General features: G+C 47.2%; 49 protein-coding genes, 1 tRNA gene and 1 rRNA gene. 29 read left to right on the forward strand and 22 right to left on the reverse strand.

The genetic code is table 11. The features are described 5' to 3' along the window. On the reverse strand, positions 1-1,499 hold a 1,499-nt coding region (locus GF309_15190; GenBank protein MBD3160122.1), incomplete at its 3' end, for a transposase. A 580-nt stretch (positions 1,500-2,079) separates the two neighbouring features. Here GF309_15190 and GF309_15195 point away from each other — a divergent pair. The 6 genes from GF309_15195 (at position 2,080) to GF309_15220 (ending at position 10,871) form a co-directional block, all read left to right on the forward strand. Beyond that, on the forward strand, positions 2,080-2,754 hold the full coding sequence (locus GF309_15195; GenBank protein MBD3160123.1) for a hypothetical protein: 675 nt from the start codon (positions 2,080-2,082) through the stop codon (positions 2,752-2,754). Beyond that, a complete protein-coding gene (locus tag GF309_15200) occupies positions 2,751-7,700 on the forward strand; it encodes a hypothetical protein (protein MBD3160124.1) in 4,950 nt (1,649 codons plus the stop codon). Before GF309_15195 ends, GF309_15200 begins: the two co-directional genes overlap by 4 nt. Positions 7,701-8,161: 461 nt before the next feature. Further along, positions 8,162-9,031, forward strand: coding sequence for a hypothetical protein (locus GF309_15205; GenBank protein ID MBD3160125.1), 870 nt, complete (start codon positions 8,162-8,164; stop codon positions 9,029-9,031). A gap of 51 nt (positions 9,032-9,082) precedes the next feature. Beyond that, positions 9,083-9,201, forward strand: a 5S ribosomal RNA gene (rrf, locus tag GF309_15210). Between the two features lie 101 nt (positions 9,202-9,302). Then, positions 9,303-10,433 (forward strand): DUF1512 domain-containing protein, encoded by a 1,131-nt coding sequence (locus tag GF309_15215; GenBank protein MBD3160126.1) that lies wholly within the window; start codon positions 9,303-9,305, stop codon positions 10,431-10,433. 6 nt (positions 10,434-10,439) lie between these two features. Next, the gene (locus GF309_15220; GenBank protein ID MBD3160127.1) at positions 10,440-10,871 is read left to right on the forward strand and encodes a hypothetical protein; all 432 of its coding nucleotides are present in this window, start codon (positions 10,440-10,442) and stop codon (positions 10,869-10,871) included. On the opposite strand, the gene GF309_15225 is transcribed toward GF309_15220, so the two are convergent. After that, positions 10,812-11,711: a type II methionyl aminopeptidase gene (locus tag GF309_15225; GenBank protein MBD3160128.1), complete on the reverse strand. Its 900-nt coding sequence runs from the start codon at positions 11,709-11,711 to the stop codon at positions 10,812-10,814. The genes GF309_15220 and GF309_15225 overlap by 60 nt on opposite strands. Before the next feature lie 12 nt (positions 11,712-11,723). Continuing rightward, a complete protein-coding gene (locus GF309_15230) occupies positions 11,724-12,617 on the reverse strand; it encodes a type II methionyl aminopeptidase (GenBank protein MBD3160129.1) in 894 nt (297 codons plus the stop codon). 103 nt (positions 12,618-12,720) lie between these two features. Between GF309_15230 and GF309_15235 the strand changes: the two genes are divergently transcribed. The 5 genes from GF309_15235 to GF309_15255 all read left to right on the forward strand — a co-directional run bounded on the left by GF309_15235 (position 12,721) and on the right by GF309_15255 (position 18,867). Then, the gene (locus tag GF309_15235; GenBank protein MBD3160130.1) at positions 12,721-13,428 is read left to right on the forward strand and encodes a metal-dependent hydrolase; all 708 of its coding nucleotides are present in this window, start codon (positions 12,721-12,723) and stop codon (positions 13,426-13,428) included. A 784-nt stretch (positions 13,429-14,212) separates the two neighbouring features. After that, entirely contained in the window at positions 14,213-15,514 is a 1,302-nt protein-coding gene (locus GF309_15240) for a DNA primase (protein ID MBD3160131.1), read from the forward strand. 126 nt (positions 15,515-15,640) lie between these two features. After that, on the forward strand, positions 15,641-16,132 hold the full coding sequence (locus GF309_15245) for a hypothetical protein (protein ID MBD3160132.1): 492 nt from the start codon (positions 15,641-15,643) through the stop codon (positions 16,130-16,132). A 157-nt stretch (positions 16,133-16,289) separates the two neighbouring features. Further along, a complete protein-coding gene (locus GF309_15250; protein MBD3160133.1) occupies positions 16,290-17,729 on the forward strand; it encodes an AAA family ATPase in 1,440 nt (479 codons plus the stop codon). A 34-nt stretch (positions 17,730-17,763) separates the two neighbouring features. Continuing rightward, the gene (locus GF309_15255; GenBank protein ID MBD3160134.1) at positions 17,764-18,867 is read left to right on the forward strand and encodes an mRNA surveillance protein pelota; all 1,104 of its coding nucleotides are present in this window, start codon (positions 17,764-17,766) and stop codon (positions 18,865-18,867) included. Here the strand turns inward: GF309_15255 and GF309_15260 are convergent. The 4 genes from GF309_15260 to GF309_15275 form a co-directional block, all read right to left on the reverse strand. Further along, positions 18,864-19,982: a radical SAM protein gene (locus tag GF309_15260; GenBank protein MBD3160135.1), complete on the reverse strand. Its 1,119-nt coding sequence runs from the start codon at positions 19,980-19,982 to the stop codon at positions 18,864-18,866. The two genes, GF309_15255 and GF309_15260, sit on opposite strands and share 4 nt — an antisense overlap. Before the next feature lie 13 nt (positions 19,983-19,995). Beyond that, positions 19,996-20,697, reverse strand: coding sequence for a nucleotidyltransferase (locus tag GF309_15265; GenBank protein ID MBD3160136.1), 702 nt, complete (start codon positions 20,695-20,697; stop codon positions 19,996-19,998). 5 nt (positions 20,698-20,702) lie between these two features. Continuing rightward, positions 20,703-21,635: a TIGR00269 family protein gene (locus GF309_15270; GenBank protein MBD3160137.1), complete on the reverse strand. Its 933-nt coding sequence runs from the start codon at positions 21,633-21,635 to the stop codon at positions 20,703-20,705. Positions 21,636-21,740: 105 nt separating this feature from the next. Next, on the reverse strand, positions 21,741-22,907 hold the full coding sequence (locus GF309_15275; protein MBD3160138.1) for a PDZ domain-containing protein: 1,167 nt from the start codon (positions 22,905-22,907) through the stop codon (positions 21,741-21,743). Between the two features lie 229 nt (positions 22,908-23,136). Between GF309_15275 and GF309_15280 the strand changes: the two genes are divergently transcribed. From GF309_15280 to GF309_15310, 7 genes are all read left to right on the forward strand, one after another. Beyond that, on the forward strand, positions 23,137-23,520 hold the full coding sequence (locus GF309_15280) for a 30S ribosomal protein S6e (GenBank protein ID MBD3160139.1): 384 nt from the start codon (positions 23,137-23,139) through the stop codon (positions 23,518-23,520). A 121-nt stretch (positions 23,521-23,641) separates the two neighbouring features. Beyond that, on the forward strand, positions 23,642-24,877 hold the full coding sequence (locus tag GF309_15285; GenBank protein MBD3160140.1) for a translation initiation factor IF-2 subunit gamma: 1,236 nt from the start codon (positions 23,642-23,644) through the stop codon (positions 24,875-24,877). 41 nt (positions 24,878-24,918) lie between these two features. Next, a complete protein-coding gene (locus GF309_15290) occupies positions 24,919-25,326 on the forward strand; it encodes a 30S processome protein Utp24 (GenBank protein MBD3160141.1) in 408 nt (135 codons plus the stop codon). Positions 25,327-25,463: 137 nt separating this feature from the next. After that, complete coding sequence (locus GF309_15295) at positions 25,464-26,060, forward strand: DNA-directed RNA polymerase (GenBank protein MBD3160142.1); 597 nt, start codon at positions 25,464-25,466, stop codon at positions 26,058-26,060. A gap of 3 nt (positions 26,061-26,063) precedes the next feature. Beyond that, on the forward strand, positions 26,064-26,276 hold the full coding sequence (locus tag GF309_15300; GenBank protein MBD3160143.1) for a hypothetical protein: 213 nt from the start codon (positions 26,064-26,066) through the stop codon (positions 26,274-26,276). 93 nt (positions 26,277-26,369) lie between these two features. Then, positions 26,370-26,657, forward strand: coding sequence for a 30S ribosomal protein S24e (locus GF309_15305; GenBank protein ID MBD3160144.1), 288 nt, complete (start codon positions 26,370-26,372; stop codon positions 26,655-26,657). A 2-nt stretch (positions 26,658-26,659) separates the two neighbouring features. After that, complete coding sequence (locus GF309_15310) at positions 26,660-26,830, forward strand: 30S ribosomal protein S27ae (GenBank protein MBD3160145.1); 171 nt, start codon at positions 26,660-26,662, stop codon at positions 26,828-26,830. A gap of 88 nt (positions 26,831-26,918) precedes the next feature. Here the strand turns inward: GF309_15310 and GF309_15315 are convergent, their stop codons facing one another. Then, positions 26,919-27,176, reverse strand: coding sequence for a hypothetical protein (locus GF309_15315; protein MBD3160146.1), 258 nt, complete (start codon positions 27,174-27,176; stop codon positions 26,919-26,921). A gap of 336 nt (positions 27,177-27,512) precedes the next feature. On the opposite strand from GF309_15315, the gene GF309_15320 reads away from it, so the two are divergent. Then, a tRNA-Met gene (locus tag GF309_15320) sits at positions 27,513-27,623 on the forward strand. Positions 27,624-27,779: 156 nt separating this feature from the next. On the opposite strand, the gene GF309_15325 is transcribed toward GF309_15320, so the two are convergent. Both GF309_15325 and GF309_15330 read right to left on the reverse strand, forming a co-directional pair. Beyond that, a complete protein-coding gene (locus GF309_15325) occupies positions 27,780-28,202 on the reverse strand; it encodes a hypothetical protein (protein MBD3160147.1) in 423 nt (140 codons plus the stop codon). Between the two features lie 217 nt (positions 28,203-28,419). Beyond that, positions 28,420-28,728 (reverse strand): DUF134 domain-containing protein, encoded by a 309-nt coding sequence (locus tag GF309_15330; GenBank protein ID MBD3160148.1) that lies wholly within the window; start codon positions 28,726-28,728, stop codon positions 28,420-28,422. Between the two features lie 129 nt (positions 28,729-28,857). On the opposite strand from GF309_15330, the gene GF309_15335 reads away from it, so the two are divergent. After that, positions 28,858-29,199 (forward strand): hypothetical protein, encoded by a 342-nt coding sequence (locus GF309_15335; protein MBD3160149.1) that lies wholly within the window; start codon positions 28,858-28,860, stop codon positions 29,197-29,199. Between the two features lie 50 nt (positions 29,200-29,249). Here GF309_15335 and GF309_15340 read toward each other — a convergent pair whose 3' ends face one another. Genes GF309_15340 through GF309_15355 form a run of 4 tightly spaced genes read right to left on the reverse strand, consistent with a single transcriptional unit; the run spans position 29,250 to position 31,769 of the window. After that, positions 29,250-30,116, reverse strand: a complete 867-nt coding sequence (locus GF309_15340; protein MBD3160150.1) for a (4Fe-4S)-binding protein — start codon at positions 30,114-30,116, stop codon at positions 29,250-29,252. Continuing rightward, a complete protein-coding gene (locus GF309_15345) occupies positions 30,106-30,948 on the reverse strand; it encodes a P-loop NTPase (protein MBD3160151.1) in 843 nt (280 codons plus the stop codon). The genes GF309_15340 and GF309_15345 overlap by 11 nt, the downstream gene beginning before the upstream one ends. A gap of 37 nt (positions 30,949-30,985) precedes the next feature. Next, positions 30,986-31,372 carry a hypothetical protein gene (locus GF309_15350; GenBank protein ID MBD3160152.1) on the reverse strand — a complete coding sequence of 129 codons (387 nt, stop codon included), beginning with the start codon at positions 31,370-31,372 and terminating at the stop codon, positions 30,986-30,988. Then, positions 31,356-31,769, reverse strand: a complete 414-nt coding sequence (locus GF309_15355; GenBank protein ID MBD3160153.1) for a dinitrogenase iron-molybdenum cofactor biosynthesis protein — start codon at positions 31,767-31,769, stop codon at positions 31,356-31,358. The genes GF309_15350 and GF309_15355 overlap by 17 nt, the downstream gene beginning before the upstream one ends. Positions 31,770-31,945: 176 nt before the next feature. Here GF309_15355 and ychF point away from each other — a divergent pair, with 176 nt between their 5' ends. Next, the gene (ychF, locus tag GF309_15360) at positions 31,946-33,160 is read left to right on the forward strand and encodes a redox-regulated ATPase YchF (protein MBD3160154.1); all 1,215 of its coding nucleotides are present in this window, start codon (positions 31,946-31,948) and stop codon (positions 33,158-33,160) included. Between the two features lie 59 nt (positions 33,161-33,219). Here the strand turns inward: ychF and GF309_15365 are convergent, their stop codons facing one another. After that, positions 33,220-33,756, reverse strand: a complete 537-nt coding sequence (locus GF309_15365; protein MBD3160155.1) for a flavin reductase family protein — start codon at positions 33,754-33,756, stop codon at positions 33,220-33,222. Positions 33,757-33,881: 125 nt separating this feature from the next. On the opposite strand from GF309_15365, the gene GF309_15370 reads away from it, so the two are divergent. The 5 genes from GF309_15370 (at position 33,882) to GF309_15390 (ending at position 37,062) form a co-directional block, all read left to right on the forward strand. Beyond that, positions 33,882-34,796 carry a 3-phosphoglycerate dehydrogenase gene (locus tag GF309_15370; protein MBD3160156.1) on the forward strand — a complete coding sequence of 305 codons (915 nt, stop codon included), beginning with the start codon at positions 33,882-33,884 and terminating at the stop codon, positions 34,794-34,796. Positions 34,797-34,992: 196 nt separating this feature from the next. Further along, positions 34,993-35,574 (forward strand): 50S ribosomal protein L15e, encoded by a 582-nt coding sequence (locus tag GF309_15375; protein ID MBD3160157.1) that lies wholly within the window; start codon positions 34,993-34,995, stop codon positions 35,572-35,574. A 29-nt stretch (positions 35,575-35,603) separates the two neighbouring features. Beyond that, a complete protein-coding gene (locus GF309_15380) occupies positions 35,604-36,062 on the forward strand; it encodes a hypothetical protein (GenBank protein ID MBD3160158.1) in 459 nt (152 codons plus the stop codon). A gap of 3 nt (positions 36,063-36,065) precedes the next feature. Continuing rightward, positions 36,066-36,770 (forward strand): hypothetical protein, encoded by a 705-nt coding sequence (locus GF309_15385; protein ID MBD3160159.1) that lies wholly within the window; start codon positions 36,066-36,068, stop codon positions 36,768-36,770. Further along, positions 36,754-37,062 carry a hypothetical protein gene (locus GF309_15390; GenBank protein ID MBD3160160.1) on the forward strand — a complete coding sequence of 103 codons (309 nt, stop codon included), beginning with the start codon at positions 36,754-36,756 and terminating at the stop codon, positions 37,060-37,062. The genes GF309_15385 and GF309_15390 overlap by 17 nt, the downstream gene beginning before the upstream one ends. 4 nt (positions 37,063-37,066) lie before the next feature. Here the strand turns inward: GF309_15390 and GF309_15395 are convergent, their stop codons facing one another. From GF309_15395 to GF309_15410, 4 genes are all read right to left on the reverse strand, one after another. After that, positions 37,067-37,498: a hypothetical protein gene (locus GF309_15395; protein MBD3160161.1), complete on the reverse strand. Its 432-nt coding sequence runs from the start codon at positions 37,496-37,498 to the stop codon at positions 37,067-37,069. Further along, positions 37,498-37,935, reverse strand: a complete 438-nt coding sequence (locus GF309_15400) for an AsnC family transcriptional regulator (protein ID MBD3160162.1) — start codon at positions 37,933-37,935, stop codon at positions 37,498-37,500. Before GF309_15400 ends, GF309_15395 begins: the two co-directional genes overlap by 1 nt. Positions 37,936-38,112: 177 nt before the next feature. Continuing rightward, entirely contained in the window at positions 38,113-38,925 is an 813-nt protein-coding gene (locus GF309_15405) for an HD domain-containing protein (GenBank protein ID MBD3160163.1), read from the reverse strand. A gap of 137 nt (positions 38,926-39,062) precedes the next feature. Next, positions 39,063-40,400 (reverse strand): aminotransferase class III-fold pyridoxal phosphate-dependent enzyme, encoded by a 1,338-nt coding sequence (locus tag GF309_15410; GenBank protein MBD3160164.1) that lies wholly within the window; start codon positions 40,398-40,400, stop codon positions 39,063-39,065. Between the two features lie 254 nt (positions 40,401-40,654). Between GF309_15410 and GF309_15415 the strand changes: the two genes are divergently transcribed. The 3 genes from GF309_15415 to GF309_15425 all read left to right on the forward strand — a co-directional run bounded on the left by GF309_15415 (position 40,655) and on the right by GF309_15425 (position 41,913). After that, the gene (locus tag GF309_15415; GenBank protein MBD3160165.1) at positions 40,655-40,957 is read left to right on the forward strand and encodes a hypothetical protein; all 303 of its coding nucleotides are present in this window, start codon (positions 40,655-40,657) and stop codon (positions 40,955-40,957) included. A 345-nt stretch (positions 40,958-41,302) separates the two neighbouring features. Further along, positions 41,303-41,515, forward strand: a complete 213-nt coding sequence (locus GF309_15420) for a hypothetical protein (GenBank protein MBD3160166.1) — start codon at positions 41,303-41,305, stop codon at positions 41,513-41,515. After that, positions 41,494-41,913: a PIN domain-containing protein gene (locus GF309_15425; protein ID MBD3160167.1), complete on the forward strand. Its 420-nt coding sequence runs from the start codon at positions 41,494-41,496 to the stop codon at positions 41,911-41,913. The genes GF309_15420 and GF309_15425 overlap by 22 nt, the downstream gene beginning before the upstream one ends. A gap of 162 nt (positions 41,914-42,075) precedes the next feature. On the opposite strand, the gene GF309_15430 is transcribed toward GF309_15425, so the two are convergent. The 3 genes from GF309_15430 to GF309_15440 all read right to left on the reverse strand — a co-directional run bounded on the left by GF309_15430 (position 42,076) and on the right by GF309_15440 (position 43,335). Further along, a complete protein-coding gene (locus GF309_15430) occupies positions 42,076-42,594 on the reverse strand; it encodes a hypothetical protein (GenBank protein MBD3160168.1) in 519 nt (172 codons plus the stop codon). After that, positions 42,566-42,880, reverse strand: coding sequence for a ribbon-helix-helix protein, CopG family (locus GF309_15435; GenBank protein ID MBD3160169.1), 315 nt, complete (start codon positions 42,878-42,880; stop codon positions 42,566-42,568). The genes GF309_15430 and GF309_15435 overlap by 29 nt, the downstream gene beginning before the upstream one ends. An 83-nt stretch (positions 42,881-42,963) precedes the next feature. Then, positions 42,964-43,335: a hydrogenase iron-sulfur subunit gene (locus tag GF309_15440; GenBank protein MBD3160170.1), complete on the reverse strand. Its 372-nt coding sequence runs from the start codon at positions 43,333-43,335 to the stop codon at positions 42,964-42,966. Between the last annotated feature and the right edge of the window lie 3 nt (positions 43,336-43,338).

The following is a 43,338-nucleotide window of genomic DNA, read 5'->3' on the forward strand; positions in this document are numbered from 1 at the left end:
GGACCTGATGAAGTCCCTTGTTTGGAGAGTGAGGACTTCTGCTTAGAAGAACCAGTCTTCCTTACAGCCTTCGGGGCTGGGCGCTTCTCCCGTGGGGGAGTGGCCCACCGCCCTAGTCCTGTCTCATCCCTTAGATAAGGAGTGAGCTTGATCAAACGACGTGCGATGTTCAACGAGCCGTTCCTATCGGCATTGGTGCGAAACCCACAGGTATGACAGACAAACAGCGATTGCTTGGGCCTGACACCCTTCTTCCCGCACTTCCAGCACATAATCGAGGTCCAGCTCTCAGGTACCACCTGAAAGCGTGCGCCTTTGCCATCGACCGGCCACCCAAGCTGCTCAAGATTGTGCTTGAGGGTCTCAGTTATCCGTGCGAACGCCCAAGAGTGTATCATCCCCCGGAACCTCCGCCCTTTGTAGTTACCGCGCCGAGCAGTGTACCTAATGTTTTTGAGCCGACCGATAGCCACGTACAGGGTGTATCGCTCAGACAGTTCGGTGATGTAATCGAGCATCTGGCTGACCATGAACCGGTCATACTCCTTGGCTACGCGATAGCGCTTGCCTTTCAGTCCTCGGAGTCGCGCTGCTAGGTCATCGTGAGGGGTGGCATTGTTCTTCCTCGTATGCCTCTCGTACTGGAGCTGGGCAACCAGATCATCAAGCTCCTTGATACGCTCGACCTTGTCTTCCTGTACAAAGTACCTGGTCTTGCTGACCCTCCGTGGGGTCAATAGCGTCGTGCAGGCGGCTTTCTCAATACCAAGGTCGATACCGAGGACAGCCTCTGGGAGGTCGTCATCAGGTGGTTCCGGTGTGTCAACTCTGACCGCAAAGGTCACCCACCATTTACCTTTTCTGTCCGTGAAAATCTGTAGTGCTTTGATTTCACCTCTTGAAAATTGGTTGGTATGGAACGGCGAGACATTGAGCGGGATAAGTAGTCGGTCGTGAATCCTTCGTCCTTCCGGAACAGAGTCGAGGGAGTCCCGAAGGTCGAGCCACCACCGTGCAGTACTGGTCTCGTGCTGTCTGAGTGTGAACCGTTGCGAGAAGACCCATCGGGGGATACGCCGAGACGAAGATAGCCTCTTGCAGGGACGCGATGCCCTGCGGCCGTTCTTGTTGCGAAGCTCCAGATAACTCTCGTACATCTGGACAGCGGTCTGTCTGCATTCAATCAGCTCATTTGCTGACACTCTAGGAAATTGTTCTTTCATGTTATGGGGAACGGTCAGCCTCTGCTCGTACCCCTCTTTGACCTTAACGGCTGTCATGGTGAGCTTGTCCAGCTCACCGGCATGGATCCTCGTGCTCTTCTTCCCTTTCAACAACTCGTCTTCGTGTTCCTCGATAACACCGAGGAAGGCATGGATGGCCCGTGTGTCACGACCAACAATCTGCCTCAGTCGCTGTTTGGTGCGGCCTGTCATCTCCCCGTACTTGATTGGTACCTTGACACTGATTGTTGTCCCCTGAGACCGACCCATCGTCATCGCCTTATGATATTTAAGTTTCTAACCTGTTTGTAGGTAATTGAGTTCACTCCCCTGTTTGTTCTATGAGAGGTTATTGAACTCATACTTCTATGTATCATTATGATATTTAAGTTTATTAAGCACATTCAAAATAAAGCATTATGAAGGCTCTCTATCCAAAAAGAAGAGATATGAAGCCTTATTATAAATTCAATTAAGGCTAGAAATACATATAAAGGATGAGTGTTTCCGTTGGTGTAAATAACCAAAAAAGATGAACAGAGGGCATATCAGTGCTGTTTTCGGTAGAGTTTGTAGATACCGTGGTATTCCTTTGGTGGGAAAAGTACCTTGCCACCCGCTCATCATGCTGAAAAAATCTGGGCTTGCCCCTTGTTGAGACGACGAGGAGAGAACCCTTGAGGCCCACTATCGATTTCTGGACCGTGCTTTCGCGTGATATAACTGCTAGGAGTACTGTCACGTCAGGAAATTGTGTATTTCCGCCCGCTACCTTCTGTACAGGTGTACATAGCAAGTCTTCCTGCAACCATACCTACCGTACGGGTGTACATAGTGCTGTTATGAGGGGTGGCAGATGATCAGAAAGCGGACCGTCTTTCCATCAGCAGCCGAAGTGAACTCCGGAGAGGTTACTGACCCCAATGAGATCTATGTCAAATCCGTACTTTCCAAAGGCAAGGAAGATAGGACGGGGATACTCATCGAGTCTGTATGGGGCGTGGAATACGAAACGAAAACCGTCCGTTTCGTCCGCGGGAACCTGATCACCCGGTTTACAAAACTCCCAATCACCTCATCCGATGTTCCAGACAGGCACCTCCGATCAGCAAGCAAAGTAGCCCGAGCGATATTCGACTTGGAGCGGTTCAATGGGCTGGTACTCACTGAAGACCCTGATTTGAGCACAGTGTATAGGGCGGAACGGGACTCACACTCAGAGGTCTTTACAAGCAAACAGGACGCACGTATCTGGTGCTCACTCATCGACGCCGATGACACGCGGATTGTCCCCGTCCAGCCGAGTGAAGCACCATTGGCAAAGGCTCGAAAGAATAGCGAAGATGTCCAGAATATAGTCCTCCGGCTCCTCTACCAGGCCCTCGCCGGGTTGGAAGCCCTAGACACGCTGCATTCGATGCGGCGACGCGGTACTGGGTCAGCCGAGCTGGAGGCGATATGGGAGAGGGTTTTCAACAAAAGACAGTTCCCTGACAAGCTTGCCGAGGTATTGCATCAGGGACAGCAATGAGAAACAAGGCGGTAGCGGCTGAAATGAATGGCGGATACCCAAAAAATCCCAGCAAGGTGTTTAGTAAGGCTATCTACACCGGCCTGTCCACCCTCGTCCAGCTTGCCCGCAAGCGAACCACCAAGCAGCCGAAAGTCCAGCGACTGGTGGCAGGCATCGAGGTGATGTGGCAGGAAGCCCGAGACGAACTGGAAGCGCTGAAAGATATACGTCCCCACGACTTTTCGCCAGTCCAGTCACGGGAGCCCAACATGCGGAAGAGCTTCCTTGGTGTGCTCTGGTGGACGACTTGGCCGTACGGGAACAAGGAGTTCAAGCGGGTGTACAGCTGGCAGGAGGGCACCATCGGTCCGCTCAACGAGCTCCTGAACTTCGCCGGGGCAGAGCTCCGTCTCTTGGCTATCACCCGCTATCCCTTCCCTGAGCCCAACTATTACCAGATTTGGAAAACTCCAGATGAGCGGCGCATCGTTGTGGACACAAAGGTCGCCAAGAAGGTCCGGGTGGAGAACTACGAATCAGGATACGTGAAGGCGGGATACCCGGCAACGTCCAGTTCTCCCCGGGTTCTGCTCCGGCACCCGAGCCTGCCGAGCCTCGACTTTGTTGACATGATCCGTGCACACGTGGTCGAGCTCATCCGACAGTGCTTCATCCACAACGTCCCGAAGAAAGACGCCCAGCGGTATATCCGGCTCCTCATCTACAGGCTCAGGCCGTTCTTGGATTGGGTCTACACGGACGGGGATTATGGCCGCAAGCATTTCCATCCCGGGGCGACTCAGGAACTTATGAAGATCGTCAGGGAAATCCGCGCTATCTATTCCCGGACCACGGGGAAGATCACTCGCCTGACCCACCAGCTCGACAAGGAGGACGGGGTTGAAAGTGCTGAGAAGTGTAGGGCTCCAACCGTGGCCGAGATAGTACGGCAGCTCAAGGCTGCTTTTGAACGCGACCCTTCTGACCAAACCAAACACATCATCTGTAGTATCTTGAAACGCATCAAGCTGAGTGACCTGAAGCACGACGAGCTGAGGGCATTCGTTGACCAGATAGTACAACAGAAAGAAGAAGGAAAACGGGACAACAAGGAAACGAAGGACAGGGAGAACGCCCTGACAGACCGCGACGCAGAGCATTTCGTGGAGAAAATCGAGACGCTGTCGAGCCGGCAGGGCAACTACTGGCACAAATTCTTGTTCAGTGACATGTATCACCCATACTCACTCAAGGCGGCTGTCTTCTATGGTGACAAGGGCTTGGATACACCTGATGACACGCTGATAGCAGCAGAGGTCCCCGTAAGCGGCACAAAAGGAACGGGCAAGGCAGATATCGTGGTGTTTGTCCGGCGGGATGTAGGTGACCGTGCGGTATGGACCCCTGTGATGCTCCTTGATATCAAGACGAAGACAGGGATAGACTGGGAACTTCTAGGTGTGCGACCTAGGTCGAAAAAGGACGCGAGAGTTCCGCATTTCTATCTCAGCAAGCGCTCCCTGAGCCAAGAGGAATGGGAGCATATCGTAGCCACCGCCCCTTCGAAAAGGAGTCGTGGACAGCTTGATGCATATGGGACGAACCTCCTGCAGGAGTACAAGAGTATCATTGCAGACCCCGAAACCCCAGAGAAGCTGTATCGGGGTGTGGTTCTCGTCGATGCAAATGAGGACAGGTTCACCGTTTTTGACGCATTGCCTGGGTTGATTCGGCAAGTCCTTGACAGAATCAGTTCTGCTTCCGGTTCATCCAACACTCCTATCGCATATACGATCACAACATCCGAAGATCCAGAACAAGGGACGAGCCCACATATTGCACTCGTCCTGGAGGACACAACAGGGCCCTACTCTCTCATGGAAAAGACCATGCCGCTTATGGAACTCGAAGGAGCTGACCCCTTCGCATCACGAGAGAAAGACGATACCCTGTTCACCCTCTACCTATCCGTAGCGTCATCTATCTCGGCGGGACCATCAGCAGCATGGGTTTCAAGGAACTGGCACTTGCTGAATCATCTCCGTGAGCAGTTCGAGCACACTGGGAACACTCCTGACATTGTGTGGGTGGACCTGCTCGGTGATCTCCCAACGCAGGAACTTGCGATAACACGGCTGAGGCTTGACATGCAGCGGTTATCTCCAGCATGGAAGGAGCATATCCAGAGGCTCAGAGGATTCCTGAAAAACATCCGTATAGTCAATCTAAAGGACAAAATGATTGACGCCGTCTTCGGTACAGCCCAAGATACCATCCATAACTTGGAAGTAACACTACGGGAAGAGCTGTCCACAAAGGAAACAAAAATTGTGGTCATCGATGGCTGGGCAGACCTCCGGGATATGAGCCCTCAGCGGTGTGCCAATACGCTGAAGGCCCTTGAGCATGCACTGGTCGAATGTTTGAAAGGGGCAGCTGACGAGGTGGTCTGGCTTGATAGACCAGTTCCGTTGCCAAAGACATCAGCGACGTATCAGAAACGGAAGATGAATCCCCTACCTCACAACTCCCCGCGGCACCGCCTGCTGGACGAGATCATCTGGAACCTGCCGACCCCGCCCAAAGTGCTGGGCTGGAAAACTCCACTGCGGGAAGATGTCCGAGTGATAGTCCAGGACACACCGACCAGTGCCCCTCCCTGGAAGGCCAGTATCTTCGTACCACACCTCACAGCCTGGGCAGAACGTTTCCGGGGATACTCGCGAAAGGACAGGACGGTGAGCTTTGAGGAGGTACGAGAAGCCCAGCTCCGACCCATGTACGGCCGAGGTGTGATGCTCAGCTCGGTGTCCTGCAATGTCTCGTCACTCCCGCCGTACACCACTGAGGATGTCTGTGCCGACGCTACCTTGCTGGCACCGAGCCTTACTCGACGGGATGAGGACATGGATGAAGTGGAGTATCCAGAGACAGACTGGTTTCAAGTCCGGAGAATGGAAGCAAAGGACCCAGAAGGATACGACAGTGACGGACGCGAACTGCTCAGGCACGTGACGTTCAGAGTCCTTGGCAACGCAGAGCCAGTGGACAAAGATGAAAGGAAGGAAGGCGACCCAGGGCCTCTCTACACCTCACCTGATACCATCACCAGAGGCTGGAGACGATGGAAGCCCAGTGTTGAAGAACAACAGGAGAAGGAGTGGGACGACAGCACACGGGGAGTATTGAGGCCTCCTCCGGTCGCTCCTACCCGGCCGGAGTACATCGATACGTTCGAGACGCGGAGACGGGAGGTCATTCGCCTACGCAATACTGCACGATTTCTTAGACGAATCACCCCTAGACATGAGGCCAGAGAATGGAAGAAGCTACTGGAGGAGCTTGCAGAGATTGCAGAAAGGGCTTTCACGCCAAGGGGAAGGATGTGGCCTCCAATCAAAATACTACGAAAAATCAAGCAAAAGTTACAAACGAACTTCAAATCGAGTTCCATGTGGAAGATCCTGCGAGGAGTACGGGAAGATGTCCTTATCGATTCATACGTGCATATCAGTAATACCCTTGCTGAAGTCAAGAAACATAACCCGGACGTCCTATCCCTCTATGGCAACCATTTCGTCTTGCTATTGCTTGCACTTGAAAGGAAGTGGTTGAGGCAGAACCAAGGACCTGTGCTCACCATCCTTTGGCGGGTGTTATGGCGCTGGCAACTTGTGCAGATGGGGTTTGCCACGAAGAAGCAGGAGCTTATCGACACGAAATACGATGTCCATGCCATCTGGTCGAACCTAGTCTGGAGGGCAAAGGTCCTTGCAGAAACAGTCCGCTTCACCCGGCCAACGGATATGGTTAGGCGTGCGGTAATGGTCTCAGATGAGCAGGAGAGCGATTTCTGGATGTTCATCGAGGACGCACCGGGGAGCGACAGGTTTGAGGTAGCATATGTCCCCCTAGCGCGTGGCGAGAACTTCTGGGGCTGGCACCCAGCTGAAACAGACCTGAAAGTGTTGGCAGATAAGGCAGAACGGACAGGAACAACGAACGAGACATACCACGTTATCACGAGAGCAGGGGGAAAAGACGTCCTGTGGAACTGGTACGTTAATCCCGCGAGTGGCGAATACTGGGATCCCAGTTGCATTATCGAGTATGGGCCGTCCCCGCCCGATAGGCCTTTTCCGATACGGTGGGTGAAGAAATCCAGAGTGCCAAACGAGCTCCGCCCCCTCACTCCCCTGCCGTTTGACCAGGAAAGCCAGAGGGTCGAATACGAACGAATCAGGGGACACCTCAAAGAAATCGGGGTCTGTGGTGAACGGGTGAGGGAGGTGGAATGCCGGGTATCACTGGATACGCGCGAAAGAGCATATGAGATACAGTTCATCGATTCGAACAGCGGAGAGACGGTGACAGTCTACAAGGCCAAGCGGACAGCCGAAGCACTCCAGGTGCTGAGGGGCCCGCTGTCAGGGCAACCGCCCTTCGAGACCGAAGAAGGTGAGGTTTTGATATGGGACGCGCGCCAGGACGTGGAGTATACAGATGTCGAGACAGAGGGCCGGGTGTTCAGTCTCAGTATGCTCAGGCCCGTTGTACACAGGAACAAAGTGGTGACCGGGACCATTGTCATCCCGAGGACGGCAGACGAGCTCCTGGAGAGCTCTGCAGGGGAAGAGGTGAAACTCGTTTTTACTCCTGAACGGGCGTTGGACCATTATCCGGAATATAGCACTCGCTGGAGAGTATGGTTTCTTGAAGACAAATATGGAGAAACACTGCTGGGACTGGACGATACGCGGCTGAGCATCTACGATGTCGGCCACCTGATTGAGAGCAGGCAGCTCTATGATAGTGACACCAAGCAGTTGCATCCCATGTATGTCATCTTGAACAGGGTCAAGGACTTCGCTACTCAGGCTGATCTTGCGGATTTTCCATTGTTTGCAGATAAGATCAAAGAGAGCAAGAAGAGGAAAGAAATGAAGCAGACCCACAGCAGATGACCGCGTGGTGGCTGCAAAAGCCGTAGATTTGTGAAGCTCATTACACAACCTACAATCCCAACGTACGTATCCGGACTCCTGCCATGCGTGAAGGATATCGATTTGATGCATGCAGGATGGTCTATCTCCCACACGAGGTAACAGGAAATCTTACAGAAATCTTACACTTCTATACGCCCATTTATTTAGGATTCTGTAAGATTTCCATCTCTCGGGAATTGTGGGCATCCAATTACGCTCCTCCAAGACAACGAATCAGAGTCGTTCATTATTTAAAAGAATTCTCCTTTTCTCAGAGTTGTATACAGTTTTCTAGTAAATCGCAACAATCCCCTTGATGGGTTTGATAAGCTATCACGTTAGGTCTACTTTATTCTCGATAACTGATTGTAGGTGATTGCTTACATCGCAACTCCCTTTTATTCAAAAAATAATACTTATCCAGGAAGAGGTAGATTCCAATGGCCCGAAGAAACGCTCTCCTCATAGTGGTTACAACGCTGTTGATTCTCATAGCCGTTTCACCATCAGAAACAACTGCTGCACGCACAGGGCCAAACCGTACAATAGCTCCAAGCGCCCAGGTTTTCACGATAGACGAGTTCACCTACAGGGTTTCCTTCAGGCTATCAGACGGAGTTGAAGTCCTCCTTCTGCGCGGATCGTTCGAGCTCCTGTATTACTATCAGCACCATCACCCCACCGTCAGCAAACACCACATCTCAGCAGTGTTTGGGTTTTACTATGCGAAATCAGCCCTTGGAAGAACACTGATCCGCTCAGCAGAAGTGGATAGAGTCGCGTTTTACCCGATGTGGTCGAGCTTTAGTGGACACACCTATGACTGGGTTGATACCGGCCCAGCATTACAACTGAATGATACACTTGTGGACGGGCAGATGATTGGAACACGGCCAATGATTACCAACAAGCCCTTGAGCCGCTATCTCCCTAGTTTTGGGGGAATCTTCGTCTTTGAGGGGCTGACTATCAAGCTACGGGATGGTACATCCATACGGGTTGGTGAAGACCCAATCCGAATCGCATTGGAAAAGGAAAGCAGCAAGATGGATCCCAGAGGCTCCATTGAAGCTATGAATGCAAACCTGAGCTATGAATCGAGTGTCCGGTTGATGACACTCACAATCCCATCTGGAGGTGTATCGGGTATCATCACAGCCGATATGCTCACCGCGGTTTCACTTGCTGGAATCGGTATCGTAGCGGCGACTGTGTTCATTCTCCAACGCACCAACCGTATACATGTTTCTCTGGACCGAATACGAAGTATGCTGCAGCAAAGGCAAGAAGAAGGTGAACCTGAGTCGTAGAGCGTTGTCTTTACGATAAGGTTTAAAACCGTACATCTTCACATCTGAAAATAGGCCGGTCACAGCCGTTGGATCCCACCGGAACCCATTCCGAACTCCGCAGTTAAGTCCAACGACGTTGCGGGACATGTGCGCGCTAGCGCGCGTGACAGGCCCGCAAACTGGCCATTCTCTATATTGATGATTTCTTTTCCACGAAAGGAGAGAGCAGACCTATTACATTTTCACGGGCAACTAAACGTTTTAATGGCAACAACAATCTTCTCCTTTCATGCTCTTACAACTATTCGGCGCCGATGCAGGAGAATTCAGCTGGATTATCCAGTTAGTGTTCTTTGTCTTCATCATGGTGCTCAGCCTGTATGGCCAACGGATACAGATGTGGCAGTGGCTGAAGCAGATAGAAGCAGGTTTGATTGAACTGAAACAGATGGCAATTAAATCAAGGCAGACCGCCATTGATACGTTTAAGAAGTACGGTAGAGAAGAGGAAGTAGTGGCGGAAGAAGTAGACCGATGGTTGGACTATTTCACCATCCGGCCTGTAGATCTTGATCCCGCGGGAGTTCTTGAACGGCTTGAACATATCCTTGAGGAGAGGAAAGACCGCTTTGAAGAATTCACCGAGGAGTTGGCACCAGAAGCACCAGACGAAGTGAGGAGCAATCTGGAGAACACACTCGAAGTGACTCAGGTACTGTCTCTGATTTTCCGCGTTGTGAGACATTACTATCTCTTGGGCAAAAAACACGGCAGTCAGATTATGATCATGCAGATACAGATGCAGCTGCCCGAATTACTCCGACTCGCCAAAGCATACTTCGATGCGATGGGAGCTTTCTCGGAAGGGAAGCCGATAGGCGACGGTATAGGTCCCTTGGCAGTAACCAAGTTTGCGCGAGAACAGGGTATAGATAGCGAGAGTTATGTTTCTGAAATCACCAGGGGCGTTGGCTATTACCCTGTGGAATACGAGGGGCGAACAATCTACGCACTTCGTGCAACCGGCCCGGGTGGCACAGTAGGAAAGCCGGGCTTCGCAGTAAAGAAGTTGGTAGATGAGAACCCAGGCAAAATTCGAAGGATAATAACCGTTGATGCGGCACTCAAACTCGAAGGAGAAGAACTTGGCAGAGTTTCTGAAGGTACAGGAGCGGCCATTGGAGATCCTGGACCCGAGAAACACGCCATAGAGGAAGTTGCAACGAAGAACGGTATTGGCCTTGAAGCAGTTGTGATAAAGGAAAATGAAACTGCAGCCGTTGGTGTGATGGATAAGAAAATCCTCGATGCCGTACCTGAGGTAATAGAACGGATTAAGGATGCAATCCATAAGCGAACGAAAACTGGAGACCATATCATTCTCGCGGGTATAGGCAATACTATCGGCATAGGACTGTGATTCAAAATGAGCAAGTTACTGAAGGCAATTGGAATCGTATTTGCTGCGGCTGGAGCTATAGTAGTCTTCTATGGCATGACGTTTGGAGAAGATCTCTGGTCATATGTTCTGTTCTTTCTCGGCTTAGTGGGTATGTCGATAGGATTCAGTCTTTTGACAGCAGGAAGAGGTGGCGAAGAGATGGAACCGCCGCCGCCAACCGTTACCGAGATTCGATGTTCATCTCCAGACTGTGACTTCAAAGAAATCCGTGATTTCGAAGAAGGAGATTATGTTCTGAAAGTACTGGATAAGGGATGCCCCAAATGCGAGGGGAAAATGGTGATTGAGGGGGTCTACGTCGTGCGTGAGGAAGAAGAGGCGGAAAAAGGGCGCTTCTCAGTCCCCCAAGGTCAAGGTGAGGGTCCGCCCCCGTCCAACAAACACGGTATGTTCTGACTGGCTTACAGGTCGGTTCCCCTTCTCAACCAGAACGGGATAGGCTTTGATTGCATTTGAATCCAAAAGCTTCGTAAATTCTTTCTCAACATTCAGGCCTCCATCCCGTGTTCCAACCCATCTGGCTGCAAACGGAAGAGGGCCATACGTCTTCAGCAAGTGGTCTCTCAGTTTCTGGGTCACGTCATCAAGCGAGGCTTCGGTTCGCGTATTTGAGAAGATGTAGGTATATTTTGTATCCGCTACTTTTCCAGTACCGGTTGTGGCGAAAGGTTCAATCGCATATATGTCGCCCACCTCTATTTTGTCAGTGAATCGCTGTTTCACATTCGGAACCTGTTTACCAGCATGGAGTCGAAACCGTTTCATCTGGTGACCGCTGAGATTACGAATAGGTCTCAAGCCATAGGCACGGATTACTTCCTCTATTTTCGATCCCACTTCACCCAACGATACACCGGGTCGCATGAGACTGATAGCTTCTTGTAACGCATCATCCGTTGCAGCAATGAAGCCTTCCAATTCCCCATCCATATCTACCGTACGAGCCGTATCCGCTATGTAGCCATCCACATGAACTCCAATATCGAGCTTCACCAAGCCGCTATCAGGGATTGTGGAATCGTCATTTCGGGGAGAGGTGTAATGGGCGGCAATATGATCAATAGACACATTGCAGGGAAATGCTGGTTTCGCCCCCATTTCAGTGATTCTGGATTCAGCATACTCACATACTTCCAGAATATTCATACCAGGTTCTAATTTGTCCGCAGTATCATCCCGTACTTTTGCCGCGATTTTGCCGGCTTTCCGCTGAGCTGCTTTCGGTTCTTCAACCATGTATTTATCCTCCTAGAGCATTGTGGTGACAATAGCTCCGTCTTCTGCGACGAATACTGTATGTTCTTTCTGGGAGACCATGCCATCCTTCCCATCCAACAGTACCGGGTAGCCAAGTATCACCCTTTTACGTAGCAGAGTTTTGAGTTGGTGCGTCATATCCAAGTTCGTATCATATATCCACCGCGAAGCCCAAGGTAAGGATCCGAATAGACGTCGCGCTTTATCGCGGAGTCGTTTAGTTTCTCCTTCCAGATGTGTTCCACATGATAAGTTATTCCTGAAAATATACATCCTCCGGTCACTAGTAATGGAACCGTCTCCATCTGTGGCAAAGGGCTCGATTGCAAAGGTATCGCCAGCCCTCATTGTGCTCCCCATTTTTGAGCCAACATTTGGTACATTGCGACCAGCATGTAGCGTCCATGGTTTGAGTTCATGGCCTGACAGCTGGTACACTGGTTGTAAATCGTGATTTCGAATTGCTTCCTCAATGGCGGCGCCAACTTGACCGGTCTTGATGCCGGGGCTGACTACCTCGATTGCGGCTTGAAGGGCATCCTCCACTGCGGCAATGTAGTGTCCAAAAGAACCGTCTAAATCAATCGTACTAGCCGTATCAGATATGTGACCGTTAACATGGGCACCGAGATCAATCTTGATCAGTCCTTTTTCCGGGATTTTCCGTGTATCTCCGTAGGGACTGGAGTAATGGGCTGCCTCACTGTTTATGGAAACGTTGCAGGGGAAAGCAGGATATGCACCTGTTTCGCGTATTTTTTGCTCCGCAAATTCACATATATCAATGACGCTTCTCCCCGGCGTCACGAGAGTTACGGTTTCATCAAGGACCCTTGCTGCGATTCGTCCTGCTTCTAGTGAGTCCGGGTGCGGTTTAGGTGCCATCTCAATCTCAACAGAGAAGTTCTCCTATCTTCTATCTTTAAGCTGTTCTATGACGCAGCGATAAGAGACATCATAACGAAACATAGAAGTTTGGGGGAGGGTAATGAAGACTAGAAGACAGGAGATAAGGAATATCATGAAATTAACGTATCTTGGACATGCAGGATTCAAAGTCGAATCGGACGACAAGATTATCTATCTAGACCCATGGCTTGGCGGACCAGCATCACCTATGGATGTTAATGATGTAGATGATGCAGATATCGTCTTGGTGACGCATGATCATCAAGATCATGGTTATGCAGAAGCAAGAAAAATCTGTGAAGAAACAGGCGCCTATTTCGTTGCAATTAACGAACTGGCCATTGATGCCAAGAAAAAGGGGTTAGAGAAGGTTCACACTCTCAACATTGGTGGTAGTATAGATATAGATGGTGTGCGCGTGACTCTTGTACAGGCGTTCCATTCATGTGGCAAAGGAGCACCAACTGGTTTCGTTGTCAAGATGCCGAGCTTCTCGTTCTACCATGCGGGTGATACCGGGGTATTTTCAAGTATGAAACTGTTCCGCGAATTGTACTCACCAGATTTGGCTATGCTCCCGATTGGATCATATTACACGATGGATGAAAAGCAAGCAGCCTTGGCTACTGAGCTGGTGAGGCCGAAGATAGCAGTACCGATGCACTATGATACATTCCCACCAATAAAGGCAGACCCGGACAAATTCAAGAAATTGGTAAAAGACAGGACTCCAGATACCGATGTTGAAGTCATCGAACCTGGTGAGAGCAAGGAATTTGTATTCTAAAGGGTGTTACATAATCAGATGAAACAATAATCCGGTTGATACTGTAGCCCAATGCACTAACGCCCAGCATCCTCGCATCAGAGGTTGCCTCTGGCTTCGCTGGGATGTCTCATGTTGGGCATCGTACGTATCAACCGGCCGCTGATGTATGATGCCGGGGTGACTCATGGTTCATCCTAGGGTGTTCACCCATATCACCAGAGTCCGTTACGGCTCACTTGTATCTCAAGCGGATACGCTCAGCCTGTCCCCACCTTTTATGCGCAATCACATCATCGAAAATCTCAGTGTGCCCTCGAAAGGGGGTTATATCATCTGAGCTGGTTATGTTAGCGTTTGAACAGTTATTAGCTTTCGCAAACAAGAGAACAGTTTTCAGCCTTCAAAAAGCCACGCTGACTGTTTTTTGAAATCAAAATGTGACTATAGCGACATCTTCAAATATGCACATGGATTCTTGGCCATGTAAGGCCTAATAGCATAATACAGCTAAGCTTTACCATTATCATATCATCACATCACAAGTGTCATGGCGACCTCAATCGGATAGTACAGAATCAGTATATGCCTGACCAATCATACGAGACTTACAATTCATAGGTTCATTCGTTCATCACCCAAACAGCATGAACACACACAGTAAACCGGATTCCAACGAAGAATCAGGTAGATGTTCATGAGATAGGTGAAACGGTATAATTCGCCGTTATGATTAGTTGCGCATAATAGGTACTGGCTATTCCGTTGGGGCATGTGACAAGTTTACAAAGAAAAGGAGTTACGTATATTGGGAGCAGGCGACTTTGATAATTCAACTGCCAAGTACGTTATTAGAGCGAAGATTGAGATAGACGGCGTTGTTGACAAGCCAGATGTCGTTGGTGCAATATTCGGTCAAACAGAAGGATTACTGGGCGAAGACTTGGATCTCAGGGAACTTCAACGAAGCGGACGTATTGGTAGAATTCAGATTGGAATCAAATCAGAGAAAGGAAAAAGCAAAGGAGAAATCGTAATACCCGTCTCGATGGATAGAACTGCAACTGCTATCCTTGCTGCGTCAATGGAAACAGTTGATCGGGTTGGTCCATGTTCAGCTGAGGTGACTCTGCAGAAAGTAGAAGATATCCGCGGAGCTAAGCGCAGAAGAGTGGTCAGCAGAGCAATTAGTATCTTAAAAGGATGGGAAGAAGAAATCGCTCCAGGCGCTGATGAGATAACGGATGCGGTGACGAAGGCAAAGAAGAGGGGTATCACCAAGTACGGTGAAGATAAACTCCCCGCAGGCCCCAGTATGCCCGATAGCGACGAAGTAATCATAGTCGAGGGGCGGGCCGATGTCATTAATCTGATGAAGAGTGGTGTAACGAATACAATCTCAGCAGAAGGAACGAATATCCCCGAGTCGATTTCGGAGCTTTCTAAGAAAAAGGGAAAAGAGATCACAGCCTTTTTGGATGGTGACCGAGGTGGTGACCTGATACTTCGAGAACTCATGCAGGTTGCGGACATTGATTATATTGCACGAGCACCAAAGGGCAAGGAAGTTGAGGATTTGGATCGGAAAGCGGTATCTAGAGCTCTTAAGAGGAAAATACCCGCTAAACAGGCCCTAAGCTTGCTAGAGAAAGACAAGAAGAAAGAAGAAGAAGAAGAAGAAGAAGAAGAAGAGAAGAAAGAGATTAGCAGGAAGAAAAGGACACCCAGCAAAAAGAAAGAGAAGAAACCTTCGCGCAAGAAGAAAGAAGAACGAAAACCACGTAAGAAACGACCCCCAGAACGTAAGAAGGAGCGTGTAAACAAGGTTTATGTCAAGAAGGCGAAGGAACTGAAAGAGAGCTTCAAAGCTGCAGTCTTTGACAGGAATGACGATCTCGTCAAGGAGTGCAAAGCTGCTGAACTAACGGATGTATTGAATTCGCTAGATGAAGCTAAAGCCATTGTTCTTGATGGTGTTGTAACACAGCGCCTTGTTGATACTGCGAAGGCGAAAGGTGTCAAAATCATTATTGCTGCGGCAACAGCTGAAATAGAGAGTAAACCTCGAGCCATGAAGCTAATTATGTTCGAGAAACTTAATCTATAACTGATGTTTCGAATAGCAATTAAGCGGGGAATCCCACCCCGCTCCGCTACTGGAACCTTTATTTGAACAACTAAAAGCCCAAGTCTTGTATCAAGGGAAATCTCCTATCTGCATTTGGGAACCACAGTGGTAACCAATCAGATAGAACCCGAGAAATACAGAGAGCTGGTTACAATGGCAAAAACATTCACTGCAAAACTACATAAAACGGACAAAGAAAAGGTTCACAATATCACGCTTGGAGGAGATAAGACGACTGATGTCTGTCCACCCCCAGATATGGACAAGCATGATGGTGCTACCAGTCCTCATCATTTGTTCTTGTCTTCAATTGGCGGATGTGTGAATTTGGTGTTTGATATAGCACTACAAAAGGGGCACATAGAATTCAGTAACATAACATCTGAGATTTCGGGTGAGTATGTCACAGATGAGGACACTCAGAGAAGTGCTTTCGAGTCCATCAGTATTGACACCACCGTGACAGTACCAAAAGACGCTAATGAGACGCGAATCAAGAAGCTCTTCGATATGGCAAAGGATAATTGCCCGATCGGAAATTGTCTGATTGGCTCTTGTGTTAAACTGGTTACGAACCTCAACATCGAATACGAATAGACATTGGTGTAAGCTTAGAATGTGCTACTGAAGGGTTCTCCCCCTTCTCTTTTTTTCTTTATAATCTGTTTTCAATTATCAGACGAGTGCTGCGTACATAATACACAGTATTATCTCAGTTAATCATCTGGGTAGCACATGCAAGAGGTTACCAGATTTGACAGATATTCTGGAGACGCTGGAAACGACTGAAGAGGTAAATGTACCAAGAGACCCTTTTGAAAGGATTGTCGGCCAGCAGCATGCAGTCAAACTGGTACGTTCTGCAGTTCAGCAGAGAAGACATGTCCTGCTTTGTGGTCCTCCAGGTATCGGGAAGTCAATGATTGCAAAGGCTGCGTACTCGATTCTACCGCGACCAAAGGAAGAGATACGTGTTAAACAGAATGAAAGTGAGAAAAACAGACCGATAGCATATACCGCCAAAGTTCATTCAGATGAAAAGAAAAGAAATCAGCAGAATCGCAATAGAATTTTCACCTATTTGAGACCGGAGGATCTCCCCTTTGAAGTTGCAGTGAAAATGGGGTATCGTTGTCCGAAGTGCGGATGTTTTGGGTCCCCCGAGCAGCATGTGTGTATGGATTGTGGCTCTGCGAAAAGGACAAATCTCAATCAAGATGATGCCTACTCTGGTCTCTTCAGAATGTTTCAGGTGATGAAAGAGCCAGCTCGTGAGACTGTAGAGCACCAAGAAGAAATAGGAGACGAAGTACGCGAGATTATCTATCAGAATGAGAAGAACGGCATGATCAAAGCCATACAAGAAGAAGCAACTCAGAATAGAAGGAAGACGAGTGCTGAAGCAGGTAATTCTGAAAGAGTTCTAGTATCGCGGAACTCTAAGCGATTCATCCGAGTTAGTGGAGCAAGCCCTGTAGAGCTATTAGGAGATATTGAGCATAGTCCATACGGGTCAGGCCCACAGGCTCAACCAGCACATATGCGGGTCGTACCAGGAGCAATTCACGAAGCCCATGAAGGAATTCTTTTTGTTGATGAAATTGCATCATTGGGCCAATATCAAAAGCACCTGTTGACTGCTATGCAAGATCGCAAGTATCCAATTTCGGGACATAATCCGCAAAGCTCTGGAGCAGCAGTACGGGTAGATGATGTGCCATGCAATTTCATCTTGTTCGCAGCGTGTAATCTAGAGGATTTAGCTCATATTCTCCCACCGCTTCGTTCCCGCATACGAGGATATGGATATGAAATAAAGCTCGCATCATGGATGGAAAAAAATCAGGAAACGATTTCAGGAACCGTTAGATTTGTGGCTCAGACAATACAAGAAGATGGGCGTATTCCACATTTTACCAATGATGCTCTTAGAGAAGTAATTTCCATATCTCAAGAGATTGCTGATGAGATGGATGGAAGAAGAAATGCACTCACACTAAGACTGCGAGAACTTGGAGGGGTGGTCAGAGTTGCAGGGGATCTTGCTGTACAGGAGGGCACCCCATATGTATCAGCAGATCACGTGAAATCAGCAAAGCCAATATCTATGAACCTTCTGGGGCAGGCGGGAAGCTACAGAGATTCTAGACATGCAATCAAAAACAGTTCGGAAAGCAGAGACTATTTCTTCTGATAGCTTCGTAGAGAATATGTTGGTGTCATAGACCTTGAAAGTGCTTAAGAAAATCTTGAAAGACGGCAAAATTGTCGTCAAGTTAGATACGCTTGATGATTTATGGCACCTGTATAATATAGTGGACGAGGGAGATTACGTAATAGCCCGCACCAGCAGAAAAGTCAAGATTGGAAACGAGGACGCCAGAAAACAAGACAGTGTTCGCAAGTACATGACCTTGAAACTCAAAGTGGAAGACGTTGCATTTCACAATTTCACTAACAGAGTGCGAATCAAAGGAACAATAGTCGAAGGACCGGAAGACTGGGTAAGTACAGGCTCATATCATACTTTCAATATCGAGCCGGATGATAAGCTCACAATAATAAAGGAACATTGGCCGAGATATTCGCTGAAAAGATTGAAAGAAGCAGAGCAAGCACATAAGCGACCGGTTTGTCTTGTTGTTACCATTGAGGATGGAGTGGCGGAGCTTATTCTTGTGGCAGATTATGGAATCAGGGAGGCTGTATCGGTTCGGCAAAGCATTTCGCGGAAGCACGGAAGCCAGAAATCCCATGACGCAACCATGCGCGAGTTCTTCGGCAGTGTAATCCTGGCGGTACGATCACAGCTTGAGCAGAATGAAATCGCACTAGTCGTCATTGCAGGTCCGGGCTTTGTGAAAGATCACTTCAAGGACTACTTGTTGGATGAGGGAATTAGCGACCTTCCCCCGGTCATTGTTCAAGGTACTGGAACTACAGGTGTTCCTGCTGCAAAAGAAATCCTGTACCACGGTGTAATCTCAGAAGCCATAGAAGGACTCAAAATTGAAGAAGAAACCAAACTCGTTGAAGAAGTACTCAAACACTTAGCCAAAGAAGATGGGCTTGCGACTTACGGCGATGATGAAGTTGAAAGAGCAGTGCAGTATGGAGCAGTAGAAGAGCTTCTCATAACTGACAAGAAACTGAGAGATGCTGATGAAGAAAGCAGGCGTTGGATGGACAAATTAATCCGAGACACTGAGAATGCCCGCGGCTCCTTCCACGTTGTATCAACAGACCATCCAGCTGGTGACCAACTACAGAACTTAGGAGGGTTGGCCGCAATTCTACGTTTTTCGATAGGGCAGAGTACAGCACAGAGTTAAAGCGGTATGAACTGAGTCTGAAGCCTATCAAAAGAAGGGTACTCGTATACGATTCCTATTTCGAGATCTAGAGCTTCCTCAGCTAGTTCATCACTAAGCTCATCTGCTAATTCAACGATAATCCATGGCGCAATCTCAATTCTGTCACGGGCAATATCCAAATTGGATAAATCAGTAGGAACTTCGTAATTGTCTATCAAAATGTCCCAGAGAGATTGCAGTTGCTCAGATGAAAGGTGTGAACCGTGCTTCGCTCGGATGACACCAAGAATTAGAAGCGGTTCATTCTCAGCACGTTCCTCAAAAGGTCGAATTGTACGTCTAAGACGGCGCTCCAAGCGATTGCGCATCTGAATCGAATCCTTGAACCGGGCGGAGCAATAATGCAAAGTTATTCTATCTAAGTTAGTCGCTGCCCAAGATAGTACTTCTATGGCTGTTGATTCGCTTCCTTCAATACTAGCTGCATCGAGACTGGTCAAACGAAAACCTAGACTAACCAAATTGGAGAAGTTGCTCTCACTTGCTTCCAGTTCATTGATATTCAGGAAATGTACACCGCATTCTTCTGCCCGCTCTGCTATGCTGATCAGGGCCTCTTCGTCATTCGGAATTGCAGGAACTTCTATTCCTACCCGCCAATCCAGCTCAAGTGCCGAGTGTATGCCTGACCAATCGTCGTCTTGAGGGTGGAAACGAATTTCATCGAGCCCGGCCGAGTGCAGTTCGGTCAAATGCTCAAGTGTGAGATCCGATTTAGCTGTATACAGATGGATATGGAAGTCTGGTCCCATTTCCTCTCGCATCAGCTGAATGTACCTTGTTGTTCGATCAAATTTGCAAAGGGGGTCTCCCCCGCTTATACCTGCTCCCCTAGCACCTATTGCATCTATTTCATAGAGGATGTCGGATTCATTTCTGACAGGCATTTCGTCTGCAAAAATGACATCATGATTCTTCTTTTCAGCTGAAAGAGGACAATAGAAACAATGACTATCACAGAGGCCCGTGACAAAGAGTACCATCTTCGACCCTTCAGTACATCGCCGACATCCTTCAGGTAATTCCCCCACGAGAAGAGAATCGGCCTCTAATTCTCTAATTTTTCTTGGCAAAACATTTCTCTCCTTAGTCTAAACGATTTTCAATGGTGCGCCTGATAGCTGGATCCTTATCTCGTAGTTCCTTCAAAACTTCCTCAAAGCTTTCATCCCTGGCCAGCGCTCTAGTCAGGTATACTCCGGTACGACCAACATTGCTGCGACGGGTTAGCACTCTTACTCGTTCCTTTGCAATCTCCACACTGACTTCCAGCTTCTTTGCTACTTCATGTTCGTGGCCAATAACACCGCTTTCTCGGTGTCCGCTATCCGTGGGTTCAATGAGCAAGAGTCTCTTGTCTACTCCTGGTACCCGGACATCTTCATCCAGCTGGGCTGTATCAACCATCCCGCCCCACTTGTAGAAATGCCGTTCTCGTGATAGCATTTTGAAAAGAGGGAAGGTAACTACAGTATTCTTCCTCAAATAGATATGACCCTTCAGTACAGATGAGGGGGTAGCTTGGACTGCTTCTCTATGAGTTCCCTTTCCTATTGCCAATTCAACTTTGAAGCTGGATACAGGATACGGAATCACTATGTCGATGTCAGACGATGCAGATACGTCACCCCGAGCCACGGAACCATATACATACGATTCGATACCAGATGAGTGAAGATCGCTCATCACACCAAAGGCGCGTTCCCGTAGATTCTCCAGTTGATTCCATCGCGTGTCATCATACTTGACCAAGCGAGTTCTATGAAGCTCTTCTGGGCGCCTTGACATTATGTTCACATCGCTTCCTCGATTTTTTCGAGAATTCTGCATACTCGACAGACCTTCGATGAAGTTGGATTTCCGCAATGAGTACACGAATTGAACTGAAACGAGCTGGGTTCCAATCTCATAGCCTCAGCAATCTTCTCAGAGGATCCAAGTACTGCGAGGAGCGTTCCTGGGTGGCTATGTTCCATCTTGTTCAGAAACTGCCGAACATCATTTCGATACGCTTCATGTGCATATGGACACGGAGCATCATGATAAGGGAGTGAAAAATGGTGAGCATAAGCAACGACGTCCCGTTCAGATATCTTGGTAATGGGTTTCACACGTGGGATGAATCCCGCCATTGTATCATCTCGAGTGCGATTAACCCGTCCAATGCGATGGGCATCGCCCCGTAGTACATTCATGACCACGGTTTGGGCCTCATCGTCAAGATTATGCCCTGTTGCTATAACGTCACCATCAAGCTCTCGGGCAGCCTGGTTGATTGCCCTTCTTCTGAGAATGCCACAATATGAACACGCACCAAGCCCATTCTCCTCTCGATTTGCCACAATCTCATCAAGAGAATAGCCAAACAATTCCTTGAATGTGAGAACAGTAAGAGAAAGATTGAGTCCAGAAGTAAGTTCTCTTGCTGCCGTCAGTGCTTTGTCCCTATAACCTGTAATGCCTTCATCTATAGTAATTGGATACAGCTCGGTTTCAGGATATCCTTCTTCTATTCGTGCTAAAGTGTCAAGAAGGACTGCGCTATCTTTGCCTCCAGAAATCGCGACAATGATCCGATCGTCACGCTTGAACATGCTTCGTTGGTTGATAGTGTTCCTAATCCTGTCCAATGTAGTGTCTAAAAGGCAGCTCTTGCATAGCCGTTCCGCCGTATACCTGCGGAAATATACCGCCTCTTGATTACATCTGGAGCATTGCAGGAACATCTCGTTCAGCTTCAGAAACAACTTGTAAAGCTCGGTTAAAACTGCTTTTCTAGCTCAGCAAGCACGATGTCCATCGTGCGCCCCATTCACAGGTTAGACGGGGTATCAGAAGAGCGTTTTACCACTCATGAATGTCAGAATCATGCTTAAAATCACAATTGCAAGCGAGAATATTCTGAGCGGCCACATAATCATCTTGACCTTTTCCTCATCCGAGATTACTAGCCGAAGACCGTTGGCAAGCAATTTGTCACCGTCTAGAGCCGGGATAGGAAGTAGGTTGAACAGAGCTACGCTGAAGAGGATGATAAAGCTCCACGTCAGAGTCAGCTGTATATGAAACGGCACCATGGGGTTGAGGAAAAGATCCCAACCTGCTTTCGGTTCCCAGTAGTCGGCCCCGTATATGCCAATATACCCCTTAGAGGCGTTAGCTTGGCTTTCTCCCAGTACGATAGTGACGTTATCCTCAAGTGTCTCGATGGTTAGGGAGTCGCCCGGTTCTGTTTGAATCATGAACTGGCTGATGTCTCCCCAACGGTCGATATCGGTATCGTTCAACCCAGTAATGACATCTCCAACTTCAAGTGCTTGGTCAGCAGGTGTATTAGCTGAAATTTCGTAGATATATGCTCCACTTGGCTGATTGAATCCAAGTGACATTAGAGCAGGGAAATTCAATGTGATGAGCAGAACAATGAAAGCGAATATGAGGTTCGAGTAAGATCCTGCTGCAAGCAGTCGCATTCGTTCCTTTGGAGTGGCTTCTTCTTCAAACTGTTCTTCGTCGGGTTCGACAAAGGCACCAAACAGAACGAAGAAGAATAGTAGACCCGAGCTTTCAATCCCGATGTCATCTTTTGCTGAAGCCAATCCATGCGCAAATTCATGGGTAACCAAGGTAATGGCCAGTCCAATTAGCATGTATACAAGTGGTAGACCGGTAATAGTGACGCCGGGTATGATAGGCACAACTGCTCCAGCCTGAGAGGGCGCGGTGAAAAAGGCGATGAAGTTGTTAAGGAACATCCAGAAACCGTAAATCATACCGCCAAAAGCAACGACCACACCTAGATTGAAAAACGCACGCGGAAATTTCTTCCCCATCCGCGTTAAGAACTCATTCAATCTCTTTGTGCGAATCATTACAAAGAACGGCGTACCAGCGTCAACTCCTTTCTCCTGCAGTTTCTCGATTCCAAGCGCGCGAGCTGCAAGATAAACGAGGAGGTACACTGCACCGACAATAGCGAGCATGAACAGAGGTTCCATGAGATTTAGCACCTTATGTGCAACAGGTTAATCGAAGTGAAGCTGGAGTCATTATAACAATTGTGACATATACTGTTCACAGAATCGATTATAGTGGAATAAAGCAGATGTCTTGTATAGTCGAGACCGGCCATGGTCGAAACCATATCTTTTATAATCTCAGTAATTTGCCTAAAGGCGGAGCCCAAGTAGGGCACCATATAAATCACAAAAGGGAAGGCGAATTGTAGTGCCATTGAAGCTTGTCATCTCAGATCCAGAAAAGGGCGTTGCCATACAATACGAACTCGATGATGAAAAATCAAATACAATGATTGGCAGTACCATTGGTGATATTGTTGAAGGCGATGCCATAGGTCTACCTGGATATAAGCTAAAGATAACAGGCGGGAGTGATTCTTCTGGCTTCCCTATGCGTCGTGATGTACATGGCAGTGGTAAACGGAAGGTCTTGATGAAAGGGCCACCGGGGTTCAGACCAAAACGGAAAGGCCTCAAAAGGAGAAAGACCGTACGGGGTAGGGAAGTCGATAGCAATATTTCCCAGCTGAATATGCGTGTTGAAGAAAAGGGAAGTGCACCTCTAGAAGAGCTCATTATGAAGGCAGCCTAAATTTCCGTAAGGGAAGAACCAATGCCGATGCCTTAATCGCTGTTGGGGAAGCACCATAAACCATACATTTTATACAGAAGCTCAACTTTGCAAATGATAGAAAGTCGGAAGTGAAAACCACGTGAAATACGAGGGGCAATCTGAAGTCAGCATAGGAACGCTAGGCCACGTTGACCACGGCAAAACAACGTTGGTAGAATACATGACGGGTGAATGGACTGACCGTCATTCAGATGAGGTTAAACGAGGAATCTCTATCCGGTTAGGATATGCAGCTACAAAACTTATGAAATGCCCGAAATGCCCCGAGCCGGAGGGTTATACCACATCCAACCTAGTGAAAGAAGGAAAATGCCCCGAGTGTGGAAGTGATCTAGAACCCCTCCGAGAAATATCATTCGTTGACAGTCCAGGACACGAATCCCTCATGGCAACCTGCCTTAGCGGAGCAAGCATCATGGATGGAGCTATCCTTGTGATTGCAGCCAACGAACCATGCCCAATGCCTCAGACTTCCGAGCATCTCCGTGCTCTTGAGATTGTAGGTGTTGAAAACATAATAATTGTCCAAAACAAAATCGAACTCGTCACCGAGGAGGAGGCAAAAGAACACTATCAGCAAATCAAGGAATTCCTGAAAGGTACAACGGCAGAAGATTCACCGATTATTCCTATTTCCGCAGTCTTCGGAGCTAATGTTGACTACTTGATACAGGAAATCCAGAAGGTTATTCCAACACCAGATAGAACTGAAGATAAACCGCCTAAGATGTTCGTTGCCCGATCATTCGATATCAACAGACCGGGGACAACTCCAGATGAGTTGGAAGGGGGAGTTGTTGGCGGGTCGATAGTACAAGGGAAACTGAAAGTTGGTGATGAGATAGAGATAGCACCAGGATCTCGCGCTGACGGAGATTTCAAACCAATTCGAGCACAAGTCCAAAGCCTCGTATCAGGAAGCGGTAACAGGCTGAAACAGGCATATCCTGGAGGGCTTATTGGTGTGGGAACAGGACTTGACCCGGCCTCCACTAGAGCAGATAGGCTAGTTGGAAATGTCGTAGGCAAAGTAGGTAAGATGCCAGACATAATTTCGGAAATGATGATTGAACCCCAACTTATGCAGCGAGTCATAGGAATGGAATCAAAGAAACAAGTGGAGAATCTGCGACTAAACGAACCACTCATGTTAGTGGTTGGTACAGCAGCAACAGTAGGTGTCATAACCAAGCTACATGGAGACAAAATCAAGCTTTCACTCAAACGACCTGTTTGTGCGGAGGAAGGACAGCGTATAGCAATCGGCCGGCGAGTAGACAATAAGTGGCGGCTTGTAGGATACGCTCAACTGTAATCAAGAGGACGTATTTCCAAGAAATGGGGGATGATGGTCCAATGCCTCTTCCCGTGATTATTGACACCAATTTCCTATTGCTTCCCGCACAATTTGGAATCGATATTTTCACTCAAGCCGAGGAAGCCATGGATAGACGAACGGAATTCATAGTTCTTGATTCGGTTGCTGAGGAGGTTAAGCGGAAGGCATCGAAGGCTACGGGTAGCAAAGAAAAGAGATTGCTAAGAGTAACAATCGAACTTATGAAACGATGCAAGGAAGTTGAAGTCGATGACAACATTGCTGAATTGCCGGTTGATGATCAAGTGGTGGAGTATGCCAAAAAGGTAAATGGCGTTATCGCAACAAACGACAAGGAACTCCGTCGCAAAGCCCGAAAACATGAGATTCCTCTTCTCATTTTGCGGGGAAGGAAAAGAATTGTTGTTGAGGGTTTGATTGATTGATTTAGACCAGTTTCATAACGTTTTTATGCGTACCAAAGTGTTGCTCGGCTGAGCCGTCAAGTCAGACTGTCAAAAAACCAGCTGGAAGGTCTGAGCATTCTGAGACTATTATCCCCTAAATGAAGGAGCTTTTGCAAATGTATAGCGTCGTCAAGGTCAAGGACACAGTTAGAATACCCCCTTCTCAATTTGGAACAACAATTGAAGAAGCTGCAATGATTCACTTGCGCAAGAACCATGAGAATGTGTTGGACCGAGATATTGGGCTGATGATCGCAGTCATTGGAGTAGACAAGATTGGAGAAGGGCGTCTAATTCCAGGTGACGGTGCTACATATCATACGGTTCAGTATCGAGTCCTTGCATTCAAGCCAATGCGCGGAGAAGTTGTAGAAGGAAACGTAGTGGAATTGATGGATTTCGGGGCCTTCATTCGGATTGGCCCTCTAGATGGGCTTTGTCACGTCAGTCAGATCTGTGATGATTTCATTACACAGGACCCAAAAAGCAATTCATTGATGGGAAAAGAAACAGGTAGAAGGCTAACCGAAGGTGATCAAGTCCGTGCAAGGATTACCTCGATCAGCTTCGAGTCAGGAAACAGGTCAGGGAAACTTGGACTTACTATGCGACAACCATATCTTGGGAAAATCGGGCCTGACGTATCTTGGATAGAAGAGGATGTCAAAGCTGCCCATGGTGAGGGCGAAGAAAACGAAGAGGAAGAGGAATAGAGCATGGCCAAGTTGAAAGCATGCAGAGATTGTCACCGCCTAACAACGGAGAATCAGTGTCCTAATTGTAAGAGTACTAACCTTACGACCTCATACACTGGCATTGTGATTATCTTACCACCAAAAGACCCCAATGAGGATCCACGAGATACCTCATATGTGGCGAAGCGGCTAAACATCGAAAACCCAGGAAAGTACGCACTCAAGGTACGATAGCCTTGTTCACGGTTGTGAAAACTTTATTAGAAAACCAAAGGTCGGGTTGCTGACTCACTAAGTGTGCCGTCCGAAAAATGCAATGTGATAGCAATGAACTTGGAAATACTACAAGAACGGGAAAACAAACCACTCTCAAGAAGAGAAATCGATTTTCGGATAGAGCATATTGGTGATACTACACCGAGTAGAGCTGATGTGCATTCCAGAATCGTAGCGCATTACGACGCCAATCCAGACAATGTCGTCATTTCAAAGATTAAAACCCGGTTTGGAGTTGGAATCACCAACGGTATGGCGAGAATATATTCAGACCCCAAATATATGAAACGGGTTGAGCTTGATTATGTCCTCAAGCGACACGGAATGGTGGAGGAATAGAAATGGCTAGAAGTGCTGGAGATTATTACAAAGTAGATAAGGACGGAAACGTTGAGCGGGATAAGAGAACCTGCCCTCGTTGTGAAAAAGGCACGTTCATGGCAGAACACTATGACAGATACTCATGTGGACGTTGCGGATATACTGAATTCAAGCGAGATAAGAACGACTGATCGTGCGTAACTCCCAGACAATCACCATCATCATTTGCTGATTCATTTTCGATGTAACCAAGTCCTGTGTTTTTCAAATCAACGTCGTCTATTCTCCAATGATGGCCATAATCCAGCGGACAGAGAGAAGAACTGCAACCACAGCAGCCAAAGTGAAGTCTGCCAATAAAATACCGGGCATTATCACTTCAAGCGATGCAGCACATATTAGACTGATTGGAAAGGATATGATGAACGGAAGAGTTGCAATGGTCAATGATACCTCTTCACTTGCTACCATTCCGTAGACTAAACTCAATATCCAGACTACATACACTGCTGCAAGTATAGAAAATTCGGCAATCATATCCTCATCCACATTGCGATTTTATGTCGAAAGGCCTCAGAAGATAATCAAAACGCTACCTTTTGAAGCACACGTTTGAATGTGAAAGAAGCAATGATTAAATCAGTACCTTCAGACAGTATTCTACGAAAACCCTTGAATCAACACTAGCAATCGAATAAATCAGCACAGTAGGTTGGGGAAATCTGGTCTATCCCACGGGCACATATATTGCGATGGCCATGTTTGCCATCCATGGGACACCCCGAAATCGGACGTTCAAATCGTCCACGGAACCGGTCATTTGTCTTTACGAAAACCCTTAAATCAACACTGAGTAATCGAGTAAATCAGTATAGCGGGTTGGGGAAGCCTGGCCTATCCCGCGGGGCTCATATGGCGATGACCACATGAGTCACGCATGGGGAAACCCCGAAACCGGACGTTCAAATCGTCCACCCGCTACCAATTTCTTATCAGCAATACGTGTAAATGGAAGGAAATAGAGCAAGTAATTGGTTACATTCTACCATTATCAATTCGTATTTTGTGAACAAAAAGTGAAGAGTGGATGCACCGACCCAATCTTAAGACCGACTCGAGAGGCTAGTGGAAAAAGACAGCCTAGAGACTTGCGACTTGGGGTCCTGAGATATCGTCTCTGGAAAGTATTTCTAACCAATCGATGTTCTGGGGGTACTCAAAATCGGGTAGGCCGCGGCAACGGCCAATCCACCGCCAACAGGGAGCGCCATCAACCATTTCTAGTCGATAGAGGTTTGCAGTTCTAGCATCAAACCGAACCTCGAGGAGTGTTCCTTCTTCGAAAGTATCAATATCTGCTATTTGCAGAATTGGCTCGCCGGAGGAGGAATCAAAGCAGTTCCTGGACAGGTAATAACGTATGAATCCTCCACTTACTGGATCCTTTGCCAGAATTGCAACATGCGGCTTGTTGATGGGTTTCCATCGCCTAGGAAGGGCGGGCCGTCGTACTAGAACGCGATTGACGAGCTTATCTGGTTGCGTTGACACCGACGACTGCATGTACATCCACTCTAAGTAGAAAATGTGCATCTATAGTATATAAGACGGCGTAGTATGAGGGGGGTACCCCTAGAAGACCTACAGAGAGCTTCTAAGGCCCTTTTTCCAATAGAATTCATCTAGTTCTGGGATACGATCAGATTATGATGTACCAATGGGAACTCTAAATCAAATATATCTTAACAAACGGACAACAGATTCGTCGGGCTAATTGGTATCAATCTTCGTTGTTGGGTAGACCGATAACAAGTGGACGACCTTCAAAAATGGCTTGTGTAACTTTTTGCCGTGCACTAGAAAGAAGACGCCATATGGTGCCCCTCGATACACCCATGCTGGCTCCCGCCTCTTCCTGATACTTCCCTTCCAAATCTACAAGCCGTAGTGCCTCAGCCTCAGCCAAATTAAGATGAATTGGTTCCTTCTTGACTTCAGGCTCAGGTACCATCCGGTCTATTGCAGGTTCTACCTGGATATCAGGTTGAATAGGAAGTCGTCCTCTTCGCCCGCGTCTTCTCCTGTGCATGTCAATCAGAACCAATTCTTCGTTCTCTTTTAATAAGAGTGATGTATGGGAACAACATCTTTTTATCTGTAATTATGCACAATAATAACAGTGTGCATAAGCACAGAAATAATTTAGGAGATGAAAGAAATGTCATATTACTATGGAAGAGGCGGTGGCCGGGGTCGTGGCCGGGGCGGTGGCCGCGGTGGAGGCTTTTGGCCAGGTAATGGTCCATTTAGTCACTTGCCACCCTGGGAAAGACCGGGATGGCTATATGGTCCCGGGTCATGTTGGGCACTTGGATACTGGGGAAACCCCCCAATAGCACCAACAACACCGCCCACCGATGTAGCACCTACTCCGCCCATAGCACCACAGACAGAGTTGCAGGCATTGGAGCGGCAAAAAGAAATCATGAAGCAACAAATCAAATCTCTTGAAGAGTCTCTAAACAGAATCGAAGAAAGACTCGGAGAACTAGAAGACTAAGCAGATGGAGGGGTAGCGTCCCCCATCTTTACCCCTATTTCTAATCGGTTTTACTCAGAGAGAAGAGTACCGATTCGATCCCACATCTGTGTCAATATGTCTACAAGCTCATGGTTTGGAGCATATTCAGGCAGTGTAGTTGCATCGACCATTGATTTCGTTGTTATTGGGTCGAATGGAATCTTACCCAGCAATTCAATGCCCTCACTCTTACAGAATGCTTCAATCTGTGCAGTATTCTTCGGATTCAAGTCATACTTGTTGACAATTACAGCAGGAATAGTTTGGAAACGACGAATAAGTCGAATCACCCGTTCCATATCATGAATTCCTGAAATAGTTGGCTCCGTTACAACGACAGCCACCTCTACACCAGTGAGTGTGGCAATAACTGGACAACCAATACCAGGAGAACCATCAATTAGGATTTTATCAGCACCTGTTTCTTCAGCGATCTTCTGGGCACGCTTTTTCACTTCAGTTACCAGTAGCCCTGAATTTCCTTCACCCGGCAACAACTTCGCGTGCACCATTCGGCCTAACCGAGTGTTGGATTCATACAGATGGCCCGATATTCGTGGTTTCATATCGATGGCATCTTCAGGACAGACCAGCGTACAAACGCTACAACCTTCACAGGCAATAGGGTTAATTTCAGGGGGATGAGCCGCATCAAAACGGCAGTTTTCTTCGCACAAACCACATTCAATACAAAGGTCCGGATTTATTTTAGCCACTTTGGATGCTTGGAATTTCTCTGATATCTCAATTTCCGGCTGGAGAAGAATATGCATATCAGGAGCGTCAACATCGCAGTCTACAATGACAATGTCTTTTGCAATAGCCGCGAAAGACGAGGCTACAGTTGTTTTTCCAGATCCCCCTTTTCCAGATACTACTGCCACTTTATTCGTCATTGTTTACAGCCTCCTCGATTGTCCTCATCATCTTCTTGAATTTGTTCTCCCAATTATCGAGTTCTAATGCAAATGGTCTACCCTCTGAATACAATTCAGCAATTTCTCGGTCAAACGGAATTCTCATCAGAATTGGTATAGATCTCTTCTTGCAGAAATCACGAACATCCTCGTTACCAATACCATCTCGATTGATTACAACACCAAATGGGATATGAAGCTCTTCAACCACGCCTACTGCCATCTCCAAATCATGAAGACCAAAAGGTGTCGGTTCAGTTACTAGAATCAAGTAGTCACTATGCTCCATTGTCTCTATTACGGGACATGCAGTCCCCGGCGGTGCGTCGACTATATTCAATCCATCAGAATCCTGACGGGACTTTACTGCCTTTATTATGGTCGTAGCAATTGGCTCTCCGATATTCAGTTCACCATAGACTAAATCCAATCCATCTGCTGTACATGTATGTAGCATGCCGACTTCCCGAGGAACTTCGGTGATTGCCTGCTCTGGACAAACTATAGAACACCCACCACAGGAGTGACACATTTCTTCGTAAACCAACACTTCATCCTTACCAACAAAGAGAGCGTTGAATTCACAGAAATCTGCACAGTTACCACACAGTGTACAAGCATCAGCATCCACCACGGGGTGTGGTGATGTTACCGGCGTTGATTCCTTGATTTCTGTCTCAAGTAGTGTATGAGCATTGGGTTCTTCAACGTCGCAGTCCAAAAGCTTCGACGCGTTTACTGATAGAGCAAGGTTAACGGCTACAGTTGTTTTGCCCGTTCCACCTTTTCCACTAGCCACAGTAACAATCATGGCTACGTAACCACCTGCACTTGTTCAAATAAGCAATCTATGCGTGACGTGCCTGGTCACATCCATCCGTTAGCTCTTGTAAATCGCCGTCAATGTAAGACTGGACCACCTGATCCACGTCTCTACTGTTTGCCTGCAGAACTGCAATATTTTGGCTTTGAAAACTTCTCAAACCTCGTGGGCCCATTCCCTGGACGATAATCACATTTGGTTGCAGGGTAAGAACATTATCATGTGCGTGACCTCTACCACCAGCATGTTCACCACGATTGGCATGAACATCTTTGTCCATGATGTTGCCGTCTTCATCGATGTCCACTGTGGCGAAGTATGGTGCCCGTCCGAAATGTGCAGCCACTACGTTGCCATCCTGATCTTGTGAAGGAATCAGTATTCTACGATTCATCTTATCTACCTCTTCCACCGCGGCCACCCCCACCGCCTCGGCGCCTGCCTGCACCCAGACCTCTGTGAGCGGGACCCGGTGATTGTATCTCAGTTAATTCGTCTCCTTTGAAAGCTTCTATTGCGTCATTGACAGTACCAGAGGCCCCGGTAAGAATCCGAATCCCTGAACTTTGTAATGCAGAGTGAGCATTAGGTCCAACGGCTCCAGTTATTACAACCTCTGCGCCCTTTGATGCAACAGTCTGTGCTGCTTGTATTCCTGCACCACCAGTTGCAGAGGCAGCTCGGTTCTTAACTGCGTTCACGTCCATCGAATCGGTATCAACAATAATGAAGTAAGTACAGCGGCCAAACCGTGGATCGATTGGAGATTGAAGGTTGTCGTCAGATGCGGTGACACACACTTTTGTCATTTTTAGTCCTCTTGAAAAATGTTAGATTGTTCTATATGGGTGGTATTCTGCTGATTCATAAAAAACAATCGGAAGGAACATAACAAGTTCCACCATTCCATAAATCGTGGATTATAGTCCGCATCAAACAACCGTTTCTTGTATCTTGATAGAAAGCAACAAGGAGATGTGCTCAAGTGGCATTCAGAATTGGCATCGTTGGAAAACCCTCATGCGGTAAGACATCGTTTACAAACGCAGCGTGTATGACATCATTCAAGGTGGGATCATACCCGTTTACCACCATTGAAGCTAATGTTGGAGTCACGCACGTACGAACAGACTGTGCCTGCCAAGATTTCGATGTAGAAGACAATCCACAAAACTCCATATGCATTGATGGTGTCAGACTTATTCCCGTCAAGCTTATTGATGTTGCAGGGTTGGTACCAGGAGCACATGAAGGAAGGGGCATGGGAAATCAGTTTCTGGATGACTTGCGGCAAGCAGATGTACTTATTCACATTGTCGATGCAAGTGGCACTTTGGATGAGAAGGGACAAGAGGTAGCAGCTGGAAGCTATGATCCTGTCGATGACGTCAAATTTTTGGAGAGCGAAATTACGGAATGGATTTTAGGAATCATTAAAGATGACTGGCGTAGAATAATAGGGCGAGTAAGAGCTGAAGGCGCCAAACTGAGTGAGCTACTTCTCGACAAACTATCAGGTCTCAAAATTGAAAGGATTCACCTTCTGAAGGCCATTCGGGAATCAGGACTGAAGGCCGAGAATGTTGATCAATGGTCCAACGAGAATCTCCGCCAGTTTGTTGAAGAACTGCATACGATAGCGAAACCAATTATCATTGCAGCGAACAAGATGGATTTACCAACTGCTGATGAAAACTACAAGCGATTGAAAGAGGCTTATCCTGAAAAAATGGTTGTGCCTGTGAGTGCATTGGCCGAGAAGGTGCTGAAGGATTTGGACAAACAGGAGATAATCAAGTATATCCCTGGTGACGACGACTTTGATGTCTTGGATTCGGACAAGCTAGCAAAGGGTGAATTAAAACAGCTTCAAAAAATCAAGGATAGGATACTTAAGAAGTACGACGGAACCGGAGTCCAGGGCATTCTCAACAAGGCAGTATTTGATTTTCTGGACTACATTACTGTATACCCTGTCCAAGATGTCAATTCCTTGACAGATAGCAACGGAAATGTATTGCCGGATGCGTACTTGGTTCCAATGGGTACAACTGCAAAGGAATTCGCGGGCTATATTCATAGCGATTTAGAAGATAACTTCGTACACGCCATAGATGCCCGCACAAAAATGAGGGTGTCTGACGACCATATCCTAGAAGATAGAGATGTCATCAAAATCGTTAGTGCAGGTGGCAGGTAAGCATGTCTGGTTTGTTACGTGGGTAGTCATGTACCTGCAGCGAATAGGAACCTAGGTCCTTATCGCAAGCGTTCTCCTAGGGTCCAATACTGTTGTATAAGAGGCAAGTAAACGAAAGCATTTGCCTTCATGGGATCTAGCCGATCTTTTGAGTCTAGGATGGATTCATCCACATGAACTGCTACAACTTCAGCGATGAATAAATCGTGAGAACCGATGTCAATAACCTGGGAGGTTCTGCATTCAATATTGATGATGCATTCTTCAATTCTAGGTGAGGTCACATCTGACGAACTAGCGGCAGTGAGTCGAAGATACTCGAACTTGTCGATATCTTTGCCGGATTTACTTCCAGCAAGAGCGGCAGCTTCAACTAAATCAGCTGGGGGGATGTTCACTACAAAATCGCCTGCATCTTTGATGAGCTGATGGCTATATCTAGAGGGGCGTACACCAATTGCCAGCTTTGGGGGCTTGCTACACACATTTGCCATCCAAGAGATAGTGAGCATATTCGGTTTTTCTTCGCCGGCAACACTCACCAGCGCAACAGGACAAGGGATTATTGCAGTATACGGTTTCAGCTTCTTCTTCATGGTATGTTCCTCTAGATTCCTCTCTGATTCTGTATTGTCAGGACCCTTTTTTAAAATGTCGAGACAACCATATTCTTATACCGGATAATACCGGACATCTGCTTGCCTAGCGAGGGTGAAATGTTATGTCGCGTGTATTGATTTCAGATCCAATAGCAGAATCTGCGATAGAAGAAATGAAGGAAGCTGGCATTGAAGTTGTCATGCGGGAAAAGCCCATCGAAGAAGCAATAGTAGGCTTCGATGGTGCGGTTGTCCGAAGTGCAACCAAGGTTACAAAGGAAGTTCTTGATGCTGCGGATAAACTGAAGGTCATCGTACGAGCAGGAGTTGGCCTTGACAATATTGACCTTGATTACGCAGACGAATGCGGGGTTAAGGTCCTTAACACTCCTGAAGCTCCCAGCGTATCGGTAGCCGAGCTTGTATTTGCTCTCATGTTCGCTCTGGCCCGTCACATTCCAAAAGCTGATGCAGGCATGAACGAAGAGAAATGGCTGAAAAAACAGCTTAGAGGAGTCGAATTATGGGAGAAGAAACTCGGTATAATCGGATTTGGGCGCATCGGTAAAGAAATCGCGAAACGAGGTACCGGTCTCGAAATGGATGTCCTTGTGGTAAAAAAGGACAAACCTGGCCGAGAGGAGGAATGTCGCGAAGTCGGTGCTCGACAGGTGGACTTCGACGAGTTGCTGCAAGAAGCTGACTATTTGTCAGTCAATGTACCGCTAGTTCCCGAGACAGAAGGTATGATTGGGAAAGAAGAGCTTGGGATGATGAAGCCAAGTGCGTTCCTAATCAACACTGCCAGGGGTGGGATAGTCGAGGAGGATGCATTGCTGCAGGCCCTAGATGACGATGTCATAGCCGGGGCAGGCCTCGACGTATATTCTGAAGAGCCACCAGAATCATCTAGTCTCTGGAAGCTGGTTAAGCATCCCAAGACTGTGACAACTCCTCATTTGGCCTCAACTACCTATGAGGCGCAGGATCGAGTTGGTGAACTCACTGCCGAGAAGGTCATCAGAGAGCTTGGGTAAGCGTGAACAGCAAATATAGCAAAACACTAGACCTTTAAGTGGAGAAATTTCGCTACTAATGCGTGAGTCTCACAGGATTCCTGTGAGGCTCTATCGCATTCCTTTGTGTTGGCGGAGAGATCCGTACGGGATGTGGCCTTAGCGGGCTGAACCACAAGCAAAGTGAAAACGATTTACTACAAAGGATGGGAAACAAATGTCAGCATACAAGTATATGGCCAAGCAATGGCGCAAAGAACAGAAAGAGCGTTCCGATATTGTTAGGGAGCGGCTTATTGTCTGGAGAAAACAGGATACAATTGTCAGAATAGATCGCCCCACGAGACTGGGCAGAGCCAGATCTTTGGGCTACAAGGCTAAGCAAGGTTATGTAATGGTGAGGGTACGAACAGGAAGGGGGCCAAGAGAGAAGCCACGACCCAAAATGGGCCGCAAGCCGAGAAGCTTGGGTGTTACAAGATACACTCCTCAGAAATCTCGACGGTGGATATCCGAAGAAAGAGCCGCGCGTAAGTTCCCAAATCTACGCGTGTTGAATTCCTATTGGGTTGGCTCAGATCACAAATGGTTATGGCATGAAGTCATCATGGTAGATCCGAACCACCCTGTAATCTATAATGACCCCCATATCAACTGGATATGTGCTCCAAATCAGAAAGGAAGAGTTCATCGTGGAAAAACCTCAGCTGGGAAGAAAAGCAGAGGTTTGCGAAACAAGGGTAGAGGGGCAGAGAAAGTTCGACCGTCTCTTGCATCAAAGAAGAACCGTGGCAAATAGCTACTATAATAGACAGAGGTGCCGTGTAGGTGCCGTTTATCCAAAGGATAGAGTTCAGGGCCCATGCTCAAGCAACAGAAGTTGTTGAAAGAGTCCAAAATGCAGTTTTGCATCTATTTCCTGAGGATATCAGAGAAGATATTGAACTGGATAGTGTCCTTACTGAAGGTCATAATGAAAATCGAATTGTAGTCATCAGTACAACCGTGAAGAAGAAACGTGTGTGTAATAGTATCCTAGACTACATCTTCAGTAATCTATCACTTGAAGATAAGTTGTATCTCGAAAGCACTCTCGATGCACGGGTGGATGAAAGCTGTACATTGTTTCTTCGCTTCGATAAACAGGCAGCTTACTTGGACAACATCAAAATAGCAGCAGGGCCAGATTTAATCAGTGTTAGTGTGCATCTTCTACAGTATCCACGGTGCGTCCGCGAAGATGCAAAGGAAATGATACTGAGTCGATTGAATATCCCCGAGGAATAAAGCTTGGAAGCAGCAGACCTGAATGTTAGAGCCAAGAATAGGCAACACCTTGATGAATTCTCCAAGATGGCAAAAAAGTATCATTTCCAAGCAATTGCCACCTCAGCCTCTCTCAAAGAACCCGTAATTGAGGATGAGAAAGGTTTCAGGATTTGCAAAAGAATAGAAGTAAATGCGGACAAAGTGGGGAAGGTAAAAAGTCGCATTGGGCAATCGAGGAGAAAAGCGGTAATCATAGCTGTTAGAATTGGAGAGGTCAATGCTACTAACTGGGCAGCTAATGATCATCGTGTTGATTTGCTCACTACGTATGGGTACCCGTGGCAAAGAGACTTGAGATATTCAACAGCGAAACTTGCGGCCGCTACCGATACGGCTCTTGAGGTGAATATAGTGTCTCTTCTGCAAGTGTCAGGATTGAAGCGGTCTAGAGTACTAAAATCGCTCAGAGATTCCATCCGCACAGCCTCTCGGGCGAGAATGAGAATCGTACTCTCAAGCGGTGCGGACTCTGCTCTTCGTATGCGTTCACCAACTGCCCTTGAGCAAATAGGGTCTTTACTGGATATCGATTACAAAACCGCAGAAAAGGCACTTCGGAACTATCCCATGGATATAATCAAGAGAAATCTAGCGAAACTTAACGAGAATTTCATAGCTCCAGGGATTGAGATAATAGGGAGTGATTCAGATGAAGAGACGCCGTAAAAGATACCTTCTCTTTCGGCTTCACGGAGGCGCGGAAGACATCACAAGGAAGGATCTATCTCAAGCGATTTGGAAGAATCTCCTGTCAATATATGGTGAGACTAAAGCAGCCGATTCCAGCTTTTATCTGAACCAGTTTGACAATATATCGGGAACCGGTGTCTTGCAATGCGACGAACGATTACTGAAAGAAATCATCATTGCCGCATCTCTGATTGAAGCAATACATGAAAACCTCGTTGCGTTCCAACCATTGAAGACCTCGGGAACCTTGAAGGCTTTGAAAAAGTAGAATCCTAGTCTATCTCAAGCGGTATTTCTTCTGGCTGATTGTCTATAAGCAAAAATGCTTTTGATGCCCAAGTTCCTGAACGCTTTGAAGCAATAAGCCATACGACTTTGTTCAAGCGCATATTTTCGAAGTCTTTATCAGAGGGACAAGGTGGTGCTGAGTGTGAGTGGTAGATCCCTACTAGATGTTCATCACGTTTCTCAGCCTCAAGAAGAAGATTGTACTCTTGTTCCGGTTCAACTGAGAATTCGGTTTTGGGAACGCTAGAAACATTTTCAACCAAGCGAATCGATTCTACGTGTACTTTCTTTCCATCCTCCCATCCAAACAGCAGTGCTACCGCTTCGTAGGGCAGCTCTGCTTCGGCATGGGCCTCTAGTTGGTCCATGTTTTTTTCAGAAATCTTTACTCGATAGGACACTTCGAAAACACTCATCAAAAAGTACACTTGATATCTTCTAGAACAATACAAGTCTCAACCTCCCCCACCCCAGGGAGATTACCAAACCGGTTCTCCAAGAACTGACGAAGTTCAGATAGATTGTCCACAACCACCTTAAGCATCAAGCCGCAACTCCCGTCAAGTATGTAGGCTTCAGTCACCTCTTCGAGGCTCTTCACCTTCTCAGCAAGAGCGCTCGCTTCTTTCATAGCAACTTTAACACGGATGATTGTTCGTATGCGACGTCCTATCTTGAGAGGGTCAACATCGATTGTAAAACGACGGATAACACCCTCTTCCAAGAGATTGTTCACCCGACGACGTACTGTGACTTCTGTGCGATCCACATGTTCAGCAATCTCAGAATATGACCGACGGCCATCTTCTTTGAGCATCTCGATAATTTTCTTGTCGATTGTATCTAGCTCCATCTGAGTTCACCAATAGCATCCATAACTGCTACACGAATGATTCAAAGATGCGTGAATGAATCCGAACATATATAGATAGTGTTCAAACATATTATTAGGTAAATTGTTTTGAAAAGAAACACAACAACGAATAAATTACACATTCAATAGATACAAAAAGTATGTTACTTGACAGAACTAGAGCACACGAATTTGTTCATCCAAAATGCGATCTGCCTCTTGTAACATGACCGCGTAGAGTTCAATATAGTCTATCAGTTGCGATGACTTAATCTTTTCCTCAAGTAATTCCTGTATTTGAAATATGCCTGATGCATTATTCATGAAAACAGAAATTCGAACGGGCTTCTTTTCTCCCTTTTCTATAGCAATACTCTCTATTGCCATAGCTGATGCGCTGTGAATATTCACACTTCCCGCCTCAAAAGGAATTCTTGCTCTGCCTTTTGTCATGTCCAATGCGTCAGCAATGCCAACTATCCCGGCTTCTGTAGTCTGTGGAGTTATTTTCTTATCATGAGATTTGATTGCATGCAAAACATGTCCTCGGATATGGATACGCTTGTGCGCATCATCGGGATACACCTTATCCAAAATCCGATTCAGAATAGGTAAGGCTAATGTGACGCTGAAATTTGTATGATTCTCTCTATGAACACTCATTCCAATGTCATGTAGATAGCAAGCAAGAAGCACTATGAGATAAGCATCTTCTAATGTGGCGGTGCGTTCCTTAACCACCGTAGGTTTCACTGCACTGTTCAGAGTATCAAAGAGCTTGATACCGTTCTTTGTAACTATTAGCGAGTGTATATGGCCATGGTCGGAAAAATGCATCCGATCGATAGCCATGCGATTGCTGTCCTCCAGTAACGTCTGGACCTCAGTATCGTTCTCTAGTGCATCGAATGCTAGTCTACAGAGCTTCTTATCGCCGAATAGATTTCGGACACGGTCCTTCAGGGGATGGCGTGTTTTCTTATTATTCAAATTAATTCCCTCCTAAATGCTACTAGTAATTAAAAAGTAGCCAAATGAGTTACATCACTTACGATTGTTTACTATATTAAAGATACCACAGTGGCAAAAAAAATAGGGTGAGGAGACCCGTAGGTCTCCGTATTCAATTACAAGTCTGGTGCGACTGTCTTGAAAGCTTCTAGATGCGTGTTGATGTCTTCCATGGTGTGCTGTGCTGAAATCAGCCACTCTTCATCGGCGCCATAGGCCATTGGAAGGATACCTTCATTGGCCATTGCCAGCCAGTACTCATCATTCTTGGAGGCATCAACCTTTGTCCATTCTCGGTAGTTATGGAAGTGTTCTTTTGTGAAGAAAATGCCACCAACAGCATTTATTCCTTGAACAACGGCCTCTAGGCCTTCATCCTCGATAATATCACGATAGCCATCCATGAGTGCATTACCGAGCTCTTCCAATTCTTTATATTTCTCGTCTGTCAACACTTCAGTCAGTGCAAGGTGACACGCACGAACTGATAGTGGGTTAGCTGAGAAAGTGCCGAAGAGACCTTCATCACCGATACCATCGAGTATCTCAGCCTTTCCTCCAACGGCCCCAAGTGGTAAGCCACCGCCAATCGCTTTGGCAAGAGAAACGATGTCAGGCTCAATGCCGAAGTATTCACAAGCACCGCCTTTTGCAATCTTCACACCAGTCTTCACCTCATCAAATATCAGGACAATATTGTAATCCTCGGTAAGTTCACGAAGCTCGTCCAGATACCCCTCTTCCGGGGGAATTACGCCCGCATTCATCATTGTTGGCTCAACAATGATAGCTGCAATTTCACCAATGTTTTCTTCAATGAGGGCCCTGGTGGTTTCGAGATCATTGAAGGGGGTGATGATGGTGTTGTCCACTGTTGACTGGAGAATGCCTTTCCCGTATGGGATAGGCGTTGGATGGCTCTTTGGCCCAGCCTTGCCCATGGGGAGTTTCTTGCTGATATGCAAAGAATCCATTACACCATGGTAAGAACCCTCTACTTTCATGATTTTGTCCTTGCCGGTGTATCTTCGCGCAAGGCGGATGGCATACAGTGTTGCCTCGGAACCAGAATTGACGAATCGAAGTTTGTCAATCGGAAAACGATCTATCAATGCCTGTGCCGCGTCAATCGATTCTTCGTGATGTAGGCCAAACATCGTTCCCACTTCCAGTTTCTCCTGCAATCCCTTGATGATTGTGGGATGCCTATGGCCTACCATCAAAGCGCCCCAACAGAGATTGAAGTCGAGATACTCGTTTCCATCCACATCCCAAATCTTCGCTCCTTCACCTTTTTCGACTATAAGGTGATATGGTTCATATGATGGAGCGGAACCACCGATTCCACCGGGTAAAATCTGTACGGATTTTTCGTACAGCTCCTTAGATTTGGGGGTATTCTTCTCATAGGTGCTGATTATTTTCTCGAAATGCTCATTCTTCGCCAATTTAATCGCCTACATGTTGAGTTTCGAAAGAACAGTACAATCGCGATATGGCAGAGGCAGCATATAATTACTATGCAATGTGAGCTTGGACGCTTTTCCATCGTCATCCGCATATCATTGTGTGTCTCACTAATAGCATTCCCAGTTGACAGCTTCCGTGATGTCAACGGTTTCATCAACAAACAAACGAAAGAAATAACTTGGAATACATTAGATTGTTTCAGTAGGGATAGTGAGTGGTTTCTGAGGGGCAACCTGGTGTGAATCATGACATCGTCAAGATGAAAGTGCTAGGGGTCTTTGCACTGATACTCACACTCATCGTTGGTTTCATGACACCCTATGCACTACTGCACACCACGCTGGAGCCCCCATCAGATCCCGTGCCACCTGGTTGGACGCCCATTATACGACTATATTTGGGTGGAGCTCATTTTGGGAGCGGGGGGTTTTGGGAGTGGTACACCTTGGATGGGCTAGACCAGCACAGCAGTATTCCTTTCTTAGTCCTGACCCTAGTAGCAGCTCTGCAGTTCATTCTTCCTGCTCGGGGGAAAAGGTGACTCCTTGTTCATCTCATGATTTTATCGATCTTTCTGGCAACTTGGATTTTTGGAGTATATGCGATCTACGGACAGCTAAGCCAGTGGATTGTTACTCCCATACCGTTGACGCCTATAACAGCAATAATCGCTCTTCTCTCTATTTGGGTTGCCACCAGGAAGTAAGAAGCACATGCGCATAGAAGGCTAAGAGTTCTGTAAGATTTCCTGATAACCCGTTTCGTACAGTTGAGTGAGTGAACCCAAGTCATCTGGAGGGGATTAGCATCCCGTTGAGAGAAGTTGCCCATCTCCACTACAGCGAACTTATATGAGCAATCGTGTATGAATACACGGATGATGGAAGTGGGCTACAAAAACATCTCCCTCAGAGAAGACATATACCGCAGACTAAAACGAGCAAAGCGGGAAGGCGAATCCTTCAGTGAGGTCATAGAGCGTTTGCTCAGACCTGATGATGATATCTTAGATCTCTTTGGAACCATCCCAATGACAGATGAGGAGCGCAGAGTATTTTTCGATGGCTTAGATGAGATGTGGGGAGCCTGGGAGCATTGACCTTTGCATGTTTCGACACATCATTCCTCATCGATTTTCTGCGTGGAGAAGAAAAAGCGCGTGAAGCCTATCTGGAGTTGAAATCAAAAGACTACAACCTTGCTACTACAGTGGTCAATGTCTTTGAGCTCTTCAGAGGCGTTGACAAACGCGGGAGAATCAAATCAGAAGAAGACGCGGTGCGAGAACTTGCATCAAGGTTAATTGTCTGGGACCTCACTATCGACGCTGCGGAACGTGCCAGTAGAATCTACACCGACATGGAACGAACTGGTACAATCATCGGATTGAATGACTGCTTTACTGCCGCAATAGCCGCATCCAATGGATGTCAGTGGATTGTTTCTCTTGATGCACATTTCGACAGAATCCCTGGTATTGAAAACATACCCTACTAGTCAGTTCACTATAACCGTATCAGGTTCGGCCCGATTTCTGCAATTATATTCGCAAACCAGTCTTGCAGTGTACGGTATTTTGATGATCTGTATGTTCATGCTATGCTATAGCTTCATTGTTCCTGTTGGAATTGCGGCCATGTACACACGCTGGATGTGGGATTATTTCTTGCTCAGGCTCTTTGCCATATTCATTGCACGTTTGTAGACCTTTGTGTCGAGTCGGAATCCCGAGTCAATCATTCTATCGAGAATCGCGACAAATTCATCATAATCCAGAGTTGATTTGTATAGTCCCTGGAGAAGAACGCCAACGGTTCCTAGACACGTGACGCCGAGGATTTCAGCAGCACTTCGTCCCATCTTGTCATCTATGAGAAGCAATGCAGTCTTTTCCCTAGCCAACAAAATAGCTGCGGCCTCTCCAATCTGGATTCCTGCGCTTTCGGATAGCCGATTCGCCTTGGGAGGCTCTGAATCTTCAATATGGATCCAGCCATCATCTACTGCAGAAGCTATCAGGATGCCATCTGGCGAGCCCTTGGAGCTTCCTGTCTCCTGGAACACTTTCTTCGGTATTAGGATTTCACCATAATTTTCTCGCAGTAACTGAAGCTGCCCGGCCTTGGCGAGATAAACAAGTGGGCTTGCATTACTGACCACGTTCGGTTTCTTTGACAAAAGCAAGGTCACGCTCCAAGTCCTCTTCATCATACGAAATCGGGATTGATGCTTTATCCGCCTCGGCCATCATCGCTCTCAAAGGAAGCCCGGCCATTGATGCAGCCTTCCAGAGGGAGACCCTCCTCTCTCTATAGGCTTTGAGTGCCCGCTCCAAGAGAAACTGCTGTATCCCGATATCAAGTGCCCTTCGGATCATCTCTGACCTGTCGATATGTTCTTCCTCGGCGATGAGTTCCAGCTTCTTGATCATCTCATCTGAAAGCCTTGCTGTGACCGTTTCCATCGTCGTTCGCACACATTATAATATTATGTACACATAAGCCTTGCTTTCCGTTGTCAAAAGAGGCAATCAACCCCTGTAGAAACCTATATTCGAATGGGATTCGGCCCAATCTCCCTGATTTTCTTCGCAAAGTCATTAATGTGTTTAGCAAAAAGATCGCCTTCCGCTGCGCTCACGAACACCATCTTCACCCGCTCCTCGTTCATTCCAAGCTGACCAACAAGTTTACGAGCAAATCGCACTCGCCGCTCTGCCCCGAGATTGCCGGTTTTGTACGCGCAATCGCCAGGGTGGCAACCAACAATGAGCACACCATCCGCGCCCTCCTGTAGGGCCTTCAAAATGAAATTGAGGTCAAGCCGGGCTGTACACGGCATCCGGATGATCCTCGCGCTCACGTCGTACTGTAACTTCATGGTTCCTGCTAAGTCTGCTGCTGCATACATGCACTGCATGCA

The sequence above is a fragment of the Candidatus Lokiarchaeota archaeon genome, assembly GCA_014730275.1.
Lineage (GTDB): Archaea > Asgardarchaeota > Thorarchaeia > Thorarchaeales > Thorarchaeaceae > WJIL01.

What these genes read in the sequence shown, in the direction of transcription:
- GF309_15195 (MBD3160123.1), top strand. Translation starts at nt 2,080, where the DNA reads ATGATCAGAAAGCGGACCGTCTTTCCATCAGCAGCCGAAGTGAACTCC.
- GF309_15200 (MBD3160124.1), top strand. Translation starts at nt 2,751, where the DNA reads ATGAGAAACAAGGCGGTAGCGGCTGAAATGAATGGCGGATACCCAAAA.
- GF309_15205 (MBD3160125.1), top strand. Translation starts at nt 8,162, where the DNA reads ATGGCCCGAAGAAACGCTCTCCTCATAGTGGTTACAACGCTGTTGATT.
- GF309_15215 (MBD3160126.1), top strand. Translation starts at nt 9,303, where the DNA reads ATGCTCTTACAACTATTCGGCGCCGATGCAGGAGAATTCAGCTGGATT.
- GF309_15220 (MBD3160127.1), top strand. Translation starts at nt 10,440, where the DNA reads ATGAGCAAGTTACTGAAGGCAATTGGAATCGTATTTGCTGCGGCTGGA.
- GF309_15225 (MBD3160128.1), bottom strand. Translation starts at nt 11,711, where the DNA reads ATGGTTGAAGAACCGAAAGCAGCTCAGCGGAAAGCCGGCAAAATCGCG.
- GF309_15230 (MBD3160129.1), bottom strand. Translation starts at nt 12,617, where the DNA reads ATGGCACCTAAACCGCACCCGGACTCACTAGAAGCAGGACGAATCGCA.
- GF309_15235 (MBD3160130.1), top strand. Translation starts at nt 12,721, where the DNA reads ATGAAGACTAGAAGACAGGAGATAAGGAATATCATGAAATTAACGTAT.
- GF309_15265 (MBD3160136.1), bottom strand. Translation starts at nt 20,697, where the DNA reads ATGTCAAGGCGCCCAGAAGAGCTTCATAGAACTCGCTTGGTCAAGTAT.
- GF309_15270 (MBD3160137.1), bottom strand. Translation starts at nt 21,635, where the DNA reads ATGTTCCTGCAATGCTCCAGATGTAATCAAGAGGCGGTATATTTCCGC.
- GF309_15275 (MBD3160138.1), bottom strand. Translation starts at nt 22,907, where the DNA reads ATGGAACCTCTGTTCATGCTCGCTATTGTCGGTGCAGTGTACCTCCTC.
- GF309_15290 (MBD3160141.1), top strand. Translation starts at nt 24,919, where the DNA reads ATGCCTCTTCCCGTGATTATTGACACCAATTTCCTATTGCTTCCCGCA.
- GF309_15295 (MBD3160142.1), top strand. Translation starts at nt 25,464, where the DNA reads ATGTATAGCGTCGTCAAGGTCAAGGACACAGTTAGAATACCCCCTTCT.
- GF309_15300 (MBD3160143.1), top strand. Translation starts at nt 26,064, where the DNA reads ATGGCCAAGTTGAAAGCATGCAGAGATTGTCACCGCCTAACAACGGAG.
- GF309_15305 (MBD3160144.1), top strand. Translation starts at nt 26,370, where the DNA reads ATGAACTTGGAAATACTACAAGAACGGGAAAACAAACCACTCTCAAGA.
- GF309_15310 (MBD3160145.1), top strand. Translation starts at nt 26,660, where the DNA reads ATGGCTAGAAGTGCTGGAGATTATTACAAAGTAGATAAGGACGGAAAC.
- GF309_15315 (MBD3160146.1), bottom strand. Translation starts at nt 27,176, where the DNA reads ATGATTGCCGAATTTTCTATACTTGCAGCAGTGTATGTAGTCTGGATA.
- GF309_15325 (MBD3160147.1), bottom strand. Translation starts at nt 28,202, where the DNA reads ATGCAGTCGTCGGTGTCAACGCAACCAGATAAGCTCGTCAATCGCGTT.
- GF309_15330 (MBD3160148.1), bottom strand. Translation starts at nt 28,728, where the DNA reads ATGCACAGGAGAAGACGCGGGCGAAGAGGACGACTTCCTATTCAACCT.
- GF309_15335 (MBD3160149.1), top strand. Translation starts at nt 28,858, where the DNA reads ATGTCATATTACTATGGAAGAGGCGGTGGCCGGGGTCGTGGCCGGGGC.
- GF309_15340 (MBD3160150.1), bottom strand. Translation starts at nt 30,116, where the DNA reads ATGACGAATAAAGTGGCAGTAGTATCTGGAAAAGGGGGATCTGGAAAA.
- GF309_15345 (MBD3160151.1), bottom strand. Translation starts at nt 30,948, where the DNA reads ATGATTGTTACTGTGGCTAGTGGAAAAGGTGGAACGGGCAAAACAACT.
- GF309_15355 (MBD3160153.1), bottom strand. Translation starts at nt 31,769, where the DNA reads ATGACAAAAGTGTGTGTCACCGCATCTGACGACAACCTTCAATCTCCA.
- GF309_15365 (MBD3160155.1), bottom strand. Translation starts at nt 33,756, where the DNA reads ATGAAGAAGAAGCTGAAACCGTATACTGCAATAATCCCTTGTCCTGTT.
- GF309_15370 (MBD3160156.1), top strand. Translation starts at nt 33,882, where the DNA reads ATGTCGCGTGTATTGATTTCAGATCCAATAGCAGAATCTGCGATAGAA.
- GF309_15375 (MBD3160157.1), top strand. Translation starts at nt 34,993, where the DNA reads ATGTCAGCATACAAGTATATGGCCAAGCAATGGCGCAAAGAACAGAAA.
- GF309_15390 (MBD3160160.1), top strand. Translation starts at nt 36,754, where the DNA reads ATGAAGAGACGCCGTAAAAGATACCTTCTCTTTCGGCTTCACGGAGGC.
- GF309_15395 (MBD3160161.1), bottom strand. Translation starts at nt 37,498, where the DNA reads ATGAGTGTTTTCGAAGTGTCCTATCGAGTAAAGATTTCTGAAAAAAAC.
- GF309_15400 (MBD3160162.1), bottom strand. Translation starts at nt 37,935, where the DNA reads ATGGAGCTAGATACAATCGACAAGAAAATTATCGAGATGCTCAAAGAA.
- GF309_15435 (MBD3160169.1), bottom strand. Translation starts at nt 42,880, where the DNA reads ATGGAAACGGTCACAGCAAGGCTTTCAGATGAGATGATCAAGAAGCTG.
- GF309_15440 (MBD3160170.1), bottom strand. Translation starts at nt 43,335, where the DNA reads ATGCAGTGCATGTATGCAGCAGCAGACTTAGCAGGAACCATGAAGTTA.